This is a genomic window from Desulfatibacillum alkenivorans DSM 16219 (assembly GCF_900142135.1).
In the GTDB taxonomy this organism is placed as follows: Bacteria; Desulfobacterota; Desulfobacteria; order Desulfobacterales; family Desulfatibacillaceae; genus Desulfatibacillum; species Desulfatibacillum alkenivorans.
In genome coordinates this window covers 1-57,671 of sequence record NZ_FQZU01000026.1, presented here as the reverse complement: position 1 = coordinate 57,671, position 57,671 = coordinate 1, and the positions used below count along the sequence as shown (strand labels likewise).

At 55.5% G+C, this 57,671-nt stretch carries 50 protein-coding genes, 2 tRNA genes, 1 pseudogene and 1 CRISPR repeat array (1 of these 54 running past the window's edge); of the genes and pseudogenes, 17 read left to right on the top strand and 36 right to left on the bottom strand.

Annotated features, from left to right (window positions below; translation table 11 throughout):
- On the top strand, window positions 1-1,194 hold the 3' portion of the coding sequence (locus BUE18_RS18420) for a 4-hydroxyphenylacetate 3-hydroxylase N-terminal domain-containing protein (RefSeq protein ID WP_073477651.1). Its footprint begins 240 nt before the window's first position; the window shows 1,194 of its 1,434 coding nt (coding positions 241-1,434); the start codon falls outside the window, past its left edge; its stop codon occupies window positions 1,192-1,194.
- 71 nt (window positions 1,195-1,265) lie between these two features.
- Here the strand turns inward: BUE18_RS18420 and tnpA are convergent.
- From tnpA to BUE18_RS18400, 3 genes and pseudogenes are all read right to left on the bottom strand, one after another.
- Window positions 1,266-1,489: pseudogene (gene tnpA / locus BUE18_RS18415) on the bottom strand (IS200/IS605 family transposase); the annotation flags it as partial.
- Window positions 1,470-1,598, bottom strand: a complete 129-nt coding sequence (locus BUE18_RS28645; RefSeq protein WP_280173707.1) for a hypothetical protein — start codon at window positions 1,596-1,598, stop codon at window positions 1,470-1,472. The gene BUE18_RS28645 and the pseudogene tnpA, both read right to left, overlap by 20 nt.
- A 1,415-nt stretch (window positions 1,599-3,013) precedes the next feature.
- The gene (locus tag BUE18_RS18400; protein ID WP_073477648.1) at window positions 3,014-7,336 is read right to left on the bottom strand and encodes an RHS repeat-associated core domain-containing protein; all 4,323 of its coding nucleotides are present in this window, start codon (window positions 7,334-7,336) and stop codon (window positions 3,014-3,016) included.
- 108 nt (window positions 7,337-7,444) lie between these two features.
- On the opposite strand from BUE18_RS18400, the gene BUE18_RS28525 reads away from it, so the two are divergent.
- The 4 genes from BUE18_RS28525 to BUE18_RS18385 all read left to right on the top strand — a co-directional run bounded on the left by BUE18_RS28525 (window position 7,445) and on the right by BUE18_RS18385 (window position 12,143).
- Entirely contained in the window at window positions 7,445-7,561 is a 117-nt protein-coding gene (locus BUE18_RS28525; RefSeq protein ID WP_244549339.1) for a CRISPR-associated protein Cas4, read from the top strand.
- 10 nt (window positions 7,562-7,571) lie between these two features.
- Window positions 7,572-8,540 carry a CRISPR-associated endonuclease Cas1 gene (cas1, locus tag BUE18_RS18395; RefSeq protein ID WP_073477647.1) on the top strand — a complete coding sequence of 323 codons (969 nt, stop codon included), beginning with the start codon at window positions 7,572-7,574 and terminating at the stop codon, window positions 8,538-8,540.
- A gap of 12 nt (window positions 8,541-8,552) precedes the next feature.
- Window positions 8,553-8,867, top strand: coding sequence for a CRISPR-associated endonuclease Cas2 (gene cas2 / locus BUE18_RS18390; RefSeq protein WP_073477646.1), 315 nt, complete (start codon window positions 8,553-8,555; stop codon window positions 8,865-8,867).
- Between the two features lie 123 nt (window positions 8,868-8,990).
- Window positions 8,991-11,526: direct repeats of the CRISPR family, unit length 28 nt; unit sequence GTTATCCATCCCCATGAGGGGTTATGAG.
- A gap of 38 nt (window positions 11,527-11,564) precedes the next feature.
- Complete coding sequence (locus tag BUE18_RS18385; protein ID WP_073477645.1) at window positions 11,565-12,143, top strand: site-specific integrase; 579 nt, start codon at window positions 11,565-11,567, stop codon at window positions 12,141-12,143.
- A 77-nt stretch (window positions 12,144-12,220) separates the two neighbouring features.
- On the opposite strand, the gene BUE18_RS18380 is transcribed toward BUE18_RS18385, so the two are convergent.
- From BUE18_RS18380 to BUE18_RS18275, 22 genes are all read right to left on the bottom strand, one after another.
- Window positions 12,221-12,295: transfer RNA gene (locus tag BUE18_RS18380), tRNA-Cys, on the bottom strand.
- A gap of 9 nt (window positions 12,296-12,304) precedes the next feature.
- Window positions 12,305-12,379, bottom strand: a tRNA-Gly gene (locus tag BUE18_RS18375).
- A 70-nt stretch (window positions 12,380-12,449) separates the two neighbouring features.
- Complete coding sequence (pgsA, locus tag BUE18_RS18370) at window positions 12,450-13,037, bottom strand: CDP-diacylglycerol--glycerol-3-phosphate 3-phosphatidyltransferase (RefSeq protein WP_073477644.1); 588 nt, start codon at window positions 13,035-13,037, stop codon at window positions 12,450-12,452.
- A 29-nt stretch (window positions 13,038-13,066) separates the two neighbouring features.
- Complete coding sequence (gene fsa, locus BUE18_RS18365; RefSeq protein ID WP_073477643.1) at window positions 13,067-13,711, bottom strand: fructose-6-phosphate aldolase; 645 nt, start codon at window positions 13,709-13,711, stop codon at window positions 13,067-13,069.
- Between the two features lie 40 nt (window positions 13,712-13,751).
- Window positions 13,752-14,003: a hypothetical protein gene (locus tag BUE18_RS18360; protein ID WP_012609565.1), complete on the bottom strand. Its 252-nt coding sequence runs from the start codon at window positions 14,001-14,003 to the stop codon at window positions 13,752-13,754.
- A 43-nt stretch (window positions 14,004-14,046) separates the two neighbouring features.
- Window positions 14,047-14,562, bottom strand: coding sequence for a 2-amino-4-hydroxy-6-hydroxymethyldihydropteridine diphosphokinase (gene folK / locus BUE18_RS18355; protein WP_073477642.1), 516 nt, complete (start codon window positions 14,560-14,562; stop codon window positions 14,047-14,049).
- 12 nt (window positions 14,563-14,574) lie between these two features.
- Window positions 14,575-15,741 carry an LL-diaminopimelate aminotransferase gene (locus BUE18_RS18350; protein ID WP_073477641.1) on the bottom strand — a complete coding sequence of 389 codons (1,167 nt, stop codon included), beginning with the start codon at window positions 15,739-15,741 and terminating at the stop codon, window positions 14,575-14,577.
- Window positions 15,742-15,757: 16 nt separating this feature from the next.
- Window positions 15,758-16,594, bottom strand: a complete 837-nt coding sequence (gene dapF / locus BUE18_RS18345; RefSeq protein WP_073477640.1) for a diaminopimelate epimerase — start codon at window positions 16,592-16,594, stop codon at window positions 15,758-15,760.
- Between the two features lie 6 nt (window positions 16,595-16,600).
- Window positions 16,601-17,860: a diaminopimelate decarboxylase gene (gene lysA / locus BUE18_RS18340; protein WP_073477639.1), complete on the bottom strand. Its 1,260-nt coding sequence runs from the start codon at window positions 17,858-17,860 to the stop codon at window positions 16,601-16,603.
- A 44-nt stretch (window positions 17,861-17,904) separates the two neighbouring features.
- Entirely contained in the window at window positions 17,905-18,363 is a 459-nt protein-coding gene (locus BUE18_RS18335; RefSeq protein WP_170868404.1) for a hypothetical protein, read from the bottom strand.
- Window positions 18,364-18,371: 8 nt separating this feature from the next.
- Complete coding sequence (gene argH / locus BUE18_RS18330) at window positions 18,372-19,769, bottom strand: argininosuccinate lyase (protein ID WP_073477637.1); 1,398 nt, start codon at window positions 19,767-19,769, stop codon at window positions 18,372-18,374.
- A gap of 10 nt (window positions 19,770-19,779) precedes the next feature.
- The gene (locus tag BUE18_RS18325) at window positions 19,780-20,982 is read right to left on the bottom strand and encodes an argininosuccinate synthase (RefSeq protein ID WP_073477636.1); all 1,203 of its coding nucleotides are present in this window, start codon (window positions 20,980-20,982) and stop codon (window positions 19,780-19,782) included.
- 10 nt (window positions 20,983-20,992) lie between these two features.
- Window positions 20,993-21,913 carry an ornithine carbamoyltransferase gene (gene argF / locus BUE18_RS18320; protein WP_073477635.1) on the bottom strand — a complete coding sequence of 307 codons (921 nt, stop codon included), beginning with the start codon at window positions 21,911-21,913 and terminating at the stop codon, window positions 20,993-20,995.
- A 39-nt stretch (window positions 21,914-21,952) separates the two neighbouring features.
- Complete coding sequence (locus BUE18_RS18315) at window positions 21,953-23,140, bottom strand: acetylornithine transaminase (protein WP_073477634.1); 1,188 nt, start codon at window positions 23,138-23,140, stop codon at window positions 21,953-21,955.
- A 25-nt stretch (window positions 23,141-23,165) separates the two neighbouring features.
- Entirely contained in the window at window positions 23,166-24,041 is an 876-nt protein-coding gene (argB, locus tag BUE18_RS18310) for an acetylglutamate kinase (protein ID WP_073477633.1), read from the bottom strand.
- Window positions 24,042-24,077: 36 nt separating this feature from the next.
- Entirely contained in the window at window positions 24,078-25,451 is a 1,374-nt protein-coding gene (hslU, locus tag BUE18_RS18305; protein ID WP_073477632.1) for an ATP-dependent protease ATPase subunit HslU, read from the bottom strand.
- 7 nt (window positions 25,452-25,458) lie between these two features.
- Window positions 25,459-26,001 carry an ATP-dependent protease subunit HslV gene (gene hslV, locus BUE18_RS18300; RefSeq protein ID WP_073477677.1) on the bottom strand — a complete coding sequence of 181 codons (543 nt, stop codon included), beginning with the start codon at window positions 25,999-26,001 and terminating at the stop codon, window positions 25,459-25,461.
- Between the two features lie 31 nt (window positions 26,002-26,032).
- Window positions 26,033-26,980 (bottom strand): tyrosine recombinase XerC, encoded by a 948-nt coding sequence (locus BUE18_RS18295; RefSeq protein WP_073477631.1) that lies wholly within the window; start codon window positions 26,978-26,980, stop codon window positions 26,033-26,035.
- Window positions 26,962-27,540 (bottom strand): 5' nucleotidase, NT5C type, encoded by a 579-nt coding sequence (locus BUE18_RS18290; RefSeq protein ID WP_073477630.1) that lies wholly within the window; start codon window positions 27,538-27,540, stop codon window positions 26,962-26,964. The genes BUE18_RS18295 and BUE18_RS18290 overlap by 19 nt, the downstream gene beginning before the upstream one ends.
- 61 nt (window positions 27,541-27,601) lie before the next feature.
- Window positions 27,602-27,928, bottom strand: a complete 327-nt coding sequence (locus tag BUE18_RS18285; protein ID WP_073477629.1) for a Rho termination protein — start codon at window positions 27,926-27,928, stop codon at window positions 27,602-27,604.
- Between the two features lie 177 nt (window positions 27,929-28,105).
- The gene (locus tag BUE18_RS18280) at window positions 28,106-29,557 is read right to left on the bottom strand and encodes a diadenylate cyclase (RefSeq protein ID WP_073477628.1); all 1,452 of its coding nucleotides are present in this window, start codon (window positions 29,555-29,557) and stop codon (window positions 28,106-28,108) included.
- Window positions 29,558-29,636: 79 nt separating this feature from the next.
- Entirely contained in the window at window positions 29,637-31,343 is a 1,707-nt protein-coding gene (locus tag BUE18_RS18275; RefSeq protein ID WP_073477627.1) for a carbon starvation CstA family protein, read from the bottom strand.
- A 128-nt stretch (window positions 31,344-31,471) separates the two neighbouring features.
- On the opposite strand from BUE18_RS18275, the gene BUE18_RS18270 reads away from it, so the two are divergent.
- Genes BUE18_RS18270 through BUE18_RS18255 form a run of 4 tightly spaced genes read left to right on the top strand, consistent with a single transcriptional unit; the run spans window position 31,472 to window position 35,203 of the window.
- Window positions 31,472-32,095, top strand: a complete 624-nt coding sequence (locus BUE18_RS18270) for a Maf family protein (protein WP_073477626.1) — start codon at window positions 31,472-31,474, stop codon at window positions 32,093-32,095.
- Window positions 32,085-32,789: a YggS family pyridoxal phosphate-dependent enzyme gene (locus BUE18_RS18265; protein WP_342039446.1), complete on the top strand. Its 705-nt coding sequence runs from the start codon at window positions 32,085-32,087 to the stop codon at window positions 32,787-32,789. The genes BUE18_RS18270 and BUE18_RS18265 overlap by 11 nt, the downstream gene beginning before the upstream one ends.
- Before the next feature lie 14 nt (window positions 32,790-32,803).
- Window positions 32,804-33,355, top strand: coding sequence for an epoxyqueuosine reductase QueH (locus BUE18_RS18260; RefSeq protein ID WP_073477625.1), 552 nt, complete (start codon window positions 32,804-32,806; stop codon window positions 33,353-33,355).
- Between the two features lie 9 nt (window positions 33,356-33,364).
- Entirely contained in the window at window positions 33,365-35,203 is a 1,839-nt protein-coding gene (locus BUE18_RS18255) for a M48 family metallopeptidase (RefSeq protein ID WP_073477624.1), read from the top strand.
- Between the two features lie 204 nt (window positions 35,204-35,407).
- Here BUE18_RS18255 and BUE18_RS18250 read toward each other — a convergent pair whose 3' ends face one another.
- Window positions 35,408-36,163: an RNA methyltransferase gene (locus BUE18_RS18250; protein WP_073477623.1), complete on the bottom strand. Its 756-nt coding sequence runs from the start codon at window positions 36,161-36,163 to the stop codon at window positions 35,408-35,410.
- Window positions 36,163-36,579, bottom strand: a complete 417-nt coding sequence (ndk, locus tag BUE18_RS18245; protein WP_073477622.1) for a nucleoside-diphosphate kinase — start codon at window positions 36,577-36,579, stop codon at window positions 36,163-36,165. The genes BUE18_RS18250 and ndk overlap by 1 nt, the downstream gene beginning before the upstream one ends.
- A 215-nt stretch (window positions 36,580-36,794) precedes the next feature.
- On the opposite strand from ndk, the gene BUE18_RS18240 reads away from it, so the two are divergent.
- From BUE18_RS18240 to BUE18_RS18210, 7 genes are all read left to right on the top strand, one after another.
- Window positions 36,795-37,859 (top strand): branched-chain amino acid aminotransferase, encoded by a 1,065-nt coding sequence (locus tag BUE18_RS18240; protein WP_073477621.1) that lies wholly within the window; start codon window positions 36,795-36,797, stop codon window positions 37,857-37,859.
- Window positions 37,860-38,110: 251 nt separating this feature from the next.
- Window positions 38,111-39,133, top strand: coding sequence for a tRNA dihydrouridine synthase (locus BUE18_RS18235; RefSeq protein WP_244549338.1), 1,023 nt, complete (start codon window positions 38,111-38,113; stop codon window positions 39,131-39,133).
- A 209-nt stretch (window positions 39,134-39,342) separates the two neighbouring features.
- Window positions 39,343-39,735 carry a hydrogenase maturation nickel metallochaperone HypA gene (gene hypA, locus BUE18_RS18230; protein ID WP_073477620.1) on the top strand — a complete coding sequence of 131 codons (393 nt, stop codon included), beginning with the start codon at window positions 39,343-39,345 and terminating at the stop codon, window positions 39,733-39,735.
- 14 nt (window positions 39,736-39,749) lie between these two features.
- Window positions 39,750-40,418 carry a hydrogenase nickel incorporation protein HypB gene (gene hypB, locus BUE18_RS18225; RefSeq protein ID WP_073477619.1) on the top strand — a complete coding sequence of 223 codons (669 nt, stop codon included), beginning with the start codon at window positions 39,750-39,752 and terminating at the stop codon, window positions 40,416-40,418.
- Between the two features lie 131 nt (window positions 40,419-40,549).
- Window positions 40,550-41,545: an ATP-binding protein gene (locus BUE18_RS18220; protein WP_073477618.1), complete on the top strand. Its 996-nt coding sequence runs from the start codon at window positions 40,550-40,552 to the stop codon at window positions 41,543-41,545.
- A gap of 195 nt (window positions 41,546-41,740) precedes the next feature.
- Complete coding sequence (locus tag BUE18_RS18215; RefSeq protein ID WP_073477617.1) at window positions 41,741-42,658, top strand: restriction endonuclease; 918 nt, start codon at window positions 41,741-41,743, stop codon at window positions 42,656-42,658.
- 63 nt (window positions 42,659-42,721) lie between these two features.
- Entirely contained in the window at window positions 42,722-43,429 is a 708-nt protein-coding gene (locus BUE18_RS18210) for a transposase (RefSeq protein ID WP_073477616.1), read from the top strand.
- Window positions 43,430-43,640: 211 nt separating this feature from the next.
- Here the strand turns inward: BUE18_RS18210 and BUE18_RS18205 are convergent, their stop codons facing one another.
- From BUE18_RS18205 to BUE18_RS18180, 6 genes are all read right to left on the bottom strand, one after another.
- On the bottom strand, window positions 43,641-45,089 hold the full coding sequence (locus BUE18_RS18205; RefSeq protein ID WP_073477615.1) for a TrkH family potassium uptake protein: 1,449 nt from the start codon (window positions 45,087-45,089) through the stop codon (window positions 43,641-43,643).
- 140 nt (window positions 45,090-45,229) lie between these two features.
- Window positions 45,230-46,594: a Trk system potassium transporter TrkA gene (trkA, locus tag BUE18_RS18200; protein WP_073477614.1), complete on the bottom strand. Its 1,365-nt coding sequence runs from the start codon at window positions 46,592-46,594 to the stop codon at window positions 45,230-45,232.
- 63 nt (window positions 46,595-46,657) lie between these two features.
- Window positions 46,658-47,416 (bottom strand): energy-coupling factor transporter transmembrane component T family protein, encoded by a 759-nt coding sequence (locus tag BUE18_RS18195; RefSeq protein ID WP_073477613.1) that lies wholly within the window; start codon window positions 47,414-47,416, stop codon window positions 46,658-46,660.
- On the bottom strand, window positions 47,404-48,159 hold the full coding sequence (locus BUE18_RS18190) for an energy-coupling factor ABC transporter ATP-binding protein (RefSeq protein WP_073477612.1): 756 nt from the start codon (window positions 48,157-48,159) through the stop codon (window positions 47,404-47,406). The genes BUE18_RS18195 and BUE18_RS18190 overlap by 13 nt, the downstream gene beginning before the upstream one ends.
- A 1-nt stretch (window position 48,160) precedes the next feature.
- The gene (locus tag BUE18_RS18185) at window positions 48,161-48,769 is read right to left on the bottom strand and encodes a biotin transporter BioY (protein ID WP_073477611.1); all 609 of its coding nucleotides are present in this window, start codon (window positions 48,767-48,769) and stop codon (window positions 48,161-48,163) included.
- Window positions 48,770-48,810: 41 nt separating this feature from the next.
- Window positions 48,811-49,749 carry a biotin--[acetyl-CoA-carboxylase] ligase gene (locus tag BUE18_RS18180; protein WP_073477674.1) on the bottom strand — a complete coding sequence of 313 codons (939 nt, stop codon included), beginning with the start codon at window positions 49,747-49,749 and terminating at the stop codon, window positions 48,811-48,813.
- Window positions 49,750-49,839: 90 nt separating this feature from the next.
- On the opposite strand from BUE18_RS18180, the gene BUE18_RS27585 reads away from it, so the two are divergent.
- The gene (locus BUE18_RS27585; RefSeq protein ID WP_170868403.1) at window positions 49,840-50,166 is read left to right on the top strand and encodes a hypothetical protein; all 327 of its coding nucleotides are present in this window, start codon (window positions 49,840-49,842) and stop codon (window positions 50,164-50,166) included.
- Between the two features lie 919 nt (window positions 50,167-51,085).
- On the opposite strand, the gene BUE18_RS18165 is transcribed toward BUE18_RS27585, so the two are convergent.
- The 3 genes from BUE18_RS18165 to BUE18_RS28020 all read right to left on the bottom strand — a co-directional run.
- Window positions 51,086-51,589, bottom strand: coding sequence for a cyclic nucleotide-binding domain-containing protein (locus tag BUE18_RS18165; RefSeq protein ID WP_170868402.1), 504 nt, complete (start codon window positions 51,587-51,589; stop codon window positions 51,086-51,088).
- 122 nt (window positions 51,590-51,711) lie between these two features.
- Window positions 51,712-53,154 (bottom strand): HEAT repeat domain-containing protein, encoded by a 1,443-nt coding sequence (locus BUE18_RS18160; protein ID WP_073477609.1) that lies wholly within the window; start codon window positions 53,152-53,154, stop codon window positions 51,712-51,714.
- Window positions 53,155-53,561: 407 nt separating this feature from the next.
- The coding region (locus BUE18_RS28020) for a beta strand repeat-containing protein (RefSeq protein WP_170868401.1) at window positions 53,562-57,671 on the bottom strand (4,110 nt) is incomplete at its 5' end.

Sequence of the window (57,671 nt, the reverse complement as noted above, 5' to 3'; positions counted from 1 at the left end):
GAGGAGCTGCTGGCCATGGTGGAGACCATGAAACGCACCAACGCGCGGCATTTCTGCTCCATGTGCATGGGCATCGGCCTGTCCGTCCTGTGGGGCGTCACCTGGGAAATCGACCGGGATAAAAACACGACCTATCACGCCAATTTCCGCCGTTTTTTTGAGCACCTCCAAAAAGAGGATCTCCGTTATTGCCTGGGCGTCATGGATCCCAAAGGGGACCGTTCCCTTCCTCCCTCCAGACAGCCAGACCCGGACCTCTACCTGCGGGTTGCGGAAAAACGGGATGACGGCATCATCGTACGCGGCGCCAAGGCCCATACATCCAACGGCCCCATAACCCACTACTTTTTCGCCATGCCCTGCCGGGCCATGGGCGAGGACGACGCAGACTATTGCCTGTCATTCGCAATACCGGTGGACGCTCCGGGCATTTCTTTCATAACCAGGCCAGCGCCCGGCCCCCTCGCTCCCAAGGAATTCGAGTGTCCGGTGAGCACCCGGATCGGGTTCACGGAATCGCTCACCGTATTCGATGATGTGTTCATCCCCTGGGAAAACGTGTTCATGTGCGGCGAGTGGGAGTACACCCAAAAGCTCATCGGCCTGTTCTCCCCCTATGTGCGCTTTGCCAAGGGAACCTGCACCTCCGCCCGCATCGACATTCTGGCCGGGACGGCGGCGTTGATCGCCCAGGCCAACGGGGTTCCCGGCGCCGGACATGTTCGCAGCAAGATAACCGACATGGCCAATGCCAGCGAAATCGGCTACGGATGCGCCATCGCCTCCGTCCAAAAAAGCGTCATGCACGAGTCCGGCATTCCCATCCCCGATAACGGCATTGCAAACGCCGGGCTTTACCACACGCGCACCCGGTTTGCGCAGTTTTTGGGGACCTTGCAGGAAATCGCGGGAGGCATCGTCACCACCATGCCCACGGAGCAGGAATACTCCAACCCGGAAATCCGGCCTCTCATCGATAAGTATTTTCAGGCCTCCCCCCTGGTGACCGCCGAAGACAGGATGCGCATCCTCTATTTGATCCAGGAGCTCACCGCGTCCCGTTGGTCCGGGTACCTCATCGCCAGCGCCATTTGCGCGGGAGGCACCCCCGAAACCAACCGCATGGAAGTGGCCCGCAATTACAACCTCTTGGAAAAAATGGAAAACGTTAAAGCCATTTGCGGCATTAACTAAACAACCACCGACTAAAGTCGGAGGATTTTCTTTAAGTGCTGAAAGCACGGATACGGGTCAAAGACCCGTCGCTAACTTTCTGTTTTAAAATTATCATCGGGATTGGGTTCAAAATGATGCTCCAGGTAATTCTTGATCATCTCATCGGTAAACTGGCCTGCGGTTACGCAAAAGTATCCCCGCGCCCAGAAATGACGTCCCCAATACCGCTTTTTCAAATGGGGAAACTCTTCAAACAACTTTGTTGCGCTTCGCCTTTTATTCTTCGCATTATCTCACTGGGGCCCAGTGTGGGCGTCCCGATCCAGGGTTGTCAGGGACGTTGTCTGGTTGCCGTACATGTCGATATTCACGGACTCGCCCACCAGTCCCGAGCCCAGGCCGGTCAGGCGGGAGCGTGCCACGCCGATAAAATAAATACCTCCGGCGGCAAACTTTTTGCAAAAAGTTTGATCAAAAATCTTTAGAGCATGGGAGAAGAGGAAGACGGAAGCGCTTTGGCTGACGGCAAGGGTTGCGGCTGGTCCCCGGGATGGCAAGCACGCCCCAGGAAAAGATCCTCCCAGGCCTGGATAGGATATGCCCGTCAAAAACCGATAAGGCAGTGCGCCCCATTAAGAGGTCTTCCGAGCGCCGCCGTTTTCTAGCGGCCGTAGGGGCGCTGCTTGCCGCGCTCGCGTAGGGGAGATCCTTGTGATCGCACAAATTACCGCCGTTGTTGGGGCGAATACAAGATTCGCGCCCTACGTAATGCGCCTCTGTAGGGGTGATCCTTGTGATCGCCCTTAAGGATGACGGGCGACGGGAGCAATCATTAGCGGATGGAGAGGGCGCCGTCCTACCAAACGGCGCCCTCTCGCTATCCATGTCCAGGCTGAGTAAAAGCGATGAGATGCAAGGCGCACGATCCCCGAGAAATGAGACGTACTTTACGTACTTCGCAGTGACGAGGGGAGATGTGTAACGCCGTAGATCGCGGTTTTACCCAGCCTGGTTTATCTCCGTATTTTTATTCGAATGTCAAAGACCCTGCCCAATACAGGGATCGGGATAAAACCGCTTCCCTGCGTGCGGGCGAAAACCGAAATTTTATGTTTCAGGCCCCTCTCTGGGGGCTTGCCAACCAGTCCAACCGCCTCAAACACCCCACAAAATCAATATGCTACAGAGTTTCTTAAAGGCGTCCCCTAAAGTCAGAGTTTCTTAATTTCTTAAAGGCGTCCCCCAGAGTCCTGGGCGGCACTGGCAGAGCAGTATCCTGCCTGGGTGCGAAGCACAAAAGGCGCGACCGGATCTCTTTCCCAACGCCAAAAATGCATTGCGTCCCTCTGATGCGTCGTTATTCTCGTTCCCATGTTGCACGTGGGAATGCATACCTCTGCCTCATCCTTCAACCGCATCTTCCATACAGGGAGCGGGATAAAACCGCTTCCCTGCGTGCGGGCGAAAACCGAAATTTTATGTTTCAGGCCCCTCTTTGGGGGCTTGCCAACCAGCCCAACCGCCTCAAACGTCCTACAAAATCAAGATACTACAGAGTTTCTTAGTTTCTTAAAGGATGTCCCCTAAAGTCATTTTTTCCATAATCCAAAAAGAAAACCAAGAATGGTCCACTGCAACACGGCTGCAACCATTGGTACAATAGCAAAAGCTGCTTCGTTCCGTGGTGGTAGGCAAAAAACAAATGACCAAAGATAAGCTAACCAGCTTGCGGGTTTATGAATAAAGTCAAACACTCTCCGTAAGAGCGGTATGGTCTCTGTGTTTAATCCTATAACCAGAATAAAGAGACCGACACAAAACCCAACAAATGAAGCAACTATAATTCTTCCAAAGTAGCTATTGAACATGGCGTTACCCCAAAGGCATTTCTGCATTCACAGGCATTTTCTTGTGTTTCCACATAAGACTTGAAATCCTGCAAGATTTTTTTAGTTCGTGTTCTTGTTAAATTAAAACGACGGTTGCCTGAATGATACGATACCCAAAAAACCACATCCCCATTGCTTAAGGTTCTGTGCCCACCATTGGGACCTCTCATCGCAGAGATTGTTGCTCTGCCATTATCTTCGGAATTGTCTGCATCCATGTTAGCATCATCTGGCATTCCTGTACTACCTCGCCTCGGTAAACCCCAATTATGCCAATAAAAACGTCTTTCAAAAAAGCCTGCTCCTTGTAAAGTAGGCGCCTCCTGAATTCTATTATAATCTCCATGGGCAACCCAGTCTTGATCAGGGTGCAAAGCCCATCCGATATATTGTGCTGCGAGATTAGGATCATCGGTCTCATTATCACATGCTTTTCTGGCCAATTCGATATTTTCATCCCTATGAGTTAACCTTGAATCTCCCTCTCTGGATCGGTTGAAATGCCATCCCCAAGTATCATTAGAAATGACAGTTGGAGCATGAAGCGTATCAATTGCAATGTCTGCTTCGCCAATCCTATCTGCAATTTCCTTTGTAATATTAACCTCCTGAGCCCACTCAATAGTACGGTCTCTATGAACATCCTCTCCCCATAGTCCAAACACGTCATATTTATTAACAGTGTTATTATCGAATGCATATAAATTGAATCCACCGTCCTCTTCAATAGGATCACGACTGACCCACCTGCCAAGATCAACATCAAGGTACCTGTAGCCGTAATAATAGAGGCCCGTCTGCTGGTCCATGGGTTTGGTGGAGAAGCGGTAGGGGTTCTGGTTGGCTTTGGAGCCAGTGGATTTCAAGAGGCGTCCAAAGGGGTCATATTCATAATGGGCGTTGATGGTTCCGTCAGCGGCGCTTATCAATTGCCCCACGTTTCCATTGGCGTCGTAGAGGTAGAAGTCCACGGCAGAGTCATTATCCACAACGGCAATCAGACCGCCCACTCCTCCGGCGCCCTGCAAGCTCTGGCTCAGGTCAAGACCCCAAGCGTAGGATGTCATTTCCTCAGAGCCGTCCGAGGCAAGCACCACTTTTTCCTGGATGCGGTTCCAGCCATCCCATAGCGACGTGGATGTGGAGACTAAAGACCACTCGCCGGAGGCATAGATAAAACTCTGCTTCTGGTATCTTCTGCCCATATAGTCGTAGGCAAAGGTTACTCTGGTGTCTCCTATCACGGGAGCCAGGGGCGATACTTCCACCAGCCTGTTCTCGCAGTTGAAGACGTACTGTACGCCGTCCTTGTGGATCAGGTTGCCGTCGTCGTCGTAGTCCAAAGAGATGCTCTCGCCAGCGGATGTGACAGATTCATACTGGTTCAGGCTGTTGGTCACATAAGTGGACGTAATGGGCGCACTGGTTGAGATGTCGTAGTCCTGCTGTGCAGCGATGCGGTTGCCGATGGGATCGTAGTTGTAGGCCCGTGCCTCATCATCAACAGGACTGGCTGTATCCAGGATGCTGGTCCCAAGGTATCTGTTTGAGGCCGTAAGCTCATTCCTTGCATTGTATTCATACAGGTTAAACGCCTGATCGTCAAAGGCATTCCCGCTGTTTGTGACGCTGGTTCTCCTGCCGAGGGCGTCGTAGCCGTAACCGTACTCTGAAATAATCTCCGTTCCGTACTGGTTGGCGACCAGGGTTTTCACGTTCCTATGGGGCTCGTATCCGTAGGTCGTGGTGACGGCCGTGGCCGCCCCGTCCTCAAGCATGGTCACGGATTCCAGGAGGCCCGAATTGGCCAGATAGCCGTAAGACGCGGAACCGGCAACGCCTTCCACGGCATATTGCACGGTTTCAAACCGTCCAAAACCGTCGTACCCGTAGGCGAGGGCGTAGTCCGCGTCCGTGGAGAATCCCGCGTTCCGGCCCATAGCGTCGTAGGCCCGGGTTATGACGGCCTGTACCGTGCCGGTTATGGCTTCGGATTCCGGCTGCAAGTAATCGTTGTAGGTGAAGGTCCGGGCGCCCGAGCCGTCCGTGACGCTGGTCTGCCTTCCCAACCGGTCGTATTCAAAGGCGATGTCCGGGGTGGAGTCGGAATAATCCGTGAGGATCATCTCGCCGGTGGCCGGATCGTAGTCGTAGGTTGTGGTCAAGGGCTGGCCCTGATCGGTCCTGGCCCAGGTGCGGGTCAGGAGCTTGCCTTCGGCGGAATAGGCGTAGGTTGCGCCCTTGTATTCGTCGTCGAGCTTTTGGATGAGCAGGCCTGTAGCTTCGTCGTAGATCCAGGTGGTGGCGTCTCCGTCTCCTGCGTCGGACGGCCACTCGTCCCCGTCAAAATCCGCAGTGCTGCGGAAGGTTTTCATGCTTGTCTTGCGGCCGTAGGCGTCGTACCCATATTCCACGGGATAGGTTGCGTCGCCCCATTGGCGGACAAGCTGCCCCTTGAGGTTGTATGCGTACCGGACAAAATGGCCCAGCGCATTTTCGTCGGCGATTTTCCGGCCGGTTTCTGCGTCGTAATAGAACCGGGATGTATTGCCGTCCGCGTCCTGGACGTAATCCACCCTGCCGTCTTCGTCGTAATGGGTGGTGGACGTTCCCGTGCGCGGATCGGTTGCGGAAATCCGCCTGCCGAAGGCGTCGTAGTCAAAGGTGTAGGTGAGTCCGGTCTTGTCGGTGGACGAGACGGTCAGGCCGTATTCGGACGTGGATATGGCGTTGATGGTGGAGTCGGGGTAATCCACTTCCCGGGTCTGGGTGTGGGCGTCCCGGTCCAGGGTTGTCAGGGACGTTGTCTGGTTTCCGTGCATGTCAATATTCACGGACTCGCCCACCAGTCCGGCGCCCAAACCGGTAAGGCGGGAGCGGGACACGCCGGTTTCGGTCTGCTCGGCGGAGTTGGCTTCGGCGTAGATGATCTGCTTGCTCTCCTGCCACCAGTCGCCGCTGATGTAGGCGTACTCGCTGGCGGATTCGGTCAACCTATCCATGGAGGCGGCGGTCAGTTCTCCGTCTCCGTCCACGTCCAGGCCGGACCATGTCTGGTTCCCCAATTCGTCGTAGACGTACAGGGAGTCTGCCCTGCCCGGCGCGGAGGACCGGATCAGGCGGCCGTGTTCGTCATAAAAATTTTCTGCAACAAGAGTTCCGCCGCCGAAAGCGGGGCGTTCGGTCTTGATAGTCCGGCCCAGGAAATCCGTGTAGGACTTGCTCCACATGGCCGAGCCCGCGGACCCTGTGTAGACCTTGGTCCATTGGATTCCGTCATCCTCCACGCCGTATTCGTAGTACTGGGGCGTGACCGCCGTGCCCGTCGTGCTGATGGTCCTGCCGTCCAAGTGCCGGGTTGTGGTGCGGGTTGCGCCGCCTGGCTGGGTGACGGTCTGGGTTCTGCCCGCGTTTTCGTAGGCGTAGGTGGTGACAAGGCCCGCCTGGTTGGTGGACGAGGCGACGCGGCCGGCCGTGTCGTAAATCGTGGAACTGGCCTGGCTCAGGCTTCCCGCTTCCGTGGTTGTGGACAGGGTTCTGCCCAGGGCGTCCATGGTTTTGGTGGTTGTGACGTCCCCGTTCAGGCCTTCCCGCGTGACCATATAGGGCCGCTTGAGGTCGTCCAGGGTGTAGTAGGTGGATACACCCGTGGCGTCTGTCTGGGATTCCACGGCGCAGCAGCTCCAATGGGTTTCCGTATAGGTTCCGTCGGAGTTGTCCGTGCGCACGGCCCGGCCCAATTCGTCGTAGGAATACTCGGTCCACTGGATGGTCTGATACGCCGACCCGTCAAAAACCTGGCTTGCGCTGTAGAGCGTATTGCCCACGGAATTTGCAATGGACACGCTCCGGGTGGTCTTGTTGGCGATCCCCTCGGGGTTATCCACCGTGCCCTGGGTGACCAAGGTGCGGACATAGGAGCCCGATCCTTCGGTGAACACGCCGTCGCCCGGGTTGAGGCCTTCCACGTAATCACCGTAGACGTACTCGTAGGTGGTCATGAGACCGTCCGAGGACTGGGAGGTCTTGATTTTGTCCGAGGTCAGGGCGCCGGGGTTTTCCTCGTAATATTCGCTGGTGGTGCGGATATTGCCGGGGTCCCCGTATTCCGCGTCCTGGGACGCGGCCCGTTCGGTGATGACGATGCGGTCTCCGAACAGGGTCTGGTTGTAGGCGTAAAAGGTCTTGGACGTGACGATGCCGTTGATTTCCTCGGTGATCGTGCGCGGCGAGGTGACGTCCCGGAATTCCCGGGCGTCGTCCTCGTCCACGGGGGTGTAATCGTAGTAGGTGACGCGGCCTGTCGTATCAAAGTCCGAATCCAGCCAGGGCCTGCGTTCTTCGATGACGCGGCCCTGGACAAGGAGGCCTTGGAGAGAATGAACCGTCTATCCCTGCGCCTGGAAGCCCTGGCCAGCCAAGAGGAAGTCCCGCCGGCCTCTCCCATCCCCTTATGCCAAACCTGTTCGGCCGCCGTCTTTTGCGGTTTTGATTAAAGGAGCGTTTGTGGAAACCTTATTCATTTCCAGGGAAGCCAGACTTTCCCGAAGGGAAAACACCCTGATCGTCTCCATGGACGGACAAAAACGGTTTTTCCCCATCGAAAAAATCCGCCATATCGTCATGCTGGGCCAGGGACGCTTCAACTCCGCCTTGCTCTGCCTGTGCGGCGCCCACGGCGTGCGGGTGTCCGTGTTCGACTACTACGGCTACTACAAAGGCTCCTTCGAGCCCAAGCCCCAAAACCCCTCGGGCCGGGTCGTCAAGGAACAGGCCCGGTGCATCCTGGATGACGAGATGCGCCTGGAAACGGCCCGGGAAATCGTCCGGGGCGCATGGCGCAACATGCGCGCCAACCTGGCCTATTATCAATACCGGGGATTGAACCGCCTGGATCCCGTCCTGGAACACATGGACCGCATGGCCGAAAAAATCGAAACGGCGCCGAGCATCCCCAAGCTCATGGGCGCCGAAGGCGTCCTCCACGCACGCTACTTCGCAGCCTGGCCCATTGTGGATCCCCGCCTGGACTTCGCCCCCCGCACCCGCAGGCCGCCCAACAACCCCATCAACTGCCTGATTTCCTTTCTCAACCAATTGACCTACACGGCCGTGCGCCACGAGGTCTTTAAAACCCACCTGCACGAAACCCTCTCCTGGCTCCACTCCCCCGGAACCGGCAGATCCTCCCTGAGCCTGGACCTGGCCGAACCCTTTAAACCCATCCTGGCCGACAACCTCATCTTCCGCCTGGTCCGGAAAAACATCCTGTCGGACAACTGGTTCTCCCAACAAGACAAGGTCTGCCTGCTGACCGAAACCGGCCGGCGCCACGCCGCGGAACACTTCTCCACCCGCCTGGAGGAGCGATACAAGGGAAAATCCTACCGGGAGTGGATATACCGCGAAGCCATCGCCCTGGAACGATCCGTCATGGGCCTGACCCCTTACGAATCATTCAAACGCAAAGCATAAAGGAGGCGCGGCATGTTCGTCATCATGACCTACGACGTGGAAGCCAAACGCACCAACAAATTCCGTAAGCTCCTGCGGAAATACCTCTCCCACACTCAATACTCCGTGTTCACCGGCGACCTTCCCGAAGCCGCGCTCCTGGAGCTCCGCAACAAAATCCACGAAATCATCATGCCCGGAGACCGCGTGACGGAAATCACCGCGGAAAACCGGCATAACGTCAACGTGGTCCACCTCCTCGGACAAAAACCCAAAAACGGCGCGGTAAAAGGAAAGGTCCTCGCCACAAAGGACGCCAGCCACAAATCCGACTACCAGGTGCTCTGACCCAGAACTTCAACCCCCGGTCCTGCAAAATCCCCCGGGGTGTGAAGTAAAAAACACAGGAATTTGATGGAGTATTGCTTCAAAATATGGACAAAATATAGGTTTTTTGTAATGATTAAAAGGGTTATCCATCCCCATGAGGGGTTATGAGCGAGCACAGTCAAATCATTTGCAACCGGAAACGGCAGTTATCCATCCCCATGAGGGGTTATGAGACCGGAGTGGCTTGCGAACGCCTTGGCCGAAAATGGTTATCCATCCCCATGAGGGGTTATGAGATCCCGAGTCCTGCGCCAAGGCCGCCAAGTTCGAAAGGTTATCCATCCCCATGAGGGGTTATGAGATCCCCAGTGGGGCCAAGGAAGCGCCTACAAGAACGGTTATCCATCCCCATGAGGGGTTATGAGGGAGTCAGGACCGGCTTTAGCAAGTTGGATTATGTGAGTTATCCATCCCCATGAGGGGTTATGAGGTTCCATTCCGTACCGCAGCCCGCCTGCCTTACCGCTGTTATCCATCCCCATGAGGGGTTATGAGTTGGCTATGGTCTTTGCAAAAAATGCGCCGACTGGGTTATCCATCCCCATGAGGGGTTATGAGCTTTAACCTCAACAGCTCCGTCGATCATCCTGGAAAGTTATCCATCCCCATGAGGGGTTATGAGTCGTGACAATGCGTAAGCCTGGGGAAAACGCGGACCGTTATCCATCCCCATGAGGGGTTATGAGATACATGGCAAAAGCGGTTCTCCGGCGAAAAACGAGGTTATCCATCCCCATGAGGGGTTATGAGATTTCGAAGCTGACGGGAACCTCGTTAACGTTCCTAGTTATCCATCCCCATGAGGGGTTATGAGACGGCGTCCGGCATGACATCCTTTACATCCTCCGCGGTTATCCATCCCCATGAGGGGTTATGAGCTGTATATTGCCCCGGACGCGCCCCCGGCCAGAGTGGTTATCCATCCCCATGAGGGGTTATGAGTGAGTCCATCATCAAATCATCAAGCATGCCGGATAGGTTATCCATCCCCATGAGGGGTTATGAGCTCAGCAGAATCAGAAGCCTGTTAACATGCAACAGGTGGTTATCCATCCCCATGAGGGGTTATGAGGCTTTTGCCATGTATGGTTAATCCTAAGAGCGGACAAGTTATCCATCCCCATGAGGGGTTATGAGCTGCTATCGAGCTTGAACTCTGTATGGTTATATTTGCGTTATCCATCCCCATGAGGGGTTATGAGACATGGCCTTTTGTTCTAACCAAAAAACAAAACGCGGTTATCCATCCCCATGAGGGGTTATGAGTCAAAATACCATTCGAGTACTTCAAGTCTTTTTAATGTTATCCATCCCCATGAGGGGTTATGAGACTTCTGTCCAAAAGTTCAGATTCACAGTAGTCTTCAGTTATCCATCCCCATGAGGGGTTATGAGACAGTTAAAGAGGGCGATGTCGTGCCTCTGGTTTTTGGTTATCCATCCCCATGAGGGGTTATGAGCAAGAGAGCTTGAGGCTGCCGCGGCTGAAATGACGCGTTATCCATCCCCATGAGGGGTTATGAGCTTCCCCGGGAACGTACCCTACGATGATATTCATGTGCTATCCATCCCCATGAGGGGTTATGAGAAAAGGAAGCATACCGTATATCGCCGGACCGTACAGGTTATCCATCCCCATGAGGGGTTATGAGGTTTCCACGGGCCACGGCTTTGTTGAGGGCGAAAAAGGTTATCCATCCCCATGAGGGGTTATGAGATACAATGCCGTTGAGCGAGTCCTTGACATGCTTGAGTTATCCATCCCCATGAGGGGTTATGAGGGCCCGCTTTTGTGTATGGCCGTGCCACAGGCGATTGTTATCCATCCCCATGAGGGGTTATGAGAGACAGGTGACACGGTGCGAATCGTCGTTGGCCCGTGTTATCCATCCCCATGAGGGGTTATGAGGTACAGAGCATCGACTCCATGGCAGATCCAGGAGAAGTTATCCATCCCCATGAGGGGTTATGAGCTTACGATCCGCCAGGGCAGGGCGCACGATCTCGCCCGTTATCCATCCCCATGAGGGGTTATGAGTTTACAATAAGGAGCTATTGAACATCCAGCGTAAAAGTTATCCATCCCCATGAGGGGTTATGAGCTTACGATCCGCCAGGGCAGGGCGCACGATCTCGCCGTTATCCATCCCCATGAGGGGTTATGAGCCCGGCAGTTTCAAAGCCGCCGTTGCTGATAAGGTTGTTATCCATCCCCATGAGGGGTTATGAGCTGAGCTTTGGGGTGGGCCGAACTTTGAAGACGCCGAGTTATCCATCCCCATGAGGGGTTATGAGAAAAAGGCGAAATGCTTCATGAATTCATCGTATGACTGTTATCCATCCCCATGAGGGGTTATGAGTTTTCCCACCTAAAGGGCAGGGTTGCATCTTCGGTGGTTATCCATCCCCATGAGGGGTTATGAGACTCGGAGTCAGCTTTCTCCACGCAATCCGCAAGGAGTTATCCATCCCCATGAGGGGTTATGAGACAAAGGGGACTCCAGAGACATTGAAGCTCAGCCGCAGTTATCCATCCCCATGAGGGGTTATGAGCTCCGCCCTGGAATCTGTGGCTTGGGGACTCGCACCGTTATTCATCCCCGTGAGGGATTATGCGAGATAAAGAAATGTATAGCAGGAGCGCCACACATTCCCATGTTGAAGGAAAATAATGTTAGAACAGGTTTCTTTGAACATGATGAATTTTTGGCTTTGCGAAAGGCCCTGCCCTCCCACCTAAAAGTGTTGGTAACTTTTGCTTACAAAACAGGATGGAGAAGAGGTGAAGTATGCAGGTTAACTTGGGCTCAAGTCGATCTCAATAGGGGCACAGCCAAATTGGATCCCGGTACGACCAAGAACAACGAAGGCCGTCTGGTTTTTTTGGATGAGGAGTTGCAAGGCATGTTGAAGGGTCTCCATAAAAAGCGCAAAAGCCTACTACCCTGGGTGTTTCTTAACGAACGGGGAACGGGCCGAGTAGACCAGTTTTCCAAGTCATGGGCAAATGCTTGCACTAAAGCAAAATTAGGCCATCGATTGTTTCATGATTTGAGAAGGACTGCTGTGCGCAACATGGTTCGATCAGGGGCGCCGGAAGCGGTCGTCATGAAGATCTCAGGGCGCAAAACGAGATCGGTATTTGACAGGTATAATATCATGAGCGAGGAGGGCCTGAAAGCTGCTGCATTCAAGCAGGAAGCGCATCTGCAGAGGGTCGCGTGCGCAGTTTAGGCGCAATTTGGCGCAATCGGCCATTTTGGGCATAAAAAAAGGTTAGCCCAAAACGAGCTAACCCTTTGATTTTCTTATGGAGGCGGCATCCGGATTTGAACCGGAGAATAACGGATTTGCAGTCCGCTGCCTTACCACTTGGCTATGCCGCCCAAAAAAAATGGAGCGGGAAACGGGATTTGAACCCGCGACTTCGACCTTGGCAAGGTCGCACTCTACCACTGAGTTATTCCCGCTCAGCGCCCCCTACTTACCCAGAACAGGCGGGGTTTGTCAACTAAAAAAACGCTAACAAAAGCCTAAAATTCAACTTCTGATGACCTTTGAATAGTTCCTGAAATACTCGGCGCCGGACCAGATGGTAAAGACCAAAGCGATCCATAAAACCCAGTATCCCACCTGCCCGAAATCCAGGAAAAAACTCTCCGTAAAATAATACTTGTGATGAAGCAGCAAGGGGATGATCGCCCCGATCTGGAAGCCCATTTTATACTTGCCCAGTTTTTCCGCGGCAATGACTTTGCCCTGCTCCGCGGCGATGCCCCTGAGTCCGGTTACGGCCAGTTCGCGGCCTACGATGATGCAGGCTATCCAGCCTGGAATCCACTGGTGCCATGTGAGCATGGTCAGGGTGGACATGACCAGGAGCTTGTCGGCCAGGGGGTCCATGAACTTGCCGAAGTTGGAGACAAGTCCCAGGGATCGGGCGTAATAGCCGTCCAGCCCGTCGCTTATGGCCGCCAACGAAAACAAAATGGCGGCGATAAAGCAAAACAGTTTGCCCGGCTCCTGGGGCAGCAACAGTATAACGATGCCGGGGATAGTCACCACCCTGAATAAAGTCAGGGTGTTTGGATGCAGCACAATGTCCTTGAAAGAGCGACCTGAAGCCATGATATTCCTATTACGGACCGGTTTGGGGCTTACTTTTTGGACTTTTCGTAGTCCGCCAGAAAGGCTGCCAGGCCCTTGTCCGTCAGGGGATGGCCCATCATTTTCTTGATAACGCCAAAGGGGATGGTGGCTACGTCTGCGCCCATCATGGCTGCTTCCAGCACGTGCAGCGGATTGCGTACGCTGGCGACCAGCACTTCGGTGTCAAAGGCGTAGTTGTTGTAAATGGTCACCATCTGCTCAATCAGGAGCATGCCTTCGTTGGCCAGGTCGTCCAGGCGTCCCACAAAAGGGCTGACGTAGGCGGCGCCCGCTTTGGCCGCAACCAATGCCTGCAAAGGAGAAAACACCAGGGTCACGTTGACCGGAATGCCTTCCGAGGACAGGGCGCGGGTGGCGATCATGCCGTCGGGAATCATGGGGATCTTGATGACGATGTTCTTATGGATAGCAGCCAGCTTTTTGCCCTCTTCAATCATGGACTTGGCCTCGGTGCTGATAACCTCGGCGCTGATGGGGCCGTCCACCTCGGCGCAGATATCTTTGATGATATCCTCAAAAGGCCTTCCTTCTTTTGCAATCAGGGACGGGTTGGTCGTTACGCCGTCCACCATTCCCATGCTGTTGGCCTCTTTGATCTCGTCGATGTTGGCCGTATCGATAAAAAACTTCATCCGCCGCGCTCCTTGTTTGAGTGTGTTTTTTTATTCCGGTTTATTTTTGATTAAGATATTTTTTCATGCACTCCTCGCTGCAGAAATACATGAGCTGTCCGTCCACTTTGGCTGCAACCCCTTCCCGCTTGGGAAAATACACCTTGCAAACCGGGTCCTGCACCATGACATCGTCTATCTGCCGGACGTCCTGGCGATCCATCCGGGGCCTGTTTTTTTCAGGTCCGGGGCCTGCCAGGGCCTTGTACACCATGTAACCCAACCCGGCAAATATTAAAAATTTTAGCCACATGAGCAACCCCTTAAGCTATTTCGGCGCTCCGGTCAAGCCGGATTCACGCCGTTATTGCAAGGACGTCCTCCAATACCATGACATCCTTGCCGCCGTCATCCAGTTTGTCCAGAAGTGAGCTAACTGTCTTTTTTAAAACCGGATGCTGCAATTCCGGAGCTATATCACAAAGCGGGGCTAAAACAAACCGCCTTTTATGAAGCCGGGGGTGGGGTATTTCCAAATCCCCCGATTCCATGACAAGGTCTCCGAAAAACAGGATATCCATATCCAGGACCCTGGGGCCGAAACGGGGGCCTGCGCTGCTGCGCCCCGCTTCTCTTTCCAGGGATTTTAGCAAGGCCAAAAGATCCCGGGGCGCCAGGCTTGTCCTGATCCTGGCCGCCCCGTTCATAAACCTGTCCTGGGCTTCGTAATCCACGGGCTCGGTATCATACAGGCGGGAGATCTTTTCCACCATGCAGACTCCGGACCGGCTCAGGCTGTCCATGGCCCACTGGCAGTTTTTCTTCAGGTCTCCCATGTTGGACCCGAACCCGATGTATACGGTATGCTCCAATGCGATCTTTCCTTAGAGCTTTAATTCCTGCATGCGCTTGACCGCTTCGGCCATGCGGTCCTTGTTCTGGGTGAGGGCCATACGAAAATAGCCTTCGCCCGGCGCGCCGAATCCGTTGCCCGGGGTGGCCACAATGCCCGCCTCGGTCAGGAGCTTGGCGCAGAAATCCGCCGAGGAGTACCCTTCCGGAACCTCGACCCACATGTAGAAAGTGGCCTTGGGCGGCGTGCACTTGAGGCCCATGGCGTTCAGGCCTTCCATAAGCAGGTCGCGGCGCTCCTGGTAAATCCCGGCGTTGTCGGCCACGCATTGCTGGTCGCCGTCCAGGGCTTCGATGCCCGCCATTTGCACGGCGTCGAAGGCGCCGGAATCGATGTTGCTCTTGACCTTGCCCAGGGCGCCGATGACTTCGGCGTTCCCTACCGCGAATCCCAGGCGCCAGCCGGTCATGTTGTATGTCTTGGACAGGGAGTGGAACTCAATGCCCACTTCCTTGGCGCCGTCCACTTCCATGAAGCTCATGGGAGCGAATCCGTCAAAGGACATTTCTGTATAGGCGGCGTCGTGGCAGACGATGATTTTATATTTTTTGGCGAATTCAATGACCTTCTTGAAAAACGCCTCGTCAGCCACGGCGGCCGTGGGGTTGTTGGGATAATTGATGAACATGAGCTTGGCCTTGGACGCGACGTCCTCGGGAATGGCGTCCAGGTCGGGCAAAAAGCCGTTTTCCTTCAGCAACGGCATGATATGGCAGGATCCGCCGCAGAACTCCACGCCGATCTGATAGACCGGGTAGGCCGGACTGGGAACCAGGGCCACGTCCCCGGGATTGATGTACGCCAGGGGGATGTGGGCGATGCCTTCCTTGGAGCCGATCAGGGTGATGATCTCCGAAAGCTCCAGGTTCACGCCGAAGCGCTTGTCGTAAAAACGGGCGACCGCCTTATTGAACGCGCCCATGCCGGAATAGGAAGGATAGCGGTGAAACCGGGGATCTTTGGCGGCCTCGTTCAAGGCTTTGATGATGTGATCCGGAGTGGGCAGGTCGGGATCGCCTACGCCCAGGTCGATAATGTCCACGCCCTTGGCGCGAACCTCTTCCTTTTTCCGGTCGATTTCCGCAAATAAATAGGGTGGAAGTTGTTTAAGCCTGTCCGCTTTTTCAAATTGATCCATGATCCATCCTTTCCGCTTATTCTTTTTGGGCCAGTTTCAGGGCGTCCGGCCCGATTTCTCCCGTGTAAATAATATTGGCGTCCCCTTCGAGAAAGATATTGCCGTATCCGCCGGGCACGCGCTTGTAATGCACGTAAAGATACTCCCCGCTGCGCGTCAAAACCTTGACCGGAGACAAAGCCGCGTCCGCCGCCACCCGGGCGAGGGCTGCAGCCACGGCGCCGGTTCCGCAGGCCAGGGTTTCGCCTTCCACGCCTCTTTCGTAGGTGCGCACGGCAAGCTCTCTGCGGCGGAACTCCACGAAGTTCACGTTGGTTCCGGCCGGAGCGAAGGCTTCGTGATACCGGATTTTACGGCCCAGTTCCTCTACGTCCGGCTTTTCGATGTCGCCCACCAAAAGCACCACATGAGGCACGCCCGTATTCATGCTGGTGACATTGCAAGTGGTTCCGTCCACGTCCAGGGCGTAAAAATATTTGACGTCCGTGGGATCGGTCAGCCCCGCCTTGACGGTCTCGCCCAAGACCTCGGCATGAATGACGCCGGCCAGGGTTTCAAAGGTCATTTTTTCGCCGGCGATCTTGTTCAGATAGGCGAAACGGGCCACGCATCTGGAAGCGTTGCCGCACATTTCCGCTTCACTGCCGTCGGAGTTGTAAAACTGCCACTTGAAGTCGCACTGGTCGCTGTTTTCTACAAGGACTAACCCGTCGGCGCCTATGGAAATCTTTCGGGCGCACAAGGCTTTTGCAAGCCCAGGCATGTCGTCCTTGGCTATTTTTCCGTCACGATTGTCAGCGATAATAAAATCGTTGCCGCTTCCGCTCATCTTGTAAAACTGCAAACCGGTCATCTTGATTTATCCTAATAAAAAGGTTGGAATAACTTCCCCCCGCGTAAGATCTTCGTAATTCTCGCGCTGCCGAATGACTTCAAAGACATTCCCTTTCACCATGACCTCGCAAGCCCTGGGACGGGAGTTGTAATTGGAGGACATGGCGAATCCGTACGCGCCTGCGCTCATAACCGCCAGCAAATCCCCCGGGACTACGGCGCCGATTTCCCGGTCCTTGGCCAAAAAGTCCGTGGACTCGCAAATGGGGCCGACCACGTCGCCGGTAAGGGGATCGCCTTCCCGTTTGTTTACGGGCTGAATCAAATGAAAGGCGTCGTAGATGGACGGCCGGATCAGGTCGTTCATGCCCGCGTCCACTATGATGAAATTCTTGGTCGCGCCCTCTTTGAGATACAGGAACCTGGTCACCATGATTCCCGCATTGCCCACCATGGCCCTGCCGGGCTCCAAAACCACGGTGATGGGGAAGTCCGCAATCACCTTGCAAATGGCCTTGGCGTATTCATCGGGCTCGGGGGGCTCTTCGTCGTCATAATTGATCCCCAATCCGCCGCCCACGTCCAGGTACTTGATGTCAATTCCCATGCCTTTAAGCTCAGCGGCCAGGGATTTGACGCTTTCCATGGCTTCCACAAAGGGCCCTACCTGGGTGATCTGGGACCCGATGTGAAAATCAATGCCCACCACCTCCGTGGAGTCCAGGTCGTGAGCCGCCTTATAAGCCTCTACAACCGCCTCCTTGGCGATGCCGAACTTGTTCTTTTTCATGCCCGTGGAGATGTAGGGATGGGTTTTGGCGTCCACATTGGGGTTGACCCGCAGGGAAATGGGGGCTTTCTTGCCCAATGCCTTGGCCCGGGCGTTGATGGCCTGAAGCTCCTCAAAGGATTCCACATTGAACATGAGAATGCCGGAGTTGAGAGCCAGGTCGATTTCATCCCGGGTCTTGCCTACGCCTGCGTAGGCGATTTTATTGGCCGGGATGCCCGCTTTCAAGCCTCGATGAAGCTCTCCGCCGGAAACCACGTCCAGGCCCGTGCCCATATCCGCGAACATCTTCAGGATAGCGCCGTTGGTGTTGGCCTTGGCCGAGTAGCAGATAATATGATCCACGTCTCCGAAAGCCTTGTCAAAGGCCTGAAAGTGACGGGTAAGGGTAGCATGGCTGTAAATGAAAAGAGGCGTTCCCAGTTTGGCGGCGATATCCGCAACCGGGACGTCCTCGCAATAAAGAGCATTATTCTGATACTGAAAATGATGCATGGCAAAACGGTCCTTGTTCTGACGCTATATTGTTTGTCGTGCGATCAGGGCGCTGCGGGAATTACGTCCACGCTCACCCTTTCCGAATCCTGCGCTTCCCCTCCGGGCCCGAAGGCCGTCACCTTGAAAATATACCTGAACCCTTCCAGTACCGGCGTCATGTGCACGGCTTTGTCCGACTGGGTCTGCCAGGGATTGAACTTGCCCACGTGCACGTCGGCGATCCGCTGGAAATTCATGGGGCAGTTCTTGCACGCCTCCTTGTCCAGCTTTTCCCGGGCCATAAATACGGCGAATCCATCCACCTTGCCGCCTGCAACGCACCCGGCCTGGTTCCAGGTCAGCCGCACCCTGCTGTCTTCCAGCAGTTCCGTTTCCAAACCGCAAGCGGGCGCCGGAGGCTGGGTGTGGGGCGCCCTTGGGGGGCCTTTTTTCCCGCATCCTATGCTGAGAGCGAGGATTAGAGCCAGCGTACATATGAAGTATTGTCGCATTCCCGGCATTGTCAAGGTCAGTCTCCCGAAGTCTCCGCCTGAAGCTGGGTCTGAGCCCGGCCGATGGCGGCGATTACATTGACGGAGGCCGTCCCGCCTATGGTGCGGCGGCGCTCCACAACATGCTCCACAGTAAGGGCTTCATACAAATCTTTTTCCAGTTTATCCGAAAACTTGCGCAGATCGTTCAGGGAAATCTCGTGCAACTCCCTGCCCCGATCCAGAGCATAAGCCACGGCCCGGCCCACGATTCCGTGGGCTTCGCGAAAAGGCACGCCTTTTTCCACCAGATAGTCGGCCATGTCCGTGGCGTTTAAAAATCCCTGATTGGAGGCGTCGAACATGTTTCTCCGGTTGAATTCCAGCTTGGGAACCATCCGGGCGAACATGGCGACGCAGGCCTTCAAGGTGTCCACCGCATCAAAGAGCGGCGGCTTGTCCTCCTGCATGTCCCGGTTGTAGGCCATGGGCAGGGATTTCATGGTGGTCAGAATAGCCATGAGGCTGCCGACGACGCGGCCCGTCTTCCCCCGCACCAGTTCCGGGACGTCCGGGTTCTTTTTCTGGGGCATGATGCTGCTGCCGGTGGCGAATGCGTCCGGCATGTTGAGAAAAGCGAATTCACTGGAAGACCAGAGAACCAGCTCCTCGCTCATCCTGGAAAGGTGCACCATGCAGATGCTGGCGTCGGACAGGAACTCCATGATGAAATCCCGGTCCGAAACCGCATCCATACTGTTCTGCGTAACGCCCTCAAAGCCCAGGAGAGAGGCTGTATACTCCCGGTCCAGGGGAAAGGTCGTCCCGGCCAGGGCGGCGCTTCCCAGGGGCATTACATTGATTCGGTACAAGGCGTCCGTAAACCGGTCGCTGTCCCTGGTGAACATCTCGTAATACGCCATGAGATGATGGGAAAGCAGCACCGGCTGAGCCCGCTGCAAATGGGTGTAGCCCGGAACGAAGTAATCCAGATGAGCCTGGGCCGAATCCACAATAGCCTGGCGCAGTTCATGAAGCATGGCGACGATTTGCCGGGTTTCGTCCCGCAAATACAAACGGTTGTCCAGGGCGATCTGGTCGTTCCGGCTGCGCCCCGTGTGGAGCTTGGCCGCCGTCGGCCCCAGAATTTCCGTCAGCCTGGATTCGATGTGCATATGGATGTCTTCCAGGCTGTCGTCGTATTTGAAGTTTCCGGCCTCGATTTCGCCTTTTACCTGCCGGAGCCCCTTTTCCATGGCGTCGGCCTCGTCGGAGTCGATCACTCCGGCTTCGGCCAGGGTCCGTGCGTGGGCGATGCTGCCCGTTATGTCATGGGCGTACAGGCGCTTGTCCACCTGAATGGAGGAGGTGAAAGCCTCCACCATGTCATCGGTTTTTTCGGCGAACCTGCCGTCCCAGGGTTTGTGCTCAGCCATCACCCGACTCCTATTTGTTCAACATGGACTGGATGCGGAGCCTCAGGGAGTTCAGCCTGATAAAGCCTTCCGCGTCCTTCTGGCGATAAACCTCGTCCTCTTCAAAGGTGGCGAAATCCATGCGATACAGGGACTTGTCCGACCTGCGCCCCAGCACCCGGCAATTGCCTTTATAAAGCTCCAAAAGCACCTCGCCGCACACGTTTTCCTGGGTGGCGTCAATGGTGGTCTGCAAGAGCTTCATCTCCGGGGAGAACCAGAATCCGTTGTACACCAGTTCAGCGTATTTGGGAATGAGGGAATCCCGCAGATGGGCCACTTCGCGGTCCATGGTGAGGGTCTCCATGTTCATATGGGCGATGCGCAGGATGGTCCCGCCGGGAGTTTCGTACACGCCCCTGGACTTCATGCCCACGAAACGGTTTTCCACAATATCCATGCGTCCGACGCCATGCTTGCCGCCCAGTTCGTTGAGCTTGGCCAGCAGATTGGCGGGAGAGAGCTTTTCTCCGTTGACCGCCACGGGGTTGCCCTGTTCAAACTGAATCAACACCTCTTCAGGCTGATCCGGCGCCTGCTGAGGCGACACGGACATGACGAACATGTCCTCTTCCGGCGGCGCCCAGGGATCTTCCAGCACTCCGCCTTCAAAGCTGATGTGCAGCAGGTTCCGGTCCGAGCTGTAGGGCTTGGCCTGGGTCGTCGGGACCGGAATGCCGTGCTTTTCGGCGTAAGCCATGAGCTTGGTCCGGGAGTTCAGGTCCCATTCGCGCCAGGGGGCGATGATCTTGATGGTCGGATCGATGGCCAGGTAGCTCAGTTCAAACCGCACCTGATCATTGCCCTTGCCCGTGGCGCCGTGGCTGACCGCGTCCGCGCCTTCCAGCTTGGCGATTTCCATCTGGCGTTTGGAAATGAGAGGCCGGGCCAGGGAGGTTCCCAGCAGGTACTGGCCCTCGTAAATGGCGTTAGCCCGGAAAGCGGGGAACACGTAATCCTTCACGAATTCCTCGCGCAGGTCGTCGATATATACGGCGCAGGCGCCGCTGGCTTCGGCTTTGCCGCGGACCGGCTCCAGCTCTTCGCCCTGCCCGATGTCGGCGGAAAAAGCCACTACTTCGCACTGGTAGGTTTCCACAAGCCATTTTAAGATGACGGAGGTATCCAGTCCGCCGGAATACGCCAGGACCACCTTTTTAATATCTTTTCCCATGATGCTTCTCCTATTTCCAAAGCCTGATCAAGGCGTCCAAAATCGCCTTGTGCATGTGCAACTTGTTTTCGGCCTGATCCCAGACCACGGAATTGGGGCCTTCCAGAACCCCGGCGGTGATTTCCTCGCCCCGATGCGCCGGCAGGCAGTGCATGACGCTGACATCCTTGGCGGCCAGGTTTACCAGGGTCTGATCCACGACGTACCCTTCAAAGGACTTCATCCTTTCGTCGCTTTCCTCCTCCTGGCCCATGCTGGCCCAAACGTCGGTGTACAAAACGTCCGCGCCCACGGCGGCTTCCCTGGGATCGCTGACAACCTTGACGCTTCCCGCGGAACTGTTTTTAACCTTGTCCAGAACGGTCTGCTCGGGCTGATGATCGTCCGGGCAGGCCAGCACCAGATCCAGGCCCAGAATGGCGGCCGCTGATATCCAGGAGTGGGCCACGTTGTTTCCGTCGCCGATCCAGACGATCTTTACGCCTTCATATCCGCCTTTGAGTTCGATGACCGTCAGAAGGTCGCTTAAAACCTGACAGGGGTGGTACATGTCGGTCAGGGCGTTGATGATGGGTATGGAGGCCTCTCTGGCCAAATCTTCCACAAACTCCTGGGAAAAGGTCCGCACCACCAGGGCGTCCAGATACCGGGACAGCACCCGGGCCGTATCTTCCACCGGCTCCTGACGCTTGATCTGCGTATCGCCGGATTGAATGTACATGGGCACGCCGCCAAGCTGAATCATGGCTGCTTCAAAAGAAACGCGAGTCCTCGTGGAGGGTTTGTCAAAAACCAGGCCGGCGGTCTTGCCCTGCAATACGGGCTCGTAAACGCCTTGCTTGTGTTTTTTCTTTCCCTCCCGGGCGTTGGCGAATAATTCGTCTATCTGCTCTTTGGACAAGTCCGAGAGAGTAGTGATGTCAACTTTCATATATTAACCTCCTAAAAGCGGATTTCCTCCCGCTTTGATTTACTGGCTGTCTGCAAGGATCTTGTCCAGTGTTTCGATGAGCCCGTCCACGTCCTTCCGCGAAATAATCAGCGGAGGCACGAACCGGAGGACGTCGCCCTGGGTGACATTGAAAATGTAGCCCATATCCATGGCTTTGGCCGCAATGGGCGCTCCGGGCGTGTTCAGCTTAAGGCCCAGCAACAGGCCCATGCCCCGCACTTCCTCCACGCAGTCAAATTTTTCTTTCAGCAAAAGCAACTGGTTTTTAAAATAGTCGCCTACTGAAATGGACAATTCCAGCAGATCCTGATCCATGAGGGCGATCATCACGGCCCGGGCTGCGGCCGTAACCAGAGGGGTTCCGCCGAATGTGGTGGCGTGGGACCCCGGAGTGAACGCGGAAGCGACCTCTTCCGTGGCCAGGGCGGCGCCGATGGGCAGGCCGTTGGCCAGACCCTTGGCAAGGGTCATGATGTCAGGCGCGGCCCCCATTTGCTGATGAGCGAACAAGGAGCCCGTCCTGCCCATGCCCGTCTGGACTTCGTCGAAAATCAGCAAAATGCCTTTTTTATCGCAAAGCTCCCGCAACCCGGGAAGATATCCGGGAAAAGGAACCATAACTCCGCCTTCCGCCTGAATGGGTTCGGTCAGGACCGCGCAGGTTTCGTCGGTAATGGCTTTTTCCACGGCTTCCAGGTCGTTGAACGGCACATGGTCGAACCCTTCCATCATGGGCTCGAATCCCTTTTTGATCGCGTCCTGGCCGGTGGCGGCCATGGTTGCAAAGGTCCGGCCATGAAAGGATTTTTCCATGGCGATCACCCGGTATTTTTCCGGCTGGCCTTTTGCCGAGAAATATTTCCGGGCCATTTTGATGGCCGCTTCATTGGCCTCGGCCCCGCTGTTGCAAAAGAACACCCGGTCCGCAAAGCAGGAACTGATGAGCTGATCCGCCAGCAGAGTTTGGGGCTCGGTGTAAAACAGGTTGGACACATGCACCAGTTTGGCGGCCTGCTCCGATACGGCCTGGGTCACCGCCGGATGGGCGTGGCCCAGGATGCATACGGCGATGCCGGCCAGGAAGTCGGTGTATTCCTTCCCGTCCTCGTCCCAAAGTTTAACGCCCTGGCCTTTTACAAGGCATATGGGATTCCGGGCGTAGGTGTTTGCAATTACCTGGTCTGCAAGTTGTTTTGTATTATTCATGGTTACGGCCTTTCGTAAGTTTTGATCACGCTTTGAATTCAGTTCCAATACCTTTGTCCGTCAAAAGCTCCAGAAGCAAAGCGTGTCGTCGCCGGCCGTTGATAATATGCACTTTGTTGACGCCCCAGGAAATGGCGTCCAGGGCGCAGTTGACTTTGGGGATCATGCCTCCGGCGATGACGCCCTCGTCAATAAGAGACGCGGCGGCATGGGCGTCCAGGGAGGAGAGCAGATTGTCTTGCTGATCCTTGACGCCGTCCACGTCGGTGACCAGGATCAGCCGCCCGGCTTTTAACGCCGTAGCCACATGGGAGGCCACCAGATCCGCGTTGATATTGAAGGTTTCCCCGTTGTCGCCGGTTCCCACGGGCGCAATAATGGGGATGAATCCTTCCCGGGTCAGGGTTTCGATAATCCGGGGATTCACCGCCGTCACCTCTCCCACAAGACCGGGATCGATGATCTCAGGGGGGCTGTCCGCGGTTTCCTTATGCATGATGGTCATCTTCCGGGCCTTGATCAGTCCGCCGTCCTTGCCGGAGAGGCCTACGGCCCGGCCGCCCGCCTGGTTAATCTGAGCCACAATGGATTTGTTGACCTTGCCGCCCAGGACCATTTCCACCACGTCCATGGTGGGCTGATCCGTGATGCGCATGCCTTTAACGAACTTGGAGCAGATGCCCATCTGATCCAGGACCTTGTTGATTTGGGGGCCGCCGCCATGAACCACAACCGGGTTGGCGCCCACCAGTTTAAGCAGGGTGATGTCCCGTGCGAAGGCATCCTTCAGCTCTTCGTCCACCATGGCGTGGCCGCCGTATTTGATCACAATGGTCATGCCAGAGAACTCCCGAATGTACGGGAGGGCTTCCACCAGAATATCAGCAACAGTTTTTTCCATGACTCACCCAAATGAGAGAGGCCGGTCCGCCTGCCTTTACAGGATGTACCGGGAAAGGTCCTCGTCTTCCTTAATGGATTCCAATTTCGCCCGCACCATTTCCGCACCGATGGTGATTTTCTTTTCCGGAACCTCCGGGGCGTCGTAAAGAATGTCCTCCAACAGGCATTCCATAACCGTATGCAGCCTGCGGGCGCCTATATTTTCCGTCCTGTCGTTCACTTCCTTGGCAATGGATGCGATTTCCGCCACTGAGTCCTGCGTAAAAACAAGCTCCACGCCTTCGGTCTTCAACAATTCCTGATACTGGAGCATGATGGCGTTTTTCGGCTCGGTCAGAATCCGCATAAAATCATGTTCGGTCAGGGAGTCCAATTCCACCCGAATGGGGAACCGCCCCTGCAGTTCGGGCGTCAGGTCCGAAGGCTTGGTCATATGAAAGGCGCCCGACGCAATAAACAAAATGTGGTCGGTCTTGACCATCCCGTATTTCGTGTTGACCGTGGTGCCTTCCACAATGGGCAAAAGGTCCCGCTGAACCCCTTCCCTGCTGACGTCCGGCCCCTGCCCTTTTCCCCCGCCCACGGCGATTTTGTCGATTTCGTCCAGGAATATGATGCCGGACTCCTCCACCCGGGACAGAGCCTTTTTGACCACCTTTTCCATGTCGACAAGCCCCTGAGCCTCCTGCTGGGTGAGGATTTCCATGGCCTCGCTGACCTTGACCTTGCGCTTTTTCGTGTTCTTGGGCATGAGGCCGCCGAGCATATCCTTGAAGTTGAACCCCACCTCTTCCATGCCCATGTTGGAAAAAATCTCCACCACCGGGGTATTGCGTTCGTTGATTTCCAGGTCCACGTACCTGTCGTCGAACTTGCCGGAGTGCAGCATCTTCCGGAGCTTTTCCCGGGTGGAGTCCTGGTTGGAATCGCCCCGTGTGACGATTTCCAGGGTGGTCTCCCCCTCTGCATCGGCAAAGGGCTGGGTCTCCCTTCTGGGAGGAAGCAGGATGTCCAGAATGCGCTCTTCGGCGGCTTTCATGGCCGGCAGCGCCACCTCCTCCTCTTCCTTTTCACGCATCATGTTGACGGTGACTTCCACCAGATCGCGAATCATGGATTCCACGTCCCGGCCCACGTAGCCGACTTCCGTAAACTTGGTGGCCTCCACTTTTAAAAAAGGCACGTCCGCCAATTTGGCCAGCCTTCTGGAGATTTCCGTTTTGCCCACGCCTGTAGGGCCTATGAGAATGATATTTTTCGGGGCGATTTCATCCCGCAAGTCCTGGGGAACCTGGCGTCTGCGCCAGCGGTTTCTCAGCGCAATGGCCACAAACCGCTTGGCATGGTCCTGCCCTATGATGTATTTGTCCAGTTCCTGAACAATTTCCCGGGGTTTTAGGTCTTCCATGCCTTCCTCATATCTCGTGCAGGGTTACAACCTGATTGGTATAAATGCAAATGGAGGCGGCCACATCCATAGCCGCTTTGGCAATGGCCGGAGCGTCCAGGTCCGAATGCCGGATCAGGCCCGTAGCGGCCGCCTGGGCGAAGGCTCCGCCCGAGCCGATGCCTATGACGCCTTCGTCCGGCTCAATGATGTCGCCGTTGCCGGAAATCAAAAACATGCGCTGGTCGTCCACGGCGATCATCATGGCTTCCAGCTTGCGCAGGTATTTGTCCGTCCTCCAATCCCTGGCCAGCTCCACGGCGGCCCGGGTCAGGTTTCCGTTATATTGCTCCAGTTTGCCTTCGAATTTATCGAACAGGTTCAGGGCGTCGGCGGTGGCGCCGGCGAAACCCACCACAATCTTGTCATGGTAGATCTTACGGACTTTTTGCGCCGTGTGCTTGACCACCGTATTGCCAAGGGTCACCTGGCCGTCGCCTGCAATGGCGGTTTTGCCGTCCTTGCGAACCGCCAGGATGGTGGTGCCCCTGAAATCCAATGGGTTGCTCATGATCAAAGGTCCTTTTTCCGGCTGCTTGAATTCAACTTTTTTCGCCCCGCGGATGCGCTTTGTCATAGGCGGCCATCAACCGGTCTATGCTCACATGGGTATAGCGCCCGGTAGTGGAAATGCTGGCGTGGCCGAGCAATTCCTGGACCGAACGCAAATCCGCGCCGTTATCCAGCATGTGCGTGGCGAATGTGTGGCGCAATCCATGGGGGGACAAAGGCCGGTTCAGCCCCATGTCCCGCACGATCTTTTCCAGAATGCGCCGTATGGACCGGGTTGAGAGGCGCCCCCCGTTTTTATTGAGAAACACCGCGTCCGGATCCAAATTTTTCGGCCCTTCAACGGCCAGCCTGTCCCTGTAAGCCTTTATATGCTCCAGGGCCTTGGCGCCCACTGGGACGATGCGCTCCTTATCCCCCTTGCCCAAAACCCGAAGGGTCTTGCCGGAGAAATTGACGCGCTCCATGTTCAGGCCCGCCAGTTCGGAAACGCGGATGCCCGTGGAATACAGGCACTCGAACATGGCCCTGTCCCTGGCGCCGGCCAGGGAGTCGTCCAAAATGGAGTCCAGCAGGGCGAAAGCCTCGTCCACGGTCAGGTGGGCTGCCACGGTTTTTTTGCGTTTGGGCGTCACCACCGACTGAGCGGGGTTGACGGCCACGCGGCCTCTTTTTTCCAGAAAACGATAAAAGGATCTCAGGGAGGAGAGCTTCCGGGCCATGGTGCTCTTTTCGTTCTTTTTATGCAAAAAGCCCAGATAGCCTCGAATGGCGAGGTTGTCCACCCTTTCCACGTCCGCGTTTTCCGGAGAGATTTCCCCTTGCAGGCCCGACTCGGCCACATAGGAGAAAAACTCGCGCAAATCCTTGCCGTAAGCCAAGCACGTTGCAGGGGAATATCGTCGTTCCGCGGCCAGGGATTCCAAAAAGGAATCAATCCAAAAAAAAGCGCCTTGGTCGTCTATATCCCCATGATGCATGGAAGAAGCTCTTCCCAGGAGCCCACCTCCTTGAAGGGGTGAGGCCTGCGGTTCCACGGCTGTCGGAAAAGGACCGGATTGATCCCTGCGTCCGCCAATAGGAAGCAGGTCTCCAACCGGTCCTCCACAAACCAGTTGCGGCCGTGTTGGGCCAGGACATCTATTTTGGCCTCAAAACTGCCCGTGGCTTCTATGTGCATGTCTCCGTTGCCGATGCCCAAATTGGTTCGGAGCCATTGTTCCACGGGCGGTTTCCGGGGCCTGGCTGTGACGAACAAAAGAGGCGCCCCCAGAGCTCGAATTCGTCGCAGAGACTCCACGGCGCCCTCGATGGGTTGCAAAACTTCCTTGTAAGTTCCGTCGATGATGTCCTTGATCACGTCAAGGATCACGTCGGAGCTCATGTCAAGGCAGTCCTCCAGCATGTAGCTGGTGATGTCCTCTTTTGCTATGCCGCTGACGCCGTGCTTGTTCCGGGCGATGTCCAAAAACAGCTTCATGGCGTCGGCCACCACTCCGTCAATATCAAAAGCCAGGGCAGCCGGATCGATTTTGTCCATTTTCAACAATACTTTATAAAAGACTATTGGAAAATTACGCGTCTGGCCGAAAAATGCGCTGTTAGGCCGCCCTGCGGGTCTTTTTCTTAAGCTTGCTGATCTTGCGGCGAAGGATGGTCATCTGATCCTTGTCCTTGGCCTCAATGGCTGCGTCCCGTTTGTCCTTGAGTTCGTTGATCTGCTTCTTCAAGGAACGAATCAGGCCGGTGTCCTTTTGGGGGCCGTCGTCCACGATGCCGCGGGCTTCCTTGATTTCGGAAAGCAGTTCCAGTTTATTCATGGAATGTACGCCGACGATCCCGGGGATTTCCTTGGCCACTTCCCGGAGTTCCTTGGCTGTCATTTTATCCAGGGGTTTTTCCTTGGCTTCTTTTTTCTTGCCGCCCATGGTCTTCCTCTCTGTACTGTTTCATTCTGTCAGGGTTTTTAAAACATAACGGAGGCATGAGCAAACACACCTCCGCCCCGAAAACGACCCGTTTCCGGTAAAGGGATAATTTATAGGGCGCCTATAAGCGCTTTGTCAAGAATTGATTGGGTTTTTGATTGCATCCTGGCGAAAACATCACTCCGACTTGGCCTCCACGGGAATGAGGCGGATTTGCACTTCCACGTCGGGCCAGGGTTTGTCCGAGGGTTGGGCGTCGGGCGGAGCGATGATCTTGCATCGGATGGACGTGCTGGAGCCCAGGCCGTCCAGATAGATGGGCGTGGTGGTCACGGCGGGGGCTTGTTGTTCGCCTTCGCCCTTTTTCATGACCACCCGGACTTTCTGCGGCTTCACGGCGACGCTCGCCACGGTCCAGCCCTGCCTTGGCTGCCCCACCAATTGGGGGGTCACGGGGACTTCCATGTCCACGGTTTCTTCCAGGGACAGGTTGATTTCCGAAGGGTCCGCATCCAGCAGGTCCACCTTCTTGGGCAGGTTCAGGCTTTCACGGGATACGAAAAAGGTCTGTTTGCCGGGTTGGGCCTTGGAAAGGTCGATGCGCACCCGCAGGTTGTCGGCGGTCAGGTTGTCCAGTTGCGATTTGGGCCCAGCCATATGAATGCGCGTGCCCGTGGGTTTGACCCCGGAAAGGGCGATGTTGGCGGGCAAGGCAACATAGACAATGGGGGTCTCCACGCTTTTTTCCACGATCTCCATGCGTCCTATGACCACGCTGGACCAAAGGAGGATGGTGAGCATGAAGGCGGTCACAAGTTCCACGGCGGTGGTCCATTTTTTAGTCCCCTTTTCCGGCTGGGGCAAGAAGGAGGCCGAGGCCTTCCAGTGATCCGTAATGGCTTCCACCGCTTCCTTTCGGCCAGGGACGCGGGACAGCCTTCCGTTTTTGAAAAAGGAAACCAGCCCCCTCTCTTCCGAAACCACAAAAACCAGGGCGTCCGTAATTTCCGACAACCCCATGCCCGCATGATGCCGGGTGCCCATTTCCCTGGGCAGGTGGGAGGACTTGGAAATGGGCAGGCGAAATCCGTATCCGGCCAGACGGCCGTCCCGGACAAGCAGGGCGCCGTCGTGGCCGGGGGAGTGGGTGTCGAATATGCTGAGAATCAGCTCCGGGCTCGGATCGGCGTTCAAGGAAACGCCTCCCGTGAGAAAACGCTCCAGGGGGTCCCGTCCGGGAAAAACGAAAATGGCGCCGCAGGGAATTTTGGCCAGGGAAAACAGGGCGTCTGCAATCATCATGGGCAGGCCCTCGTGTTCGGGCCCCTCGGGCTCCCGGCGCGCCGGAGAAACCGAGCTTTCCAGCATTTTCCGGATTTCGGGCTGAAAAATAATGATGATGCCAATGAGCGCCACATGGCTCAGGTTGGAAAAAATCCAGGTGATTCCTTCCAGGCCCAATAAATTGGCGCCCACATAGGTGAGCATGGCCATCACCAGCCCCAGAAACATCTTCCAGGTTCCCAGCCTGCGGAGGGTGTGGTAGACGAAAAACATCCCCAAAGCGATGAGGATGATGTCCGTCAACGCCCGCCATCCCAAAACTGTTTGCAAAAAGTTGGAAATCATCAAATGTTCCGGTCAATGGGTGAGGGGCCCGCAGCTTTCCCCGGCCCACAGGCCGCCCGCTCCCTGTCTATTCGTTTACTTAAGCAGACGCCTCGGAGTCGGTCTCCCGCCTTTTTTCCGCACCCTTGTCTTTTAACAAGGAAAAAGCCGCAGAGCAGGCGATGACCAAAGCCAATGCAATGAGCGCCAGGCTGATAACGCCCAGCATTAGGTCATGGCCGGGTCCGGCGCCAAGATATCCGTTTTTGTTGAAGACGGACCAGCCCAAGGCGCCAATGGTGGTGGCCACCATGAACAAGGCCGGAAAGATAACCGGAGCGATGGCCCTGCGCCTCTGGGCCAGCCAGGCCGTGATCACCAGCAGGCTGATGGCGGCGATCAACTGATTGGAAGCGCCGAACAGCTTCCAAATATTTTTCCAATTGCCCGTGGCGGCCAGATAATAGGCGGGCGCCAGGGTTCCCATGGTCGCGACAAAAGTGCGCCTTAAAAACTTTACGCTGGAGAACAAGGTCTCCATGAAGATAAAGCGCCCGAGGCGGGTGGATGTGTCCAACGAAGTCATGACAAAGGTTTTCACCATAACTCCGCCTAACAGGGCCGCCACGGCGGCGCTTAAAAAGGGCAGGCCTGCATCGCCCACAATGGCGCCGAATCCATTGCTGAAAGCCACAATCCAGCCTTGCTCCAAGGAAGAGGCGAAATAAAGCCCGGCGGCCTCACCGGCCGGAGCCTGTCCCCATTTGAGGCCCGCGCCCACAACAACCACCACCAGGGCGGCCAGTACGCCCTCCATGATCATGCCGCCGTACCCCACGACTTTTCCGTGGCTTTCCTTGTCAAGCTGCTTGGAGGTGGTGCCGGTCCCGACCAGGCAGTGGAAGCCGCTTACGGCGCCGCATGCCAGGGTGATGAACATAATGGGCCACATGGGTTTGTCCGAACCGGTGATGAACGCGGGCGCCGTAAAATCAGGCCTGGCCGCCAAAACGCCCAGTAAACCGAGAAAAAGCCCCACAAACAATTTCACCGACGAAATGAAATCCCGGGGCTGAAGCAGCACCCAAACCGGAAGCATGGAGGCGATGAGGCAATACCCCATAAGCAGGTTCAAATAAAGCATGACCTTGCTTGCATGCGACCATCCATCCAGGGCAATCGGATAATTGTAACCCACGTAAATTAGAAAGTACGAAAGAAAAACCGCTCCAATAGAGGCTAACACCGCGTTGATTTTCAATTTGTACACCGCCAGGCCCAGCAGGACGGCCACAAAGCAAACGCCGAAGGTCGGAATGACCAGTTCGGGCATATTGGCCAGGGCGTTGGCCGCGCTGACGGCGAACACGGCGATGATGAACACCAACGTAATCCAGATGAGAATGCCGAAGGAAAGCCGGGTGACGTTCCCCAAGGTGTCTCCGGCCACTTCGGAAATACCCCTGCCCTGGTGGCGTACGGAAAGCATGAGGGACAGATAATCATGCACGGCGCCAATGAACACGCACCCAATGGCGATCCACAAGATGGCGGAAGCCCAGCCGAACCAGGCCGTGGCCAGGATGGGGCCGATAATGGGGCCGGCGCCCGCTATGGAGGAGAAATGATGCCCCCACAGGAAGCTGACTTTGGCCGGCGAGTAGTCGACGCCGTCCTCAAACTCGTAAGCCGGCGTGGGCCTGGCGTCGTCCGGCTTTACCAGATTTCTCTCCACCCAGGTTCCGTAAAATCGGTATCCTGCATAAAACCAAGCCAAAACCAAGGCCATTACGATAAAGGCATTCATCCTACCCCCTCCTCAAGATTTTTGCTATTGAATAAAGGCATGAAGTCAAGCAAACCAACCTCAAACCTATCAGTCTCCCTCTTCATCCGGGGGTTGCCAAGGGCGAACCCCAGTGTTAAAAGCACAGCATGGAGACATTAATACCACATAAATGCACGAATGAGCCACTAATTCTGGCCTCGGCCTCCCCCCGGCGCAGTTATCTTTTAGAGCAGGCCGGGCTGGAATTCCAGGTCATTGTGAGCGACGCCGACGAAACCTGTCCGGCGGGCGCCTCGCCCAGGGAATGCGCGGCCATGCTGAGCGAAAAAAAGGCCCTGGCCGTGGCCGAAAGCCATCCGGGCCATTGGGTCTTGGGCGCCGACACCATTGTGGTCACCGACGGCCGCATCCTGGGCAAGCCCTCGGGCATGGAGGAAGCCAGGGACATGATCACCATGCTGGGAGGCCGCACCCACCAGGTTTTGACCGGCTTCAGCATATTCCATGTGGACAAAGGCGTGCGCCATACGGAAGTCATTTCCACCCAGGTGACTTTCAAAAGCCTGAGCCCGGACGAAATCGAATGGTACTTGAGCACCGGAGAGCCCTTTGACAAGGCCGGGGCTTACGCCATCCAAGGGATCGGAACCTTTCTTGTCAAAAGCATATCCGGGTCTTACACTAATGTGGTCGGCCTGCCCGTGTGCGAGGTTATCGAATTTTTTATGGCTCAAGGCGTAATTATGCGAACCAGTGAGAATGATGGATAATACAATCAGAAAAAATTTGCGGGAAATTCAAGACAGCATCCAAAAAGCCGCGGAAAAATGCGGCCGGGATCCCCAATCCATACGATTAGTGGCTGTATCCAAAACCAAGCCTGCTGAAATGCTTCGGCAAGCGGCGGATGCAGGCGCGACGATTTTCGGCGAGAACTACATCCAGGAAGCGCGGGAGAAAATCGCGGAACTGGACAGCCTGGAGGTGGAATGGCATTTCATCGGCCATTTGCAATCCAACAAGGCCAAGTACGCGGTTCCGTTGTTTAGCCTGATTCATTCGGTGGATTCCTTCAAGCTGGCCAGGGAAATCGACAAGCAGGCGGCCAAGGCGGAAAAAATTCAGGACATCCTGGTGCAGGTGAATATTTCGGGCGAGGAAACCAAGTCCGGCGCCGGAGAAAACGAGGCCATCAATTTGGTCAAGGAAATCTCAGCGCTGGAAAACGTTCGTGTAAAAGGGCTCATGACCATGCCGCCTTTTTTCGACGATCCGGACAGGGCCAGGCCGTTCTTCCGGCGCCTGCGGGAATTGGCCCAGGCAATACAAAGCAAAGGATTTGAGAACGTCAGCATGGAAGAACTCTCCATGGGCATGACCGGAGACTTTGAAGCCGCCATCGAGGAAGGCGCCACCCTGGTCCGGGTGGGCACGGCCATCTTCGGCGCCAGAAACTATAATTAAGGCGACAGCCGTTTATGAAAATTCTATTAAACATTTGCTGCGGGCCTTGCTCCATATATTGCCTTAAAGTATTACGCGAGCAGGGTCACCACGTCATGGGAACCTTCTACCGCCATAACATTCACCCCTTTACGGAGTGCATGAAGCGGGAGGAAACCCTCCGGGAATACGCTGCAGCCCAGGATTTGAGGATGGTCTGGCAGCAAGGCTATGAAATTGAGGAGTTTCTGCGCAATGCGGCATTTCGAGAAACAGAGCGCTGCCGGTATTGCTACCACAGCCGTCTAAAGGCCGCCGCCATGATCGCCAAAAAGGGCAAGTTCGACGCTTTCACCACCACCCTCTTGTACAGCAAGTTCCAGAAGCACGAACTGATTCGGGAAATCGGGGAGGCTTTGGGCAAGCAGTACTCCGTGCCTTTTTATTACCACGACTTTCGGGAAGGCTGGAAATACGGAATTGAGGAATCCAAGCGTCTGGGAATGTATCGCCAGCAATATTGCGGCTGCATTTACAGTGAAAAAGACCGCTATTACAACGCCAAAAAAGACCAGGAGGCCCGTTAGCCGCCCTTTATGTTCACCAACCTTATTCTTATAATTGCGGTCCTGGTCAGTTATGATTACGCCCCGGAATCCCGGGATCTTTTACTCTCTCAGGGAAAAACGTGGCATATTTTGTATCTTGCCGCCCTGTTTCTGGTGGTCGCCCGGCTGCGATTCAAAAATTTTGCACGCCGCATTCCCCAGCGATCCAAAAACAGCAACCTGACGATTCTGGATAAGCTGACGGTCCAACAGATGCTTATGGCCGTCGTGTTTTTCGTCTCGTGCCTGTTTTTGACTCCGCTTAAGCCGTTTCTGCTGGAAATTCCCATTATAAGCAAAATCCCCACCCTGTCGGCCCTCTTGGCCCTTTTTATGTTCCTGGGATTTTTGATCGCCGTATGGCATATGGCCCATCCCATGTACGCCAAACTGGGCCAGACCATGGTTTCTCGCAGGGAGTACGTCCGGCAGCAGGTCATGCTTGTGGCGCCCATTCTCATCCCGTGGACGGGCTTTTACGGAGTCCAGGACATCCTGCTTCTTATACCAGGCGCATCCTGGCATGGGGCGCTCATGAGCGCGACCGGACAATTGATCTATCTTTTGGTTATGATGACCGCCCTGGTCTTGATAGGCCCCCGAATCGTTCTGTATTTTTGGGGATGCACGCCCGTTCCGCCCGGTCCTGAACGAGACCGTATGGAAGCCCTGTGCCAAAAGGCCGACTTCACCTGCGCCCAAATCCTGCGCTGGCCCTTGTTCGGCGGGCACATTTTGACGGCCGCCGTGTTCGGAATCGCCAGCAGGTTCCGGTACGTTCTCATGACCGACGCCATGCTGCGCATGGCCTCGCCGGATGAACTGGACGCGGTTTTAAGCCACGAAATCGGGCACGCCAAGAAAAAGCACATGCTTTTATTTTTACTGATTGTCGCCGCCATGGCCCCTGCGGGCTATCTGGTTTGGAGCGCGCTGGAAATTCCGGTGCTTTATCTCAGCACGCGCTTCGTCCCCATGAGCATGGAAGCTGAGCAATTCGCCTGGTTTTTGAATTTGGCCCAAGGGTTGTTTTTGGTGACATTCGCGGTTTTGTACCTGCGCTTTGTATTCGGTTATTTTCTACGGAACTTTGAACGGCAGGCGGACCTCTATGTATACGAAGTCCTGCCCAGCGCCCTGCCTTTGGTGACCATGTTCCGGAAGATCGCCTTTTTTTCCGGGCGCTCCGCCGACGAACCCAACTGGCATCACTTCGGCCTGAACCAGCGCATCGATTATATTCTTAAGTGCGAGTCCAACCGGCTTTGGATAGACAGGCACAACGCCAAGGTGAAAAAATCCCTGATGATTCTGGTCGTTGTTTTTGTCGGGACATTGGTCGCCCAGGGCGCTCTGGCCTGGAATGGATTCCATAATCGCGTCAGGCTGGGAGTGACTCTGGCAGCCCTGGAAGCCAGACCGGACGGCATGGAAGAGCTTGACAAGGCGCCGAGCCTGCTCGGAGATATGTATCTTGCTGCAAACGACATTGAAAAAGCCATTGACGCCTATGAAAAGGCCCTGCAAATCCATCCGGACGACGCTTTGACCTTAAACAACCTGGCCTGGACCTATGCAACCTGCGAGAAGGAAGAGTTGCAAAACCCGAAAAGGGCGTTGGAACTGGCGCTGCGGGCCGTGGAAATTTCTCCCCTTCCCCACATTCTGGATACCTTGGCGGAAAGTTATTACATAAACGGAATGTACGCCCAAGCCGTGGAAACCCAGACAAGGGCCCTGAAAATGGAGCCGGACTCCAAAAACAGAAGGATATACCAGGAACACCTGGACAAGTACTTGGAAGCCAGAGATGGTTTGCAGCCTTAATGTCGGGTTTGAAGTCCAATTGCTTTCCCGGTTATGAGACGCCCCGTCGCCGGACTTCGCAACCCGACCTACGACTCGTTCCCATGCTTTGCGTGGGAATGCATATCATAACACTTTGAAATCACATTTGTTACAAATTTCAAAATAGGTTAAATTGCACCCTGGTATATATTCCCACGGGGGCCGCAGGAACAAACACTACGCCTAATCCTTTTTCTTCGCCTCCATTTTTTTAAAGCGGCGTTCCGTATACCAATCCACCTGGCGGCAGATTCCCCGGACGATTTTCACGTCCCGGGCGGTGAGGGGGTGGCGGGTGAAAAAGCGGCGAATGTTGTCCATCCAGTGATCGGGGTTTTCCGGGTTGATAAAGTCAATGCGGACCAAAAGTTCCGAAAGCTGGTCGTACATGGCTTCCAAATCGAATTTGTTGGCCAGCCTGGGCGCGCTTTCCCTGGGCTTATCGCTGCCGGCCTTGAACAACTCGTAGCAAACCAGCAGCACGGCCTGGGCCAGGTTCAGGGAGGAGAACCCGGCGGTGCGGATGTTCACCAGTTGGTGGCACAGGCGAACGTCTTCCGTGGAAAGGCCGCGATCCTCCCTGCCGAAAACCAGGGCGACCTTGTTTTCCCCGGTCATGGAAATGAGCCTGGCGGCCATGTTCTCCACGGTCATGGCTTTACGGTGGCTGCCCAGCCGGGCTGTGGTTCCCACCACCCAATTGAATTCCTGGAGTGCGGTCTTCAGGTCGTCCACCACTTCCATGGAGTCAATGAGATGGCGCGCCCCGGCGGTGGCCATGGGGTAGATCTTTTCCTGGGCCAGGCTTTTCGGCTTAACCACAATGAGCCGCTCAAGGCCCATATTAGCCATTGCCCTGGCAGCCCCGCCGATGTTTTCGGGTATCTGGGGCTCGCACAGGACAATGGCTACATTTTTTAAATCAACGCTGTGGGGCATTAACCGGCCAGTTCGTACTCGGTGAAAAAGAAAGCGATTTCCTGAGCCGCGGTTTCCGGAGCGTCGGAGCCGTGCACGCTGTTCTTTTCTTTGTCAATGGCCAGGTCGGCGCGGATGGTTCCCGCGGCCGCTTCCTTGGGATCGGTGGCGCCCATGATTTCGCGGTTCTTCAGGATGACGCCTTCGCCTTCCAGGATCATGGGCACGCAAGGGCCGGAAGACATGTAATCGGTCAGTTCGCCGTAAAAGGGGCGTTCCTTATGCACGGCGTAAAAGGCTTCGGCCTGGGCTTTGCTGAGCTTAAGCAGTTTCATGGCTACGATTTTGATGCCGGCGTCCTCAAAGCGTTTGATAATGTTTCCAATGAGGTTTCTTTCCACGGCGTCGGGCTTGATGATGGAGAGAGTTCTTTCCATGGTTGATGTCCTTTCGCGTTAATAATTGTTCCTTGGGTTCAATGCGCAACAATTCCAGCGAGGGATTAGCAGAAGGATACGTTCAAGTCAACAGCGGCAATGAGGGCGTTTTTTAAGTACAGGTTTATTTTTCCCCAAAAATCGGGTTGTCAAATCGCTGAAATGGGTTTATGAAATAAGATTATTTCACTTTACTTGTCCCTAAGGAGGAGACGATGGCAATCAAGGTCACTAAGGCATCCAATTTGAAACCCCACCCTGCTGACGACCAGCTGGGATTCGGGAAGATTTTCACTGACCACATGTTCAACATGGACTATGCCGAGGGTAAAGGCTGGTTTGATCCCAGGATTGAACCTTATGCGGCTTTATCCTGCGACCCCGCCATGCTGGTATTTCATTACGGCCAGGCGATTTTTGAGGGACTTAAAGCGTACAGGACTCCCAAAGGAAAGGTTCAGCTTTTCAGGCCCCAGGCCAACTTCGCAAGATTCAACCGCTCGGCTTCCATGCTGTGCATTCCCAATTTTGATGAAGCCGAAGCCCTGGACCATCTAAGGCAGCTGATCTCCGTGGAAAAAGACTGGGTTCCCAGTTCTCCCGGCACCAGCTTGTACATCCGGCCCACCATCATTGCAACGGACAACTATCTGGGCGTGGCTGCATCCCAGACTTACCGCTTTTTCACCATTCTTTCTCCGGTGGGCGCCTACTACGCAGAAGGCTTCGCCCCCATCAAGATTTTGGTGACCACCGAGCATGTGCGCGCCTCCCGCCAAGGCATCGGCGAAGCCAAGACGGCCGCAAACTATGCCGCCAGCCTGCTGGCGGGCCACAAGGCCGCCAAAGCCGGTTACACCCAGGTGCTCTGGCTGGACGCCGTGGAAAGAAAGTACGTGGAGGAAGTGGGCTCCATGAACATCTTCTTCGTCATTGACGGCGAAGTGGTCACCCCGGAACTGAACGGCAGCATCCTACCCGGCATCACCAGGGATTCCGTCCTGACCATGGCCAGGCATTGGGGACTGCCCGTTTCCGAACGGCACATCTCCATCGAGGAAATCTTCGAAGCCAATGAAGCCGGCAAGCTGGAAGAATGCTTCGGCACCGGAACCGCCGCGGTCATCTCCCCGGTCGGCGAACTGCGTTACGACGAAAGGGTCATCACCATTCGCAACAACGAAGTGGGCCCCTTGTCTCAAAAGCTGTACGACGCCATCACCGGCATCCAGTTCGGCGAAAAGGAAGATCCCTTTGGCTGGATCGTGCCCGTGGATTAACAACCCGACATTTTCAAAGGTCCCATACGCGGGGAAAGCCGGACGCATCAAACGGCTTTCCCCGTTTTTTTCCTATTGGGAAGGGCAAACACAGAATCAAGCGCACCCGTAAAAGAATGCGGCGGGAAGAGTTAGGGGGACATGACCTTATCTCTGCGGAAACCATGAATTCCCCAAGCAAATAGGCGAGATAAGGATCGTGCACCCTTAACTCCAAGCACGACGTCCCCCATGCTCAATTGAAGGCGGCTTTGAATACTAACCTCCAAGAATTCTTAAACTCCCCCCTGGCCATTGGGGGAAAAACCATCGCCAACCGCCTGGTTTTGGCGCCCATGGCCGGGCTGACCCATATCGCCTTTCGAGAGGTCCTGGCCCTGTACGGAGGATACGGCCTTTTGTATACGGGCATGGCGGGCGCCAAGAGCGTTCCCCACGAGAATCCCAAGGTTTCCACGGTCTTCTCATGGAGGGAGGAAGAGTTGGAGCACACGGTCTGCCAGATTTTCGGATCCGTACCGGAAACCATGGCCCAAGCGGCGCAACGCATCGAGGCGGAGGGCTTTTTCGGCGTGGACATCAATTGCGGCTGTTCGGCCAGAGCCATTTGCCGGTACGGCTCGGGCGCGGCCCTGCTGGCCAAACCGGACCTGGCGGCCCAGGTGGTGAGAGCGGTCCGCAAGGCGGTCAATATTCCCGTCATCGTGAAATTCCGCACCGGCTGGAAGGACGATCCCGCCCATGCCGTCTCCATGGCCCGCCTTTTTCGCGACGAAGGCGCGGACGCGCTGATTTTCCATCCCCGGGTTGCGCCGGACCTGCGCACCCGCCCCCCCAAATGGGAGTATATCGGGCTGGTCAAGGACGCCGTGGAGGTTCCGGTTTTCGGCAACGGCAATGTGATCAGCCTGGACGACGCCGCAAAAATGCTCTCCATGAGCGGCTGCGACGGCGTGGCTTTAGGCCGCATCGCCCTGGCCCAGCCCTGGATCATGGCCCAGTGGTCCCAAGGCATGGCGCCGGCCCTGGACGACTACAAGACAGCGGGAACGGCCATGGCCTCCTTTTGCGCCAAACGTTTCGAGCCGCGAACCGCTTTTCTCCGATTCATGAAATTTTCCCCCTATTACTGCGCAAACTTCCAGTTCGGCCACGCCTTGCATAAAAGGCTCTTCGCCGCCAAGGAGATTGACAATATAATCCCGGTCTTGGAAGATTTTTTCCAGTCCGCCCCCCCTTTGAACAAGCGGCCCACTCCCGGCCTATTTGTTTAAAAAGCAGAGTCTTAACCCCCGGCCCCCCATGGCGCCGCTTGACAAGGCCCGGCCCTTGCTGTCATTTTACGTATTGCAATTTTCAACCACATGGCTATATTATAGAGCAAACGTTCGTTTTTTCATCCCGGAATGCCACGCAAAGGCGGGGGGCTGGCTGGCTCGGGACCTTACCCCCTCTCCCAATCCCCGCATCGGAAAATAATCATATGCATGAAATGGGTATCGCCCTGCAGATTGCGGAAATCGCCAAATCCGCCATCCCCAAGACTCCCGCCGACCTGAAAGTGAAAGCCGTCAACCTGAGGGTGGGCAAGCTGACGGCCATTGTGCCGGACAGCCTGCGCTTCTGCTTTGAAATTGTGGCAAAGGACACGCCCTTGGCGGGAGCGGAGCTTAACATCGAGGAAATTCCAATCGTTGCGGTCTGTAAGGAGTGTTATACGGAGACCATTATAACGGATGCAGATTTTTCGTGCGAAAAATGTAAAAGCGGCAAACTGGATATCATTTCAGGCAGGGAACTGACCGTCAGCTCCATTGAGGTGGCGGATCCTGGAGAAATGGAACAGGCCCAAAAGAAATCCAAAAAGAAAAAATAAGCAAAGGAGCAACCATGGAAATACCAGTCGTACGCAAAGTCCTGGACGTCAATGACACAATGGCCCAGGAAAACAGGGATTATTTCACCCAGCAGGGCGTGTATGTCTTTAATCTCATGAGTTCTCCGGGGTCGGGCAAGACCACCCTGCTGACTAAAGTGCTGCAAAAATTGGCGCCCGAAATCAAAGCTGCGGTGATCGTAGGGGACGTGTGCACCACCAACGATGCGGACCGTCTTTCCGTCACCGGCGCGCCTGTGGTTCAGATCACCACCGACGATTTCGGGGGGGACTGCCATCTGGCCGCTCATGTCATCAAGAGCGCCGCCAAAGAGTTGGATCTCTCGGAAATCGACCTGCTGATCGTAGAAAACATAGGCAACCTGGTTTGCCCGGCCGAGTTTGAGATCGGCGAGGACTCCCGGGGCGTGGTCCTTTCCATCACGGAAGGCGAAGACAAACCCCTCAAGTACCCCTTGATGTTCCGGGTTTGCAACGTCGCCATCCTCAATAAAATGGACTTGGTCCCCTACCTGGAGGTGGACGCGGACCTGGCCGTGAAAAATATGCTGACCGTGCATCCTGAAATGCCTGTGTTCAAGACCAGCGCCACCAAGGATACCGGCCTGGATGAATTCGTCGACTGGCTGAAGGGAGAGGTGAACAAGAAGTTCGGCAAGTAACGAATCCTGAAGCATGCTTTGGAGCGAGTTACGGAAAGCCGCAGCCGAACTGCGCAGCATACTTCTGCTCTTGAGCAAGACAGCTCCATATCGCCCGGCCCATACCATCATAACGAGTCCAAGGAGGATTTATGGGAAAGACCGTCTACGAGCAATTCGCAGAAAAGATAATGATCCCGGGATCAGGGATCGTCCCCCGGCTTATCGCCATGATGACCACGGAGCAGGAAGCGGAAATGCTCCTGTCCATGCCCGCCACAGCCCAGGAGTTGGCGGACAAGTTTTCCATGGATCTTTCCGCCGTGGAAGACAAAATGGTGGACTTCTTCAAAAAAGGCCTGGTTTTCAAGTCCTATAAGCCCCAGGGAATCGTCTACCGCATGCCCCGGGAAGTCATGCAGTTCCACGACGCCACCATTCTATGGCACGGCGCCACCCAGGAGTATTACGACCTGTGGCAGAAGTTCATGGAGGAGGAATGGCCGGAATACACCAAGATGGTGGAAAAATTCATGCCCCGGCCCTTTTCCAGAATCATTCCGGTGGAGCAGTCTTTAAATCCCAAGTCCCAGATCCTGGCCTATGAAAGCTGCAAGGACCTGATCGAAGACAGCGAAGACATTGCGGTGACCAAGTGCACGTGCCGCGTCATCGCCCACAAATGCGACAGCCCCGTGGAAGTCTGCCTCCAGCTTGGAAAATCCGCCCGATACGCCCTGGAAAGGGAGACGGGCCGAAAAGTCTCCAAGCAGGAAGCCCTGGACATCATCAAGCAAACCGAGGAAGCCGGGCTCATCCACGTGACCATGAACCGGGCCGAAAACATGCACTTTATCTGCAACTGCTGCGGCTGCTGCTGCATGGCCATGCCCATGATGGTGGAATACGGCCGGGCCATGAACGACCCCAGCCGGTTTTGCGCGGTGATCGACGAGGACGCCTGCGAAGAATGCGAATTGTGCCTGGAGCGATGCGTGTTCAAAGCCATTGAAATGGACGAAGACAAAGGCGCCGCCGTAGTGGATCCGGACCGTTGCATGGGCTGCGGAGTGTGCCAGGTAACCTGCCCGGCCGACGCCATCGTCCTGGACGAGGTCCGGGAAAAGGAATTCATTCCCATGACCTAAGGGCGGTTTTTCCATCTCAACGTAAACCACAAAGGGGAAAGCCTGGATGGAAAGGCTTTCCCCTTTTGTCTTGTTGCTTGCTCGCCTATGCCTGCCCCTACTATTCAAATCTTATGTCATTGATAATTCTTAGATTAGCTGATACTGAAATGAAATAATCTTCATTGCCCATAATTTAAGCAAGGGGGTGCATTCATGTCTGTTCCTGACTTTCAGTCTTTCTTCAAGCCGCTTCTGGAGTTTGCTTCTGATGGAGCTGAACACTCAATGAAGGAAGCCAGGGAAGCAATGAAAGAGTACTTTTCCTTAGACAGCGAGGACTTGTCTGAGCTTCTGCCAAGCGGACGGCAAAGAAAATTTGATAACCGCATCGCTTGGGCGAAGAGCTACTTCGTACAAGCCAAAGTCTTTGAGGCCACAAAATGGGCTCATTTTAAAATTACCGATAGAGGCAGGGAACTGCGCCAGCAAGGGCACGACCGGATTGATATCAAAGTGCTTAATCAATATCCGGAGTTTGTTGAGTTTCATTCTGCCAATTTATCCAAACCAAAAGACAATGAAACTGAAAAAAATGGGAAAGCAGCTATTTCTGAAACGCCCGAGGAAATTTTGGCCAATGCATACAAGGATATTCGAAAGGAGTTGGCTTCTGAAATACTTGATATCCTGAAGACTAATTCGCCCCAGTTTTTTGAAAAGTTGGTCGTTGACCTCATGATTGCATTAGGATACGGCGGTTCCTTGGAAGATGCCGGCAAATCAGTGGGGCAAAGCCACGATGGCGGCATCGATGGAATTATCAAAGAAGACCGCCTTGGCCTTGATGCCATATATCTCCAAGCCAAGCGTTGGGAAGGAACGGTTGGCAGACCTGAAATTCAAAAATTTGTCGGAGCACTGATTGGAAAGCGGGGAAAAAAGGGGGTTTTTATAACAACAGCAGTCTTCTCTAAAGACGCTGTTGAGTATTCTCAAAATATCGATTCAAAAGTCGTTCTCATTGACGGGCGACAACTAGCTGAATTCATGATTGACTTCAACATCGGAACTTCAGTAAAAACCGCATATGAAATAAAAACAATTGACTCGGACTATTTTAACGAAGATTAATTTAATATCTGATATCAAGCGGTTTTAGCACTTCAACATTGACAGTTTGTTGGAGAAACAACCATGGACAATCCCCAACAAAGAGGCAAGTTCCGCTCCTTACGCCTTAAGAGATATGATTATTCTCGTCCAGGCGCCTATTTTGTCACGATTTGCGAGAGGACTCGAAAGAACCTTTTTGGGCGCATTTTAAAAAGTAAAATGGCGCTAAACAGGAACGGAGAGATAGTACAACAAATTTGGGATGCCCTGCCCGACCGTTTCCAAAATTTGCGTTTAGATACTTTCGTGATTATGCCCAATCATGTGCATGGATTTTTAATATTTCCAGGGCAAGTATACACCACGAATGCCGAAAATCCGACAAATGAAAAGAATTATATTGACGATATGTCTCAGCCCTGTTCTGCTGTGAACAAAGATTTTCGAGACAATGTAGGCGCAGGGCTTGCCCTGCATAGTGGAAAGGCTTGCCTTTCCGAAAAAGACTCCACCGAATATGCCTCCTCGCCTGGAGGAACAACTATCAAATCAACTCAGGGCGCCAACCAAAGGTACTCATTGGGTGATGTTGTTCGCGTTTTTAAATCCATCTCTACGTTGGATATCAATCGCTTTTTGAAAAAATCCGGCCCAGTTTGGCAGCGCAATTATTATGAGCACGTCATCAGAAATCCTCAATCCTTAAATGCCGCCAGGGAGTACATCCGAAACAATCCGAAAAACTGGAAGCACGATAAGGAAAATCCTGGACGCCATGAAAAAATTTGATTCATCAATCCCTAAATAGTTTCAGGCGACGGATAGTTACGCGGAGGCAACAATCTCCGCCAAGAGCAGGGCAAGCCCTGCGGCTACATTGCGTTTGGAAGAGTTTCACCCTCTATGGCATTCATCGGCGTGGTGAAAACACTCGGTGTTCAAGCGCGCCCGTCCCTTGATTTCGCCCCTCGTTTTGCAGCATTCAAATCATGTTTAACCCCTACTTCCTCCAAAACTCGGGGACGAACAGGATGATGACCGTGTAGATTTCCAGGCGGCCCAGGAGCATGCACCAAACCAAAAGCCATTTGCCGGCCAGAGGGATGTTTGCGAAATTGTCCATGGGCCCGACGCCTCCGATCCCGGGGCCTATGTTGCCGATGGTGGCGGCCACGGCGGCCATGGAGGTCACCAGGTCCACGCCCATGCCCGCAAGCACCAGGGCCGAAATAGCGAACAAGCCCATGTACAAAACGAAAAAGGCGCACACGCTGTGAAGCACATCCTCGGGCACCACCCTGCCCCCCAGCTTGACCGGGATGACGGCCCGGGGGTGGATCATGCGGAACAACTCCCGGTAGCAGTATTTAAAAAGCAGCATGACCCGCAGGCACTTGATGCCGCCGCCGGTGGACCCTGCCGAGGCGCCCACCACCATGCAAAACATAATGAGAAGCTGGCTCAAGGCCGGCCATAGCTCGTAATCGGCCGTGGCGTACCCGGTGGTGGTTATGATGGAGGAAACCTGAAAGGCCGAAGCCCGTATGGATTCGTTCAGGCTGGTGAATATCTTCCCGTGGATGTTCAGGGTGATTACGGCAACCAGCACGAATACAAGGCCCAGGAAAAACCGGCATTCGGGATCTTTCCACAGGGCCATGGGCTTGCCCCGCAATAACTGAAAGTGTAAGGAAAAGTTAATGCCCGCTATGATCATGAAAATAATGATCACCCACTCAAAATAAGGGCTGTGATACTGCCCCACGGAGGTGTTCAGCGTGGAAAAGCCGCCCGTGGGCATGGTGGTGAAGGCGTGGCAAACCGAGTCGAAAACGCTCATGCCTCCCACAAACAACAGCACGGCCTCCAAAACCGTAAACAAGGCGTAAACCTGCCACAGGATGACCGCCGTGTCGCGGATGCGGGGCTTTAACTTGTCGGGAACCGGCGTGGGCACTTCAGCTTTATATAACTGCATACCGCCAACGCCCAAAAAGGGCAGGATGGCGACGGACAGCACAATAATGCCCATGCCGCCCAGCCACTGGATCATGCTGCGCCACATCAAAAGCCCTTTGGGCACGCCTTCGATGTCGGACAACACGGAGGATCCGGTGGTTGTGAAACCGGACACGGATTCGAACACTGCGTCCGTAAACCCCAAAAAAGACGTGGAAAAATAAAAAGGCAGGGCGCCGGCTACGCCAACGGCGGCCCAGCCGAGAGCCACAATGGCCATGCCTTCCCTATGGCTTAGGGATTCCTGTTGTTTGGCAGGAGCCGCCAGATAAATCATGGCGCCCACCAGAAGCGTGATCCCCATGCCTTTGGCCAGGGGAATGATGCTCTGGTCCTGATAATACAGGCCGACCAGCATGGGCAACGCCATGGCCAGCCCGCAAAAAACAAGCAAAATTCCTACAACCGAAAATGTGTGGCCCCATCTCATATCATAATCCTAATTCTGATCGGCGCAGACCATATCAAACCTCAAGGGACGCGATCCTTACCTCAAGCGTCATTACTGATAATTTCAACAACTATTCCTGAGATAAGGCCATGTCCCCGAAATTCCACGAGTCCTGTTGGTTAAAAGAACTCAAGCTTGACGGCCATGGCCTTTTCGATTTTTGGAATGGCTTGTTGGGAGCATAACAGAATGATCCGGTCCGCAGGCTGAATCACGCTGTCCCCCCTGGGGATGATCACCTCGTTATCCCTTATGATGGAGATAACCAGCGCGCCCTTTGGAAAGCTGATGCTCTTTAAAGGCTTTCCCACAATCTCCGCGGTTTCAAGAGCTTCGGCCTCCAAAACCTCGGCGCGCTCCCCTTTGAGGGATACGGAGGACAGCACCTTACCCCGCCGGACATGCCCTAAAATCGTGTTGATTGCCGACAGCCTGGAGCTTATGACATGCTCGATCCCAATAGCCGTGGTCAAGGGAAAGTATCCGAATTTGTTAATCCTTGTGACGGCAATGGGCACTCCCATGCGTTTGGCGAGCAGGGAGGTGAGGATATTGGTTTCTTCGTCTCCGGTCACGGTGATGACCACGTCCATATCCTCGATGTTTTCCTCGGCCAGCAAGCCCTGGTCCGTGCCGTCCCCGTTGAGCACAACCACGTTATTCAGGGCTTCGGCCAGCCGGTTGCACCGCTGCGGATCGTCTTCCACGATTTTCACATACACGCCGTTTTGCGCCAAAGCCCTGGCCAGACGCATGCCAATGCGGCCTCCGCCCACAATAAAGGCCCGCTTCACAGTGCGGGATTCCTTGCCGAAAAGTTTGAGGGCCGTGTGCAGGTTGGCGTCGTCCGTTACAAAGTACACCAGGTCTCCCCGCAAAAGGGAGTCCCGGCCCGTGGGGACGATCAACTCCTCATCCCGGACAATAGCGGCGATGAGCAGATGAAAGTCTCCGGTCACCTCACGCAATTTGGTCAAACGCATGTTGGATAAAGGAGACAGTTCGTCCAGGCGCACTCCGATCAGCTTGATGGCGCCGTCGGAAAACTCCGCCACGTCCTCGGCCCCCGGAACCTCTAATAGCCTCTGAACCGTACGCACCAATTCCACTTCCGGGTTGATCACCGTGTCAATATGCGGAGGATCGTCCTTTAAGCGGTCCGTAAAATCGGTGTAATCCGAATCCCGGATGCGTATGAGCTTGCGGGTGGCTGGGGAGAGAAGATCGCAAACCAGGCAGGAAACCAGGTTGGTTTCGTCCGAATCAGTGACGGCCAGCAATATGTCGCTTTGGGAAATCCCCGCCTCCCGAAGCACTTCCGGACTGCTGCCCGATCCTTCAAAAACCTGGACGTCCAGTTGCTCTGAAACCCTTTTCAACGCCTTGGGGTCTTTATCTATGACGACCACGTCCTTGTTTTCCGTGGCCAAACGGCTTGCAATATGAAAACCGACTTCCCCCGCGCCTACAATAAGGATCTTCACGCATTCCTCCCTGTTCCGGTTATGGTGAGTAAAAGGCTTTGTAGTACAGGTTTTGGGCGGGTGTCAATCCAAGACGCGCAATCCGGCGCACAGGCTAAAAAGCAGGAGCAAGTAAAGCCAGTCGGTTTTCCGGGCGTGCAGTCCGCGGGACGTGGGATTAGGGCCGAAATTCCGGGACACAAGGGCCAGGGTAAGGTCCTGAGCCCGGGTGAAGGTGCGCTCCATCAAAGGGGGAATCAAACGGGTGATGCGATATACCGGATTTTTCCTGTTTTCCAGGCCGCGGGACCTTTGCGCCTCCTTGATGGAATCCGCCTCGTCCAGAATGATGGGGATGAAACGCATCATCAAAGTCAGCATCATGGCCGCCCGGGCGCCGTCCATGAACGGGATGGGCTTGAAATACCACCTGACCGCGGAAAAAACCCCGCTCGTCCGGGTGGCGCCCGTAAAAACCGCACTGGCGATCAAAACCACGAACAAACGCCAGCTGATAAGCAGGCCGTCCTCCAGTCCGTTGACCGAAAACCAGGGAATTGCGCCGTTAAAAACAGCCGGTCCCGGCGTGACGGCGCCTCGAACCAGGATGATTCCCACGAGAAAAAGGAGGAACACCTGGGCGTTTCGGATCATGGTAAAAGCGGGAATCTTGCCGGCGATCGCGGCGAAGGCCGCTATAAAAAACAGCCCCAAGGCGGCGTAAGGGCCGCATTGCACCGTGGCCAGGCTCAAAACGACAAGCGCCGCCAGCTTGAACCTGGGGTCCATCCTGTGAACGGCCGTGGCGCCCGGCGTGTATACAAAAAGATTTACTCCAGCCACGAATCGACCTCCCGGCCGAATAGCGAGGCGCAAGGCCTTCGCACGCCGTATTTTTCCAGATCCGGGGCCGCCTCCTCCAAAGAGCAATCCAGGGCCAGGCGACCATTATCCATGACCAAGATGCGTCCCGCGTGGGCGGCGACCTTTTCAATATCATGGGTGGCCACGATGATGGTTTTGCCCAACCCGTGTAAATTCACCATTTGCTGCAGCACCTGCTTCACCCCCGGATAATCCAGGTTGGAAAACGGCTCGTCAAACACGATCACCCGGGACTCCATGGCCAGCACTCCGGCAACCGCCGTCCGCTGTTTTTCCCCTCCGGAAAGCAAATAAGGCCGGCGGTCGCCCATATGGCCCATGCCCACGGCTTCCAAAGACGCCTTCACCCTTTTGTTGATCTCCTCCTCGGGAAGGCCCAGGTTTTCCGGCCCGAAAGCCACGTCGTCCGCCACGGTCTCCCCCACGATCTGGTTTCTCACATCCGAAAAAACCATCCCCACAACCTGACGGGCTTGAACGGGGTTCTTTCTGGTGGAAACGCCGGCCACAAGCACCTCTCCTTCGGAAGGAAGGGACAAGGCGTTCATGTGCCGGAGAAGCGTGGTCTTGCCCGAACCGTTCTTTCCGCACAGGATGATGAATTCTCCCGGCGCCGCCCTGAATGACACCCCGGACAAGCCCCTTGTTCCTCCGGCAAAGGTGTGGGTGACCTTTTTAAACTCAAGGACTGACTCGGCCATGCTATTCATCCGATTTAAAACGCCGCAGCATATTTCTGATCCCAACGATCAAAGAGGCGTTGGCGGCGATTTTTATAACATCCCCTATAAGAAAGGGCGCCATGCCCACCGCCCAGGCCTTTCCCCACGAAAAACCGGCCATGCTCTTTAATCGGGACACGCCGATGGCGTATACCAGCGCCGACCCCAGGACCATGGCGAGCACGTCATAAACCATGGCCTTGGTCACAGCCCCCGCCGCAGGATTGTCGTGATAATTTTTTCCCTGGCCGGAAATAAGCCCGATAAGAACAACCGCGGGCAAGTACGCAAAAAGATAGCCCCCGGTGGGCCCCATAAACTGCACCAGCCCGGCCCCGCCTCCGGAAAAAACCGGCATGCCCAATATGCCCGCCAGCATATATATCCCCACGGAGGCGGCGCCCCACCAAGGCCCCAGTATAAGCCCGGCCATCATGACGAACATGTTCTGCAATACAATGGGCACGGGCCCTACGGGAATGGCGATGTATGCGCCGACGGCCATCAGGGCCGCCATCAGGGCGCCCAGGACCATGTTCCGGATTTGCGTGAATGAAAAGGCGTTTTCTTCGCCGATATTTTCGTTCATATTTAATAACCCTTTATTGCCTGCATTAAAATTGAGGCGCCTTAACTTTCCTGCGCCTCCCCCGACTGATAAAAGCAGTCCCCATGAAAAACCTCCTCCAACGCACCGTCCGCCAACTCCACGATCAGCGATCCCTGGGAGTTTACATCCACGGCTCGGCCTTCCAGCACTTCCCGGGTAGTCTGAATCCTCACCGGGCGGCCGATGGTGGAAGTATACTGCTTCCACTGCGCGATTACGTCTTCGCCCTTGTTCTCAAGTCGTTCTTCCATATTATCAAGAAAACCGGTCAGTATTTTCCTCCGGGGAAACTCCCGCCCCAGCAAATCGCGGATGGAAACCGCATTGGGCTCCGCTTTGGAAGGATTGTTGTTGACGTTAACGCCGATCCCCAAATTCACGTACTGGACGAACTCATCCTGCGTCGCCATTTCCGACAGCATGCCGTTCAGCTTTTTCTCGCCCACCAGGATGTCGTTGGGCCACTTTACCGTTGCGTTGATGCCTGTCAAATTCCTGACCACCTGCGCCAGGCTGACGGAGGCTGTAAACAAGACTTTATAAACTTGGTTGATGGGAAAAGAAGGCCTTAGAATTACAGTAAAATAAAGTCCTCCATCCTGGGAGTCCCATACCCGATTCAACCTTCCGCGCCCTTTTGTCTGCCTTTGCGCGACCACCGTGGTCATATGAGGGCAGCCGCTTTCCGCCAGGTCCCTGGCAATTGTCATGGTGGACGTTGCTTCTTCATAAAAATGAATCAGCGGCTCCCTTTCCCCAAATTCCCAGGGATACAAAAAATCCCCTTCGTCCTCCAGGGTGTACCCCGTAGAACCCGCAGTGATGGAATAGCCCCGCTCCCGAAGTCCATTAATATGCTTATGCACGGACACGCGCGATACGCCCAGGTCCTGACTGATCTTTTCTCCGGACAAGGGAGTTGTCGCCTCTTTTAACAAACCGATAATTTTTGCTTTCATAAAGATCCTCGTATAGGGCTGCAGGGGCCTTTTATCGTGGGGCGGGGCCTTTTCGTTAACCACTATGCTTATACCTATTAACGATCTGAAATGCAACTTGTGAAATATTTCTTTTGCCACAAGTTTTGTCAAAAAGGCGCCACAGTGATGTGCCATTTGTCCTGGCAGACAGGATTATGCCCTGTTTTGCGGGATAAGGGGGCAAAGGAATTTTTTCACAATCGGACCGGCCCCGGCAAAACGCGCGAAAACACTTCATTTTTATTTTTATTAAAAAAAACATCAGTTTTGGAATTGATTTTGCAAGTAAAAGAAGCGACAGCAAAAAGAGACAAAATCGGCTTCCCCCTTGGGCGCCCTTGCCACACAACCCTCAAACGTAGAAGTGTTTTAGCTTTTGATGTTCTTTTTTTGTAATCCGCCTCTTTAGGCCTAACCCCCCGCACCGGGAAAGTGTTCGTAGGAAAGGATGATTATGAGAAACCTTGACTGCCCATACTACAACACATGCCTCACTAGCGCCGCCAAGCATAATCTTCCCGATTGGGACTGTGGTCCTTGCCCTAACAGGGATGTGAAGTGTGAAAGGGAAGAACCTGATATGGTCGCCTACCATATCTTATTGCGGGCGATTTTCGACCCAGAACAATATGCCATGTACTTGGGCTCCAAGCCCATGCACAAGCCCAGACAAAAAGCTGTTGCCAGTCAACAAATGGCGTCGATGTAAAAATGCGGCGCCAAAGGGATCCTTCCTGACGCTTGCCGGGCAAGCAGAAGGAAATCCCTACACCCCTCGTGTACATGCAAGGTTCCCCGGGCTGCGGGATGCAGCCCACATGAAGTTGTCCTGTATTATCCCGATGCCATCCACTTAAAATTGGTTGATTTTGGGGTGCAATATAGCAAAAGGAGACGTGCGCCTCGGCCTCGCCCCATATAACAAAACCCCGAACCTCGTGTTGTGTGGGGTCCAACAGGCGTTTCGGGGTTCTGTATAAATTGGAAACCCAATCCTCCGGGAGGCTGGAGGATCTTGACATATTGTTCGGAGAGCCTGGCGGAAAACTTTAGGATTGATCGGGCGCCCTGTTTGGAGCCGTTGCATAGGGCATAAAATAGAAAAAGCCCCCGAAACCAGGCTGGGGGAACCAGTAACCTGCCTCAGGGGCTTCCCAAAAGGGGATGGGGACGGTCTGCGCTGTTAAGTTTGACACCGGATCAGGTTGGTAGCGCTTCCCGTTTTCCGAGTGCATAATAACCCTATTTTTTCACTTACGGCAATGAAACGCTTCACAGTGAATATAGGATAAAATTCACAAATAATACAGGCAATTCACAATAAGGGCAGCATATGCTGAACGAGATTAGCCGATGTTTTCCGCAAGTTCATGGATAAAACCCGCGCAATGCCCTTCAGCAGCTTGATCCCTATTTCAGGATTCTCCGTCACCACCCTATGGAATTGGCTTCTGGTCATGGTTATTAATTGACTTGGCTTCCGGGCAATCACCGTGGCCGAACGGGGAAAATCATCTATAACCGCCATCTCCCCAATGGAGCTGCCTTGAGGCAGGCTGGTAAGCTCGGCGAACTTGCCGCCCTCCAGGGATTTCACGACGGCCAACAGGCCTTCCGCCACAAAACAGACAAAATCGCCTTTGTCGCCCTCTCTAAAAACCGTTTCTCCCGCCTCGACGGTCAACAACAGGGTTTGCTTGGACACCGCCAACATTTGCTCGTGCGTCAAATCTTCAAACATGGGGATCACGGATAAACACTCCAAAATATCCTGACTTGCCATGCTGTTAAACCCTGCTCCAAAATCATTATTTTGCATTGCATTCGCCTCCTTGCCAAGCCGTTGATGCAAAAGGCTTACCAGCTTTGCAAAAAAAACGAACGATAAACGGCGGCCCGCCATGAAATCAGCCCAGACTGTGCGCCTTTTTTTCGCAATTCTTAAGACACTTCTTCCCAATAGGCTTTAGCCCCCGCCCTTTTGAAGGCGGCCACCATTTTTTCCGCGGTTTCCCGGTTTACGCCCTTTTTAACCACGCGCGGCTTGCCCGAAAAAAAGCCCTCCACTTTAGCGGCGTCCACCTTGTAGAGCTTGGCAATGCCCTGCTTTACCTCGTCCAGGGTTTTGCCCTCAATAAGCTCGCCTTTGTAAAGGACATTGTATGCAGACGGCGCAGGCGCGGGTTCTTCAACCAGAATCTCAGGCTCCGGTTGAGGCGGCGCAGGAGCGGCCTCTACCGGGGCTGGGGCCTCCTCTTTATCCTCTTTCGCCGGTTTGCCTTCAGCGGCTTCTCTGCGCGCTTCAATGGCTTTGGCAGGCGCCTCGATTCCGCTGGGATCAAAGGTCAATTCCACGCCAAATCCTTTGCAGCCGGGGTTGTGGCCCTTCGCAAAAGAGCCGGCTGAGGCATTGGTGAGTTCTCCCAAGTCCAAGGGCGTCCCCGATTCAAAGCTCTCTTCCACCTTGCCGAGCAGACCCTGGGTGTACTCAGTGGCTAAAGGGCCGCAGGTGTGGCAGTTCAACCTGACAGCGCCCGACAAGAGCTTGAATATCTCCTGAGGATCCAAAAGAGGATAACGCTCTTTCAATTCCTTGAAAAAGCCTTCCATGATCAAAGGAATTTGCGGCATGGGCGTGGTGATGGCGCTTTTTGCCCCCAAGGCTTTGACCACAAAGTCGTGCAGCGCCTCATTAGAAAGCGCCTTGCCCATTTCAGCGTCCTTGCCTTTGGAAGCATCGCTGCGATCGTCGCCTTCCTTCTTCGGCTCGTAGTCGGGAACGGCTTCCGGGCCCGCAATGGAGACAATCATATCATCCGCCGCCTCAAAAAGGCTGTTGATGACGTCCAATTCCGCCCAAGTGGGAAAAATCTCGTTTCTGGCCAGAATATAAATGTTCTTCCTGAATTTCTTCCTGGAGTACGGCGCCAGACCCTGCCTTGCAGCCGCGTCCAGGTCCTCCTCCCTGTCAGGATTGAGCTGGGACCAAATGGAAAGGGCCGCACCCAAAAAGCCTTCCGGTTCGGCCTTCATGGTGGTCATGGGCATGTCCCCAACCATTTTCATGGTCGTGGAGTTGCGGTCCTCATTAAAAAATTCCTCGATAAAGCGGACTTTCAGTCCCTGCCTGTAAGCCAGGATTGCCTTTAGCGCCCGGGCGGCTTGCTTGCCCGGAACCGGCAGGCTGGACAGCGCCTCCATGGCGGCGTCCTGCACTTTGGGATCCTCCAACGCCGTGAGCAACGGCTCAAAAGCCTCTGCCTTTTTCATGCGCCCCAAAGAAAGCGCAGCCTCCCGCCGCACTTTAGGCGTTATCCATATTTTCCACTTAGGCGGATTAAGATCGGCAATGAGTTTTTCTACATTGATCTTTTTATTGGCCATGACAAGTCACTCCTTGACTGGGAACCGTTATATGCAACCAACAGGACGTTGATCGGAGTTGCTAACCGGGAATGAATCGAAGTAATTCATAATCCTAAGCATAACATATGTCAATGAAATCAGCAAGAAAAGCCGATGTTTTACATAGGCTGGCGATGTGAATGACTTCACCTGCAGGATGTGAAAACATGCACCATTTCCTGCAAATAGAAATCCCAACGGCGCAATCCATAATATTAACAAGGTTTATGCCTGCTTGATTAAACAGGGCCGCTCCGGTTTGAAGCCCATTCCATAAACAGGCGTGGAAGCAAAGGAGCCCCAGGCGGGGGTCCGCCTGGGGCTCATGGAGTTAAAAGGGGTGAACCAGGTCCCTGGAGAGCGAGCCCCAAGGACCTGGGTTGATGTTATTCGTCGTCTTCCGGGGTGATGCCCTTGCCTTCGATCATGAACAGGTCGTCGAACGGAGCAAAGACGGAGTCGCCGAACACGTCCAGCTGCAGGACGTAAGGCCAGATCTCGTTGCCGATCACCGCCTGGTTCTGGGCGATGCCCTGGAAGTACCAGTCCGTGAACTGATTCACGCCGTCCACAACTCCGCCCACGCCCGGAGCTGCGCCAGGCTCTTCGGAGTTGAACAGCACCAGGCCCGGGATTCTTTCGTCCGGGTACAGGGCGTACACGTCGCGGCCCTGGAGGTTGGCGGACAGCCAGCCGTCGTCCAGGCCTCCGGCCTCGATGAACAAGGCGCCGGTCACGTCCACATCAATGGGCAGTTCAAAGACGCCGATGGTGCCGTTGGTGGCCTCCAGGTAAGCCCAGGGAGCCGAGATCACCGTGGTGGTGTCCACATCCAGGTTCAGGATGGATCCGCTGGTGACGATCCAGATCTTTTCCGAGGCCGCCACGTCGCCTATGAACACGTTGCCGTAGGTGTTGTCCAGCGGGGTGTTGTCCACGTTCCGCAGGTACACGTGGCCGTAGTCGGTCCGGACTTCCACGAAGTCCACATCCACTTCCATGCCGTAGGTGTTCAGGCCCTGCTGGAAGAAGTTGATATTGCCGTTGCCCGTGGTCAGGCTGTTCACAACCACCCGGCTGTCGGCTTCGTTCCACAGGATGACGTCGCCTATCATGGTGTCCGCCGTGATGAAGTCCGCCTCGGTTTCCAGGGCGGCGTTCATGCCGATGCCAAGGCCTGCGTTCAGGTCCATGGTCGTGGCCGTGATGTCGATGTCCAGGAACGCATCCGGTTCCGCCTGCAGGTCGTCGATGAACCCGGCCGCCGTGATGCTCACCGTATCGCCCAGGGCCGTGATGCCGCCCGCGGCCGTGCCGATGAGGATGTCGCCGTTAGGCGTGGTGTTGGTGATGGTGATGTCGCCGTCGCCCGCGGCTGCTCCGCCGGCCGCGGCCAGGTTCACGGTCAGGTCCGTGGTTCCGGTGTAACCCTCTTTGGAGTACTGATCAAAGTTGATGTCTCCGGAGCCCGTGGTCAGGGACGTGATGGTCACCATGGCCGGGGTGGACGCTTCGTTATCCAGGTCGATGGCGCCTCCTGTGGTGTCCGCCTCGATGGTGTTGGTGATCTCCATCTCGATGGCTTCCGAGCTTCCGATGCCGTCCTCCGCGTTCAGGTCCACGTTGGCTGCGAAGATGTCCGCATCCAGTTCGTCGACTACGTCGTCGATGCCGCCCGACCCCGCCGCCGTGATGGTCACGTCGTTGCCGATGGCCGAGACCACGCCCAAGGTGATGTCGCCATCGGTGTTGATGATGGTGATGTCGCCGTTGTCGGTCCGGGCCAGGGTCACCAGCAGGTTGCCGGCGGCCGTGCTTTCATAATTGATGTCGCCCGAAGCCGTGGTCAGGCTGTTCACCGTCACGGGGCCCGCAGCGCTGTTGTTCAGGTCAATGGCGCCCGTATCCGTGTCCGCGTCCACCGAGGTGGTCGTGGCCAGGTTGATGGGCGTCCCTGCGCCGATGCCCGTGTCCGCATCCAGGTCCACGGTGGGCGTGGTGATCAGGGCGGCGCCGGTTCCGTCAATGGCGCCGTCCGAGTCGATGGTCACCGAGGTCAGGCCGGTCACCGTGTTCACCCAGATGTCGCCGTTCAAGCCGTTCTCCACGTACACGTCGTCATCGCTGGTCACCTGGGTCAGGATGATGCCGTCGGTTTCGTGGATGGTTACGTCGCCCACCGCCTGGATGTCCGCGGATTTCACCGTGGTGTCCACGTTGGCGTAGCCGGTGATGGCGCCGCCCGCGTCGTTGTCAATGATCAGGGCGGAGCCCGCTGCGATATCCGTGCCCGAGTTTCCGTCGTTCTGGACGCTGCCGTTGGGCAGGTGCAGGCTGACGTTGGTCGCTGCGTCGATCTCGTTCACGATGATGTCGCCGGCGTTCAGCAGGGTCACGTCCACGCTGCCCGCGGAGTCGATGTCCCTGAGGGTCACATCGTCCAACTCCTCGATGACCACGTTGCCGGCCGCGCCGCCATTGGCGTCGATGATATTGCCGACAGTGTCTATATCAATGCCGTTGGTGGCCGTGACGTCAATGATGTTGCCTGTGATGTCGCCCGCGCCGGCCACCCAGCCGATGGTGTTAATGGTTACGTCGCCCAGCGAACCCGCGTTGATGAACTGATCCACGGAGAGGTTGCCGGCCGTGTCGATGTCTATGTTGTAGCCGTTGGAGTCGATGCCGCTCACGCCGTTCACCGTACCCACGGTCAGGCCCGTTGCTGCATCGTCGTCAATGGCCACCGTACCGGTCGTATCCACCGCGATCTCAGTCATGGCGTTGCCGGGCTGAGCCAGGCTTACCGCGCCGCCGGCCGTCACTTCCACGCCCACGTCCGTGGTCACCATGCCGCCGGTCTGGTTCACGCCGCCGGATGCGTGCAGCATGATGCTGCCGCTGGCGCCGGTCACGTCATTGCCCAGGATGATATCCCGGTCCGGACCGTTGGTGGTCAGGGTGATGGTCCCGGGGCCGTCCGCGTCCAGCACGCCCACGGTCAGGAGGTCGCCGTTGGCCGTGGTGATCACGATGGAGCCGGAGTTGGCCGTGTCAAATCCGTTGGCGCCCACCGTCAGGTCGGTCTCTTCACGGATGGTCACGTTGTTCACCACGTTGGCGCCCGCGGCATGAGCCGTGTGCACCTCGGTGTCCAGGTTCACGTCGCCATTGGCGTTGGCGTCAACCACCAGGATGCCGGCGAACACGTCTCTTGTGCCCGTTCCCGTGCTGTCCCAGATGTCGCCCGAAGCGTTCAGGTTCACCGTATCGCCGGCCGCTTCCACGTACCGCACGTCCAGGCTTCCGCCCGCCGTCAGGGTCACGTTCTGGCCGGTTCCCTGAGCCCGTACGTCCATGGCGATCAGGTTGTCCCCGTCAACATACGTGATGTCGCCGTTCTGGGTCTCGGCGTACAGGGTGTCCACGTTATTGCCGCCGCCGTCCAGGATGTCCCCGTCCTCGAGGATGGTCACATCCAGGGTTCCGCCGGTGGTGTTTTGGATCGTCACGGTGTCTGCTTCGTCGATGAACGCAACGCCGGCTGCGCTGAAGGTAGCGACTATCGTGTCGGCGTCCGTGTTCAGGTCAATGGAGCCCGTGGCGTCCGCGTCCACCAGGGAGGCGGTCACAACAGCCCCGTCCACCGTGGTGATGTTTCCGCCAAGCGCGCTCAGGTCGGCCGTGCCGCCGCCCGCCGTGATGTCTGCGTTCACGTTCAGGCTGGCCGCTGCGTCCAGGGTGACGTCGCCCTTGGCCGTGATCACGCCGGACAGGCCCTGATCCACGCCGTCAACCGCGCCCACCGTCAGGTCGCCGCTGGTTCCGTCGATTTCAATATCGCCGCCGGCCAGCACCGCCAGGGTTACGCCGTTGTTACCCAGATCGATGTTCGTGACGCTGCCCGCCGCTTCCAGGGCAACCTCAGGAGAGGTGATCACGCCGCCCGTGATATTGCCGCCGGATTCGATGGCCGCCCGGGTCGTTGCATCCACGCTAACCACGGTCACAGTGCTTCCGGCCGTGATCTCCGCGTCGCCGCCCGAGACCACGTTGGTCAGGGTGACGCCGTCGGTTTCTCTCACAGTCACGTCGCCCGTGGCCTCGATGTCCACCGAGCCCACCGTGGTTTCCACGGTCACGTCGCCGGACACCGCGCCTGCGGAAGGTCCGTCAACGGTCAGGACCGTGCCCGTGATCAGGGTGGAGGGATCGCCGTCGTCCAGCACGTCGCCCGCGCCGCCCAGGGTCAGGTCCACTGTGGTCGCCGCCGTGATGGTCCCGACGGTCACGTCGCCCGCGCCCTTGGTGGTCACGTCCACCGTGCCGGCCGGAGCCGTCACGCTGAACAGGTACACGTCGTTGGTTTCTTCTATTATAATGTTGCCGGCGGGGGTGGTCGCGTTGATCACGTCCGCCGTGGTGTCCATGTCAATGCCCGTAGCCGCGGTTGCGTCCACCAGGAAGCCCGTCACCATGCCGGCGCCCGCGATGGA

Coding starts and splice junctions, on each gene's coding strand:
- BUE18_RS28525 (WP_244549339.1), top strand. CDS start 7,445: ATGAACCGTCTATCCCTGCGCCTGGAAGCCCTGGCCAGCCAAGAGGAA.
- cas2 (WP_073477646.1), top strand. CDS start 8,553: ATGTTCGTCATCATGACCTACGACGTGGAAGCCAAACGCACCAACAAA.
- BUE18_RS18385 (WP_073477645.1), top strand. CDS start 11,565: ATGTTGAAGGAAAATAATGTTAGAACAGGTTTCTTTGAACATGATGAA.
- pgsA (WP_073477644.1), bottom strand. CDS start 13,037: ATGGCTTCAGGTCGCTCTTTCAAGGACATTGTGCTGCATCCAAACACC.
- fsa (WP_073477643.1), bottom strand. CDS start 13,711: ATGAAGTTTTTTATCGATACGGCCAACATCGACGAGATCAAAGAGGCC.
- BUE18_RS18360 (WP_012609565.1), bottom strand. CDS start 14,003: ATGTGGCTAAAATTTTTAATATTTGCCGGGTTGGGTTACATGGTGTAC.
- BUE18_RS18350 (WP_073477641.1), bottom strand. CDS start 15,741: ATGGATCAATTTGAAAAAGCGGACAGGCTTAAACAACTTCCACCCTAT.
- dapF (WP_073477640.1), bottom strand. CDS start 16,594: ATGACCGGTTTGCAGTTTTACAAGATGAGCGGAAGCGGCAACGATTTT.
- lysA (WP_073477639.1), bottom strand. CDS start 17,860: ATGCATCATTTTCAGTATCAGAATAATGCTCTTTATTGCGAGGACGTC.
- BUE18_RS18335 (WP_170868404.1), bottom strand. CDS start 18,363: ATGCCGGGAATGCGACAATACTTCATATGTACGCTGGCTCTAATCCTC.
- argH (WP_073477637.1), bottom strand. CDS start 19,769: ATGGCTGAGCACAAACCCTGGGACGGCAGGTTCGCCGAAAAAACCGAT.
- BUE18_RS18325 (WP_073477636.1), bottom strand. CDS start 20,982: ATGGGAAAAGATATTAAAAAGGTGGTCCTGGCGTATTCCGGCGGACTG.
- argF (WP_073477635.1), bottom strand. CDS start 21,913: ATGAAAGTTGACATCACTACTCTCTCGGACTTGTCCAAAGAGCAGATA.
- BUE18_RS18315 (WP_073477634.1), bottom strand. CDS start 23,140: ATGAATAATACAAAACAACTTGCAGACCAGGTAATTGCAAACACCTAC.
- argB (WP_073477633.1), bottom strand. CDS start 24,041: ATGGAAAAAACTGTTGCTGATATTCTGGTGGAAGCCCTCCCGTACATT.
- hslU (WP_073477632.1), bottom strand. CDS start 25,451: ATGGAAGACCTAAAACCCCGGGAAATTGTTCAGGAACTGGACAAATAC.
- hslV (WP_073477677.1), bottom strand. CDS start 26,001: ATGAGCAACCCATTGGATTTCAGGGGCACCACCATCCTGGCGGTTCGC.
- BUE18_RS18295 (WP_073477631.1), bottom strand. CDS start 26,980: ATGCATCATGGGGATATAGACGACCAAGGCGCTTTTTTTTGGATTGAT.
- BUE18_RS18290 (WP_073477630.1), bottom strand. CDS start 27,540: ATGGACAAAATCGATCCGGCTGCCCTGGCTTTTGATATTGACGGAGTG.
- BUE18_RS18285 (WP_073477629.1), bottom strand. CDS start 27,928: ATGGGCGGCAAGAAAAAAGAAGCCAAGGAAAAACCCCTGGATAAAATG.
- BUE18_RS18280 (WP_073477628.1), bottom strand. CDS start 29,557: ATGATTTCCAACTTTTTGCAAACAGTTTTGGGATGGCGGGCGTTGACG.
- BUE18_RS18275 (WP_073477627.1), bottom strand. CDS start 31,343: ATGAATGCCTTTATCGTAATGGCCTTGGTTTTGGCTTGGTTTTATGCA.
- BUE18_RS18270 (WP_073477626.1), top strand. CDS start 31,472: ATGGAGACATTAATACCACATAAATGCACGAATGAGCCACTAATTCTG.
- BUE18_RS18265 (WP_342039446.1), top strand. CDS start 32,085: ATGATGGATAATACAATCAGAAAAAATTTGCGGGAAATTCAAGACAGC.
- BUE18_RS18260 (WP_073477625.1), top strand. CDS start 32,804: ATGAAAATTCTATTAAACATTTGCTGCGGGCCTTGCTCCATATATTGC.
- BUE18_RS18255 (WP_073477624.1), top strand. CDS start 33,365: ATGTTCACCAACCTTATTCTTATAATTGCGGTCCTGGTCAGTTATGAT.
- BUE18_RS18250 (WP_073477623.1), bottom strand. CDS start 36,163: ATGCCCCACAGCGTTGATTTAAAAAATGTAGCCATTGTCCTGTGCGAG.
- ndk (WP_073477622.1), bottom strand. CDS start 36,579: ATGGAAAGAACTCTCTCCATCATCAAGCCCGACGCCGTGGAAAGAAAC.
- BUE18_RS18240 (WP_073477621.1), top strand. CDS start 36,795: ATGGCAATCAAGGTCACTAAGGCATCCAATTTGAAACCCCACCCTGCT.
- hypA (WP_073477620.1), top strand. CDS start 39,343: ATGCATGAAATGGGTATCGCCCTGCAGATTGCGGAAATCGCCAAATCC.
- hypB (WP_073477619.1), top strand. CDS start 39,750: ATGGAAATACCAGTCGTACGCAAAGTCCTGGACGTCAATGACACAATG.
- BUE18_RS18220 (WP_073477618.1), top strand. CDS start 40,550: ATGGGAAAGACCGTCTACGAGCAATTCGCAGAAAAGATAATGATCCCG.
- BUE18_RS18215 (WP_073477617.1), top strand. CDS start 41,741: ATGTCTGTTCCTGACTTTCAGTCTTTCTTCAAGCCGCTTCTGGAGTTT.
- BUE18_RS18210 (WP_073477616.1), top strand. CDS start 42,722: ATGGACAATCCCCAACAAAGAGGCAAGTTCCGCTCCTTACGCCTTAAG.
- BUE18_RS18205 (WP_073477615.1), bottom strand. CDS start 45,089: ATGAGATGGGGCCACACATTTTCGGTTGTAGGAATTTTGCTTGTTTTT.
- BUE18_RS18190 (WP_073477612.1), bottom strand. CDS start 48,159: ATGGCCGAGTCAGTCCTTGAGTTTAAAAAGGTCACCCACACCTTTGCC.
- BUE18_RS18185 (WP_073477611.1), bottom strand. CDS start 48,769: ATGAACGAAAATATCGGCGAAGAAAACGCCTTTTCATTCACGCAAATC.
- BUE18_RS18180 (WP_073477674.1), bottom strand. CDS start 49,749: ATGAAAGCAAAAATTATCGGTTTGTTAAAAGAGGCGACAACTCCCTTG.
- BUE18_RS27585 (WP_170868403.1), top strand. CDS start 49,840: ATGCAACTTGTGAAATATTTCTTTTGCCACAAGTTTTGTCAAAAAGGC.
- BUE18_RS18165 (WP_170868402.1), bottom strand. CDS start 51,589: ATGCAAAATAATGATTTTGGAGCAGGGTTTAACAGCATGGCAAGTCAG.
- BUE18_RS18160 (WP_073477609.1), bottom strand. CDS start 53,154: ATGGCCAATAAAAAGATCAATGTAGAAAAACTCATTGCCGATCTTAAT.